Here is a 41,533-nt window from a genome sequence, read left to right as displayed (position 1 = left end):
GGGTTGGAGGGCGTGGACGAGTTGTTCGAAGGGGAGGTCTTGGTGGTTGTAGGCGGTGAGGTCGGTGGTGCGGGTGCGGTTGAGGAGTTCGCGGAAGGTGGGGTCGCCTGATGCGTCGGTGCGTAGGACGAGGGTGTTGATGAAGAAGCCGATGAGGTTGTCGAGGGCGGTGTCGGTGCGTCCGGCGATGGCGGTGCCGAGGGGGATGTCGGTGCCTGCTCCGAGTTTGTTGAGGAGTCCTGTGATGCCGGTTTGGAGGACCATGAAGAGGCTGGAGCGGGTGGTGCGGGCGAGGTTTTGGAGGTCGTTGTGGAGGCGTGGGGGGAGTTGGGTGGTGATGGGGGAGTCGGGGTCGTTTTCGTTGCCGAGGGTGTCGTGTTGCCAGAGGGCGTAGTCGGCGTATTGGACGGGGAGGGGTTGCCAGTTGGGGGTGGTGCCTTGGTTGTGTGCGGTGTAGGCGGTGGTGAGGTCTTGGGCGAGGGGTGCTTGTGACCAGCCGTCGGTGGCGATGTGGTGGATGGTGAGGTTGAGGATGTGGTCGGTGGGGGTGATTTGGAGGAGGGTGATGCGGATGGGGAGTTGGGTGGTGAGGTCGAAGCCGGTGGTGGCGAGGGTGTTGAGGTCGTCTTCGAGGGTGGTTTCGGTGGTGGTTTGGGTGGTGTAGGGGAGTGTGGTGTGGGTGGTGGGGGTGATGTGTTGCCAGGGTTGGCCGTCGTGGTCGGGGTAGGTGGTGCGCAGTGTTTCGTGGCGGTGGAGGATGTCGCGGAGTGCGTGGCGCAGTGCGGTGTGGTTGAGGGGTCCGGTGAGTCGGACGGTGAGGGGGATGTTGTAGGTGGCGCCGGGGCCTTCCATGCGGTTGAGGAACCACAGGCGGCGTTGTGCGAAGGACAGGGGTATTTGTTCGGGGCGTTCCATGGGCTGGATCGCCGAACGTCCGTCGTCCACGCTGCCCGAGACCCGCTCCGCCAACGCCGCCACCGTCTGCGCATCGAAGATGTCGCGGAAGGGCAGCTCGATGCTGAAGGTCGAACGCACCCGGCTCACCAACTTGGTCGCCAGCAGTGAGTGACCGCCCAGGTCGAAGAAGCTGTCGTCGATGTTGTTGACGTGCTTGCCGAGCAGCTCGGAGAAGAGGTCGCAGAGCGTCTGCTCGATGTCGTTGCGCGGCGGACGCACCGCCTCGCGACGCGGCTCGGGAAGCTCCGCGTGGTCGATGCCGCCGTCCTCCAGCCGCGGGAAGGCGGCCAGCGAGACGTAGTGCGCGGGCACCGTGTAGTCCGGCAGCTCCTGCGCCAGATAGGTGCGCAGGGCCTCCGCCTCCGCGGGCGCGTCCGGGTCGATGGGCGTGTGGTACGCCACCAGCACGACCTCGCCGGACGGACTCGGGCGGGTGGTCACCAGCGCGACGTCCACACCCCGGTGCAGGGTGAGCACCCGCTCGACCTCGGCCGGCTCGACGTGCCGTCCGCCGATGGTGATGCGGTCGTCGGTGCGGCCGATCAGCTCGACCGTGCCGACACGGGTGATGCGGGCGAGGTCGCCGGTGCGGTAGAGGCGGGAGCCCGCGGGTCCGTAGGGGTCGGCGACGAAGCGCTCGGCGGTGAGGGCGGGTCGGCCGAGGTAGCCGTGCGCCAGCCCGGCGCCGCCGAGGTAGAGCTCACCGGCGCTGCCCGTGGGCATCGGGGAGAGCTGCGAGTCGAGTACGTACGCACGGGTGTTGCGGATCAGCCGGCCGGCGGCGGGGTACGCGCCCTCGGCGTCGCGGGCGTCCCGGGCGAGCGAGTCGAACGACGCCTCGGTTGCTCCGTACAGCAGGTGGATCTCGGCGTGCGGCAGCAGCTCCCGCAGCTCGTCCGCGGGCACGGTGGCCAGCGGCTCGCCGCTCAGGAAGACCCGGCGCAGCCCCGCGTACGTGTCCGCGCCGGCCTCGGCGAGGAACTCGCGCAGCAGCGAGGGTGCGAAGTGCAGGCAGGTGACCTCGGTGTGCTCGATCAGCGCGGCCAGTCGGGCCGGGTCGCGGTGGCTGCCCGGCTCGGCCACGATCTGGACGGCGCCGGCGACCAGCGGTGAGAGCAACTCCCAGACGGAGACGTCGAGATCGGCGGGCGCCTTGTACAACACCCGGTCCTCGGCGCCGAGTTCGTGGTTGTCGCGCATCCAGCGCAGCCGGTTGGCGATGCCGCGGTGCGGCACCAGGACGCCCTTGGGCCGACCCGCGGAACCGGAGGGGTGCAGCAGGTACGCCGGCGAGTCGGGCAGCGGCGCGGGGAACGCCGTGGGGTCGGCAGGGAGCACCGCCAGCTCGTGGGCGGTCTCCGCGTCGTCCAGCACGACGACCGGTGCGTCCGTCTCGGGAAGTGTGGCGTGCACGTTGCGGGTGGTGAGCACCGCGACGGGGGCGGTGTCGTCCAGCAGACGGGCGATCCGTCCGGCCGGGTGGTCCGTCTCCAGCGGCAGGCACACCGCGCCGGCGCGCAGCACCGCCAGATGCGCCACGGTGTGCGCGGCGGAGCGGGGCACGGCGATGGCGACGGTGTCGCCGTGCTGGACCCCGTGGGCGGTGAGGTGGGTGGCCAGGCGGGTGGAGCGTGCGTCCAGCTCGGCGTAGGTCAGATGCGCGTCGGCCGCGACGATCGCGGTGCGCGCGGGGGTGCGTGCGGCCTGCTCCGCGAAGAGCCCGGCCACCGTGTCCAGTGCCTCGTCGTCCGTACCGGCCGCGTCCTGCGCACCGGAGCCTCCGGCCGTCAACTGCTGCCACTCGTCCGGTTCGAGCAGGTCGAACTGGCTGATCGGCATCTCCGGGTCCGCCACCGCGAGCGAGAGCAGTCGGCCCAGCCGACGCGTCAATCGCTCAACCGTCTCCTCGTCGAAGAGGTCGGTGGCGTACTCCACCGTCACCTCGATACCGGCCGGCTGTCCGTCCTCGCCCTTCTCCTCGATGAAGTTGAAGCCGAGGTCGAATTTGGCGGCGCCGGTTTGGGTGTTGAGGGGTTGGGCGGTGAGGTCGGTGGTGCGGGTGCGGTTGAGGAGTTCGCGGAAGGTGGGGTCGCCTGATGCGTCGGTGCGTAGGACGAGGGTGTTGATGAAGAAGCCGATGAGGTTGTCGAGGGCGGTGTCGGTGCGTCCGGCGATGGCGGTGCCGAGGGGGATGTCGGTGCCTGCTCCGAGTTTGTTGAGGAGTCCTGTGATGCCGGTTTGGAGGACCATGAAGAGGCTGGAGCGGGTGGTGCGGGCGAGGTTTTGGAGGTCGTTGTGGAGGCGTGGGGGGAGTTGGGTGGTGATGGGGGAGTCGGGGTCGTTTTCGTTGCCGAGGGTGTCGTGTTGCCAGAGGGCGTAGTCGGCGTATTGGACGGGGAGGGGTTGCCAGTTGGGGGTGGTGCCTTGGTTGTGTGCGGTGTAGGCGGTGGTGAGGTCTTGGGCGAGGGGTGCTTGTGACCAGCCGTCGGTGGCGATGTGGTGGATGGTGAGGTTGAGGATGTGGTCGGTGGGGGTGATTTGGAGGAGGGTGATGCGGATGGGGAGTTGGGTGGTGAGGTCGAAGCCGGTGGTGGCGAGGGTGTTGAGGTCGTCTTCGAGGGTGGTTTCGGTGGTGGTTTGGGTGGTGTAGGGGAGTGTGGTGTGGGTGGTGGGGGTGATGTGTTGCCAGGGTTGGCCGTCGTGGTCGGGGTAGGTGGTGCGCAGTGTTTCGTGGCGGTGGAGGATGTCGCGGAGTGCGTGGCGCAGTGCGGTGTGGTTGAGGGGTCCGGTGAGTCGGACGGTGAGGGGGATGTTGTAGGTGGCGCCGGGGCCTTCCATGCGGTTGAGGAACCACAGGCGGCGTTGTGCGAAGGACAGGGGTATTTGTTCGGGGCGTTCCATGGGCTGGATCGCCGAACGTCCGTCGTCCACGCTGCCCGAGACCCGCTCCGCCAACGCCGCCACCGTCTGCGCATCGAAGAGCGCACGCACCGGAAGCTCGATCTCGAAGACGCTCCTGATCCGGCTCACCAGCTTGGTGGCCATCAGCGAGTGGCCGCCCAGGTCGAAGAAGTTGTCGTCGATGGAGACGGAGGCCACCCCGAGCGCCTCGGCGAACAGCCCGCAGAGCACCTCTTCGTGCGGGGTCCGCGCGGCCCGGCCGCCACCGGGAGCTGCGGTCAGGTCGGAGACGGACGAGCCGGAGGCCGCGACCGAATCGGCCGCGGCGACCGTCCAGCCCTCGGGCAGCTCCACCGCTGCGGCTGCCTCCTCGGCCTGCGCGCCGTCGTCGGTGGCGATCCGTGCCAGCAGCTGCTCCAGACCGCCGAGCAGCGCGCCCGCGGTCTCCTCGGTGAACAGGTTCTGCCGGAAGCCGAGTCGGAGCTGAAGGCGGTCACCGGGCACCACGATGAGGGTGAGCGGGTAGTGCGTGGCGTCGGAACCGGAGACACCGGTGATCGTCAGCTCGCCGAGCGACCCCTTCAGCCCCTCGTCGACCGGGTAGCTCTCGAAAGCGACCATGCTGTCGAAGAGGCCGTTGTGGCCCGCGGCCCGCTGGATGTCAGTGAGGCCCACGTAGTGGTGGTCCAGCAGCGCGGACTGCTCGTCCTGGACGCGGATCAGCAGCTCGCGCAGCGACTCGGCCGCGTCCAGCCGCATCCGCACCGGGACGGTGTTGATGAACAGGCCGACGATGCTCTCGACACCCTCGATCTCCGCCGGCCGCCCCGAGACGGTCGCGCCGAAGACCAGGTCGCGCCGGTCGGTGAGCCGGGAGAGCAGCAGGCCCCAGCCCACCTGCACCACGGTGTTGACGGTGACGCCGAGCCTGCGGGCCAGCGCGGTCAGTGCGGCGCTCTGCTCCTCGGGCAGGTCGACGGTGGTTCCGCCGGGCAGCGCCGAGACGGTGTCGGACGCCTCCGGGGCGACCTTCGTCGGGCCCGGCAGGCCCTCCAGCGCGGTGCGCCAGGCGTCGAGGGCGGCTTCCTTGTCCTGCTTGCGCAGCCACGCCAGGTACAGCTTGAACGGTGTCGCGTCCGGCAGCCCGCTCGCGTCGCCCTCGCGCTGGTAGAGCTCGAACAGCTCGCCCAGCACCAGCGGCATCGACCAGCCGTCCAGCAGGATGTGGTGGCAGCTGAACATCAGCCGCCAGTCGCGCTCGGCCAGCCGCACCACCGTGAACCGCAGCAGCGGCGGGTTGGCGAGGTCGAAGCGTACGGCCTCCTCCTCGGCGGCCAGCTCGGCCAGCCGCGACTGACGGGAGTCCTCCGCCAGTTCGGAGAGGTCGTGCACGACCACCGGGGTCTCGAACTCGCGCGGAATGACCTGGACGGGCTTGCTCAGGTTCTCCGAGAGGAAGCCGGCCCGCAGGTTGTTGCGGCGCACCAGGAGCGCGCGCACGGCCTCCCGGAAGGTGGCGATGTCGAAGGGGCCCTCGAAATCCACGGCCAGACGCACGGTGTAGACGTCCAAGGCGTCCTCGTCGTACGTGGCATGGAAGAGCATGCCTTCCTGAAGGGGCGCCAACGGAAGGATTTCTTCGAAGAGTTCGTTGCTGGTCACTGGGTCTTCCTCCACTCTGATTCCAGTACCCCGAGATCGTCGAGTTCGAGGTCGATCAGTGACAGGTCCGACGGGGAGAGTTCCGCGGAGCGCGGTGCGCTCGCGTGGTCCGCGAGCGCCTGGAGCGCCCGGAACCATCCGTCGGCGAGTTTGCGTACGTCGTCCGGGTCGAGCAGTCTGCGCGGCCAGGTCCAGTTGGCGACCAGACGCGGCCCGTTCGAGGTGTCCTCGACCAGGACATTGAGGGACAGGGCGTGTGCGGCGGGCAGTTGGGGATCGCCCCCGAGTTCGCGCAGCACGTCGCCGTCCGCGGACATGGTCCAGGCCTCGCCGGTGCCGCCCTGGGCAGCGTCGTCCTCGGCGATCGTGGTCCGGCCCAGGTAGTTGAAGCCGAACTGGGGATCGCCGAGCGCGGCCAACTGCTCGCGGGTGGCCGGGTTCAGATGGCGCAGCAGGCCGTGGCCGATGCCCTCGTCGGGCATCTCCCGCAGCGTCTCCCGCACTCGGGAGACCGCCTTGTGCAGCGCGGCGGAGTCGCTGTACACCCGGCCCCAGGAGACCGGTCCCAGATCCAGCCGCACCGGCGCCAGGCTGGTGAACCAGCCCACGGTGCGCGAGATGTCGAGCTCGAAGCCCTCCGGGATCTGCCGTCCGTGCCGCTCCACGTCCAGCAGTACGGAGGTGCCCGCGCCCAGCCCGCGCCGGCGCCGCCAGTCGGCGACCGCCAGAGTGAAGCCGGTCAGCAGCACGTCCTCCACACCGCAGCGGGCCGCGGTCGGCACCGCGGTCAGCAGACGGTCGGTGACGTTCTCCGGCAGGGTCAGCGCGAGCGCCTCCTGCGTGCTCATGGTGTCGACGTCCGGGTCCTTCGGCGCGGTGGTCACCAGCGGGTCCTCGTCCGCCAACTGCTCGGTCCACCAGTCCAGTCGGCGCTCGCGTGCCGGGTCCTGCGCCAGCTCGGTCAGCCACTGCGACCAGCGGCGCCAGGAGGTGCCGACCGGCTGGAGGCCGGCGTCCCGGGACTCCAGCGCCGCCAGCCAGGCGGCGGCCAGGTCGGGTACGAGAATCCGCCAGGAGACTCCGTCGACCGCCAGGTGGTGGCCGATCACCAGCAGCCTGCCGGGTGTGCCCGGGCCGGCGTCGAACCAGACCGCGCGCACCATCGCGCCCTCGGTCGGCGACAGCGAGGCCACCGCCTCCTGGGCGTGCATGGCCACGGTCGCCCGGACCTTGTCCCGGTCCGCCCCGGCGATGTCGACGCGGGTGACACATTCGGCGGCGTCCACCGCGCCGCGCGGGCGCACCTCGTAGGACCACTCGCCGTCGGCCGCGGACAGCTTCAGCCGCAGCGCGTCGTGGTGGTCCAGCACGGTCCCCAGCGCGGTGGTGAGCGACTCCAGGTCGACCCGGTCGGGCACCTGGAGCAGTACCGACTGGTGGAACCGGTCCATGCTGCCGCCCAGTTCGCGCAGCCAGTGCGTCATCGGGGTCAGCGGCACCTCGCCGATACCGGCGTCCGGGTCCTCCGGGGCCACCTCCTCCTCGGCACGGGCGATCCGCGCGAGAGCGGCGGCCGACTTGTGCTCGAAGACGTCCCTGGGGCTGATCACCAGACCGCCCCTGCGGACCTGGCTGACCAGCTTGATCGAGACGATGCTGTCGCCGCCGAGCTCGAAGAAGTTGTCGTCCACGCCCACCTCGGGCAGGCCCAGCACCTCCCGGAACGCCTCGGCGATGACCCGCTCGGCGTCCGTGGTCGGCTCCTTGGCGTCCTCGCGCACCGGCAACCGCGGGGCGGGCAGGGCCGCTTGGTCCAGCTTGCCGTTGACGGTCAGCGGCAGGGCGTCCAGTACGACCCAGACCTGCGGAACCATGTACTCCGGCAGTCGCCCGGCCGCCTCCGCGCGCACCGGCTCCAGCGCGGCGTCGGTGTCGGTATTGGTGCCGGCATCCGCACCGGTGCCGGAGAGCACCAGATAGCCGACCAGCTGCTTGACGCCGGGCCGGTCCTCGCGGATCACCACGGCGGCGCCCTCGACGCCCGCGCAGCCCGCGATCTGGGACTCGATCTCGCCCAGCTCGATGCGGAAGCCGCGCAGCTTGACCTGGTTGTCCCGGCGGCCGACGAACTCCAGCTCGCCGTCCGCCCGGCGCCGCACCACGTCGCCGGTGCGGTACAGCCGGGTGCCGGCCGGGCCGAACGGGTCGGCGACGAACCGCTCGGCGGTCAGGGCCGGTTGACCGAGGTAGCCGCGCGCCAGGCCGACGCCGGCCACGTACAGCTCGCCGGCAACACCGGGCGGGCACAGGCCCATGTCGGCGTCGAGCACGTACGCCCTGGTGTTGCGGATGGGGCCGCCGATGTGCGGAACGCCGTTGCCGTCCAGCGGGCCGCTGGCGGTCGCGCAGACGGTGGTCTCGGTGGGGCCGTACGCGTTGACGAAGCGGCGTCCGCGGGACCAGCGCGCGGCCAGCTCCCGCGAGCACGCCTCGCCCGCCGTCATCAGCGTCATCGCGGGGGCGTTGCGCGCCTCCGCGCTGGAGAGCGCCGTCGGGGTGAGCACGGCGTGGGTGATGCCCTCGTCGGTCAGGAAGTCGGTCAGCGCGTCGCCGAGAACCGGGCCGTCGGACGGGGAGAGCACCAGTGCGGCGCCGTTGAGCAGCGCCATCACCGTCTCGTACAGGGCGGCGTCGAAGCTCGGGGCGGAGAACTGCCCGACCCGGCTCGCACTGTCCACCCCGAACCAACTCGCCTGCCACGCCGCGAGGTTGCCCACACCGCGGTGCGGGACCACCACGCCCTTGGGGCGGCCGGTGGACCCGGAGGTGTAGATGACGTACGCGGGGTGGTCGGCGGACAGCGGCGCCCGCCGGTCGGCGTCGGCGACCTCCGCGCCCGAGGCCCGCGCCAGTTCCTCGACGGTGCCGCGCTCGTCGAGCACCAGCGGTGCGGCGGACCCCTGCGGCAGCCGGTCGACCAGGTTGGCCAGTGTGACCACCAGGGTGGGCTCGCTGTCCGCGAGCATGTACGCGATCCGGTCCGACGGGTGGTTCGGGTCGACCGGTACGTACGCGGCGCCGGCGGTCATCACCGCGAGCAGCGAGGTGGTGAGGAAGGCCGAGCGCGGCAGTACCAGCGCGACCCGGTCCTCCGGTCCGACGCCGCGCGCGATCAGCAGCCGGGCCAGCCGGTTGGAGCGGTCGGCCAGCGTGGCGTAGTCGCGGGTCAGCCCGTCGGCGACCAGCGCCGGACGGTCCGGGAACTCCGCGGCCCGGGCGGCGAAGAGCGCAGGCACGGTGGCCTCGCCCGACCGGTCCGACGAGGCCGCGGTGTCGTTCCAGCCGGCCAGCAGCTGCGCCCGCTGCTCGCCGGAGAGGATCTCCAACTGCCGTACCGGTACGTCCGGTCGGTCGACCGCGGAGCGCAGCAGCTGGACCAGGTGGGCGACGATGCGCTCGGCGCTCTCCCGGTCGAAGAGGTCGGTGCTGTGGTTCAGGATGCCGGAGACGGAGCCGTCCGCCTCCTCGGCGAAGGTCAGCTCCAGATCCACCTTGGCGACCGGCAGCAGCATCTCCTGCGCGGTGACCCGCAGTCCGGGCAGCTCGATCTCGCCGCCGTCGTTGTTCTGGTAGGCCAGCAGCACCTGGAAGAGCGGGTTGTGCGAGAGCGAGCGGTCACTGGTGACGACGTCCACCAGCCGCTCGAACGGCAGGTCCTGGTGCGAGTACGCCTCCAGCGCGGTGGTGCGCGCCCGGCGCAGCACCTCGGTGAAGTCGGGGTCGCCGGACACGTCGGTGCGCAGCACCAGGGTGTTGACGAAGAAGCCGACCAGCTCGTCGGTGGCCACATCGGTGCGGCCGGCGACCGGCGTGCCGATCGGGATGTCCTTGCCCGCGCCCAGCCGCGACAGCAGCGTGGCCAGCGCGGCCTGGAAGACCATGAACGGCGTGGTGTCGGTGCTCGCCGCCAGGGCGTGCAGCCGCTCGGCCAGTTCGGTCTCGATGCGGATCGGCACCGCGCCGCCGCGGTGGGTGGCCACCGGCAGCCGCGGCCGGTCGGCCGGCAGCTCCAACTCGCTGGGCGAACCGGTGAGTTGGTTCTGCCAGAACCTCAACTGCTCGGCGGCCAGGCTGTTCTCGTCCTGCTCGTCGCCCAGCAGCTCGTGCTGCCAGAGGGTGTAGTCGGCGTACTGCACCGCCAGCGGCTCCCAGGCGGGGGCCGATCCCTCCAGCCGGGCCCGGTACGCCTGACTGAGGTCCCGGGCCAGCGGCGCCTGCGACCAGCCGTCTCCGGCGATGTGGTGCACCACGACGCAGAGCACGTGCTCGTCCTCGGCGAGCCTGAACAGCTGTGCTCGCAGCGGGAGTTCGACGGCGAGGTCGAAACCCGTCGTGCCCGCCGCGTCCAGCGCGGCGGGCAGTGACTCCTCGGAGACCTCCACGGTCTCCACCGGTGTCCCGGCCTCCTCGACCGGAACGATCTGCTGCCAGGGCTCGCCGTCGGCGTCCGGGAAGACGGTGCGCAGCGACTCGTGCCGCGCCACCACGTCACCCAGCGCGGCGATCAGCGCCGCGGAGTCCAGGGTGCCGGAGAGCCGGACGGCGAAGGGGATGTTGTACGTCGCGCTCGGCCCCTCCATCCGGTTGAGGAACCAGAGCCTGCGCTGGGCGAAGGAGAGCGGCACCTTCTCCGGCCGCTCGGCGCGCCGCAGCGGTGCGCGGAGCGCGGTGGAGGTGTCGCCCAGCTCGGTGGCCAGGGTCTCCGCGGTCGGCTTCTCGAAGACCCGGCGGATCGGCAGTTCGACGCCGAGCACCGCACGCACCCGGCCGACCAGCCGGGTGGCGAGCAGCGAGTGGCCGCCCAGCTCGAAGAAGTTGTCGTTGACCGCGACCGATTCCAGGCCGAGCACCTCGGCGAACAGTCCGCACAGCAGCTCCTCGTGCGGGGTGCTCGGCTTTCTGGCCTCCTCCGTCGCGTGCTCGGGGGCCGGCAGCGCCTTCTGGTCGACCTTCCCGTTGGTGGTCAGCGGCAGGGTGTCGAGCGCGATGATCGGGCGCGGCACCATGTAGTCGGGCAGCCGGTCGCCGGCCCAGCGGCGCAGCTCCTCGGTGTCCAGCTCGGCGCCCGCCGCCGGTACGGCGTAGCCGACCAGCTGCTTGACGCCCGGACGGTCCTCGCGGACCACGACCGCGATGTGGCCGACGGCCTCGTGGGCGGCGAGAGCGGACTCGATCTCGCCCAGCTCGATGCGGAAGCCGCGCAGCTTGACCTGGTTGTCCCGGCGGCCGACGAACTCCAGCTCGCCGTCCGAGCGCCAGCGCACCACGTCGCCGGTGCGGTAGAGCCGGGTGCCGGGGGCGCCGAAGGGGTTGGCCACGAAGCGGTCGGCGGTCAGATCCGAGCGGCCGACGTAGCCCCGCGCCAACCCGACGCCTGCCACGTACAGTTCACCGGCCACGCCGATCGGGCACAGCCGCAGCCGGCTGTCGAGCACGTAGACCTGCTTGCCGTCCAGCGGGCCGCCGATCGGCACCGGCTCGGTCACCGCGCCGCCCGGACGCAGCGCGTACGCGGCGGCCATGACGGTGACCTCGGTGGGGCCGTAGGCGTTGACCACGGTCAGGTCGGGGCAGGCCGCCAGGGTCTGGCGCACCGAGGCGGTCGGCAGCGCCTCGCCGCCGGTCCACACCTCGCGCAGGGTGCGGAAGACCTCGGGGGACTCGGCCGCGATCAGCCGGAAGAGGCCGGTGGTGAAGAGGGTCGCGGTGATCCGGTGCTCGGTCAGGACGCGGGCGATGGTGGCCACGTCCAGATCACCGGGCGGGCCCACCACCAGCGTTCCGCCGTTGAGCAGCGGAATCCACATCTGGTACGTCGAGGCGTCGAAGGCGTGCGCGGACTGGAGCAGCACCCGCTCCTGCGCCCCGCCCGCGAACAGCCCGTCCGCAGCCAGGTCGTTGATGCCCCGGTGGGTGACCGCGACGCCCTTGGGGCGGCCGGTCGAACCGGAGGTGTACATGATGTACGCGACCCGGTCCGGGCCGGTGGGGACGGGCAGGCCGCCCTCGGGCACCGGGTGGTGGGAGGGGAGGTCGCCCTGTTCGAGGACGAGCGAGATCCCGCTGTCGCTGAGCACGTGCTCGCGCCGCGCCCGCGGCCAGCGGTGGTCCATCGGCACGTAGACCGCGCCGGCCCGGATCACGCCGAGCACCGCGAGCACGTACTCGGGCGAGCGGTCCATGGAGATGCCGACGGGCTCCTCCGGACGCACCCCGCGGGCCCGCAGCCAGGCGGCGATCTGCTCGACGCGCTCGCTCAACTCGCCGTAGGTGAGCGACTGTTCGCCCCAGACCAGGGCCTGCCGGTCGGGCCCCTCGGCGGTCCTGCGGGCCAGCATCTCGGGCAGGGTGTAGACCGGGGTGAGCGCGGGACTCGGGTTCCAGCCGCCGAGCAGCTTCGAGCGCTCGGCCTGGTTCAGCACCTCCACGCTGCCGGCCGGGACCCCGGGGTCCTTGACGAACGACTCGATCAGCGTGACCAGTTGGCCGCTGATCGACTCGATCTCGCCGGCCTCGAAGGCGTCCGAGCGGTAGGTGAAGCGCAGTTCGATGGAGTCGCCGGGGATCACCATGAGGGCGAGCGGGTAGTGCGCGCCGTCGGTGGAGAAGACGCCGTCGACCGTGAGCCCGCCCGGCAGGGTGAGCGCGGACGGGTCGACGGGGAAGTTCTCCAGCACGGTGAGGGTGTCGAAGAGGTCGCCGTGGCCCGCCGCGCGCTGGATCTCCGCAAGCCCCATGTACTGGTGGCCCATCAGACGCTGCTGCTCGCGCTGGACCCGCTCGCACAGGGCGATCAGCGACTCCTCGCGCCGCAGCCGCACCCGTACCGGCACCGTGTTGAGGAAGAGCCCGACCATGGTGTGCACACCGGGGATCTCCGGCGGTCGGCCGGCCAGCGTCATGCCGAAGGTGACGTCCTCGCGGTCGGTGCGCCGGCCCAGCAGCAGCCCCCACGCGGCCTGGAGCACGGTGTTGAGGGTCAGTCCGCTCTCGCGCACCTGCTGCGAGAGCCGTGCGGTGGTCTCCGGGGAGAGATGCGCGCTGATCTTGCTGGGCAGCACCGAGGCCGACCGGTCGTCGGGCATCGCGGCCAGCATGGTCGGGCCGTCCAGCTCGGCCAGCTCCTCGCGCCAGGCGCGCTCGGCCGCCGCGCCGTCCTGCTTGGAGAGCCAGCCCAGGTGGTAGCGGTACGGCGTGACCGCCGGCAGCGCCGAGGCGTCGCCCCCGGCCGCGTACAGCTCGAACAGCTCGCGCACCAGGATCGGCGCCGACCAGCCGTCCAGCAGGATGTGGTGGTTGGTGACCAGCAGCCGGTGCCGCTGCGGAGCGGTGCGCACCACGGTGAAGCGCAGCAGCGGCGGGTTGCGCAGGTCGAACCGGGCGGACCGGTCGCGCTCGGTGACCTCGCGCACCGCCGCGTCCCGTTCGCCGTCCGGCACCTCGGTCAGGTCGACGACCCGCCAGGGCAGCTCGGCCGACTTGGGGATGAACTGGAGCGGACGCTCACCCTCGTGCCGGAAACCGGCCCGCAGGTTGCCGTGCCGCTCCAGCAGCGCGCGGGCCGCCGAGTGCAGGACGGGCACGTCCAGCGGGCCGTCGATGTCCATGCCCAACTGCATGACGTAGACGTCGGGGCCGGCCTGGTCGTCGTACTGGGCGTGGAAGAGCAGGCCCTCCTGAAGGGGGGTGAGAGGCAGTACGGCTTCGAGTTCCGCGTTCTGCTTCGTACTCATTCTCAGGCGCTCCAATTCGATTCGAACTGGTCGAGTTCGTCCTGCGAGACCAGCGGAATGTCCCACTCACTGAGGTCCTTGTCGGCGCTCTCGCCGGCACTCGCGTCGACCCGGGTGGCGGCTGCCGCCAGGGCCCGGACGGTCCGGTGCGCGAACACGTCCTGCGCGGTGAACTGGAGTCCCTCCGCCCGTGCCTTGCTGACCAGTTGGATGGAGATGATGCTGTCGCCGCCCTGGCGGAAGAAGTCGTCGTCCGCCCCGACCCGGCCCAGCCCCAGCACCTCGGCGAAGAGCCTGGCGATGATCGACTCGTCCGGGGTGGAGGGCTGGAGCTCGGAGGTGGCGGCCGACGCGCTCGGAGCCGGCAGCGCCTTCTGGTCGAGCTTGCCGTTCGGAGTGATCGGCAGCGCCTCCATCAGGACGAGCGCGCTCGGCACCATGTAGTCGGGGAGGTTCTTGGCCAGAGCCTCCCGCAGCTCGGTGACCAGCTCGCCCTCCTTGCGCGCGGCCAGCGGGTCGTTGGCCCAGCGCTCGGGGGACGGACCGGGCAGGTACAGGTCGCGGTAGGCGGGCAGCTCGCCGGAGCTGTCGTGCACCGCGACGAAGACCACGTCCAGCCGGCCGTCGGTCGCCTCGCCGTTCCAGGTGACCAGCGAGCGGTAGCCGGTGGCCAGGCTCATCTCGTCGATCTCGGCCTGGTTCGGGCCCTGTCGGACCTCGAAACCGGGACCCTCGATCTCCGCGACGGCCGCGAGGTCCGAGGTGAGCCGGGCGTTGGGCAGCCCGGTGACGCGCAGCACCGACGGGCGCTCGGCGCGCAGCCGCGCGGCCACCGGCGCGAGGCCGCCGACCTCGTCCCACTCCACCGTCGGAGCGGAGGCCAGCGAGACGGGCGCGGTCGGCCGCTTGTGCACGACCACGTCGTAGCGGTAGCGGTTGAGCTCGTTCTCGTAGGTGCCGCGCTTGATCCGGATGTCCACGCCGCCGAAGCCGTCCAACCGCTCGGCCAGGCTCTCGAACAGGCCCGGGTCGACGAGGAGTTCGGTCTCCCGCTCGACGGCCCGCTCGGTGCCGAACCGCAGCGCCGCGGCGCCGTCGCCGGGGTTGGCGAGTCGGTGGATGGCCGCCCGCATGCAGTGCAGCAGCCGCAGGTCGCGGATGTCGCCGAGGAATACCGAGCCGCTCTCCCCGAGCAGGGTGAACGCCTTGCCGATGACGTCGACCAGGTACTCCACGCTCGGGAAGTACTGCGCCACCGAGTTGACGACCACCGTGTCGAACGTCCCGGTGGGCAGCCCCTCCAGTACGTGCGCGGGGCAGGCCGAGAAGCGGGTGCGCTCGGCGAGCACCGGGTCCTGCTGGGTCTGGCGGCGCAGGGTCTCGATGACCGTGCCGGACAGGTCGGTGCCCCAGTAGAGGTCCACGTGGGGTGCGACCGGGGCCATGATCAGACCCGCACCGACACCGATCTCCAGCACCCGGCGCGGCCTGAGCTCCAGAATCCGCTCGACGGTCGCCGCGCGCCAGGCGCGCATCTCCTCGTCGGGCAGCACCGAGCTGTCGTAACTGCTGTGCCAGCCGGCGAAGTTCTCGCCCAGCGGCGGGCCGTCCTCGACCGACGCGGCGCCGTACACCTCGTCGTTGATGACCTGCCACTTGTCGACCTGGTCGGTCTCCAGCGAGACGTCCCGGGAGACCTCGCCGCCCTCGGTGGGCACCACGTAGCCGACCAGTCGGCGGTCGCCGGGCCGGTCCTCGCGGATGACCACGGCAGCCGAGGCCACCTGCGCCTGCTCGTTGAGCACGCTGGTGATCTCGTCCAGCTCCACCCGGAATCCGCGCAGCTTGACCTGGTCGTCGGCGCGGCCGACGAAGTCCAGCTGCCCGTCCGGGCGCCAGCGCACCACGTCGCCGGTGCGGTACATCCGGTCGCCGGGCTCGCCGAAGGGGTTGGCGACGAAGCGCTCGGAGGTCAGCCCGGAGCGGCCGAGGTAGCCGCGGGCCAGGTTGACGCCGGAGACGTACAGCTCGCCGACGACCCCACAGGGGACCGGGCTCAGCCGCGAATCCAGCACGTACACCCGGGCGTTGGCGATCGGCACACCGATCGGCGGGGTGACCGCGCCGGAGAGCGGCTGGCTCATGGTGGCGCAGACCGTGGTCTCGGTCGGGCCGTACGCGTTGATCATGCGGCGGCCCTGCGACCAGGTGCCGACCAGATCGGCCGAGCACGCCTCGCCGGCGACCGTGAGGGTCAGGTTCGCGGGCACGGCGGCCGGGTCCAGACCGGTCAGCGCGACCGGCGGGATCGTCGCGTGCGTCACCCGGCGCTCGGTCAGGAAGCGGGCCAGCGCCTCGCCCAGCAGCAGACCCTCGCCCACCGGCAGGATCAGCGTGGCGCCGCGCAGCAGCGTGATGCTGGTCTCCGAGATCGCGGCGTCGAAGCTCGGCGCCGCGTACTGCACGACCCGGCTCCCGGGCTCGATCGCGAACCGCTCGATCTGCGCGCTCGCCAGGTTGCCGATGCCCCGGTGGGTCACGACCACGCCCTTGGGGCGGCCGGTCGAGCCCGAGGTGTAGATGACGTACGCGGCGTGCGCGATCGAGGTGGGCTCGCGGCGGTCCGCGTCGATCAGCGGCTCCGAGCGGCGGCGGGCGATGCGCGCGCTGCCGGTCTCGGAGTCGATGACCAGCCTGGGCAGTTCGGGCAGTACCTCGACCGCCAGATCGGCCACTTCGGTGCAGGTGAGCAGCATCGCGGGCCGGGCGTCCCGGGCCATGAAGGTGACCCGGTCGCGCGGGTAGCCGGGGTCGACCGGCACGAACGCCGCACCGGCGGTCACCACGGCCAGCTGCGCCACGACCAGGTCGACCGACTTGGGTATGACCAGCAGGACGCGGTCCTCCGCGCCGATGCCGCGCACCACCAGCTCGCGGGCGAGCCGGTTGACGCGGGCGCTCAGCTCCGCGTACGTCAGCTGCTCGTCGCCGGCGACCACCGCGGTCGCCTGCGGGGTGCGCTCCACCTGGGCGGTGAACAGTTCCGGCAGGGTGCCGAGAGGGGTTTCGCTCCCGGTGTCGTTCCACTCCACGAGCAGCCGGCGGCGCTCGTCGGCGTCGAGCACGTCCAGCTCGCTGAGCCTGCGCTCGGGCTGTCCGGTCGCCTGGTCCAGCAGCCGCACCAGGCGGCTGATGAGCAGTTCGACGGTGGAGCGGTCGTAGAGGTCGGTGGCGTACTCGACGGCGCAGGCCATGTGGTCCGGGGTGCCGGCGGAGCCGCTCTCCTCGTCCGGCTCCTCGCCCTGCACCTCGCGGAAGTCGAAGAGCAGGTCGAGCTTGGCGGTGTGGGTCTCGGCCGGCTCGATCCAGGCATCCAGACCGGGCAGGTCGAGGACGGGGGTCTCGTTGTTCTGGAAACCGAGGCCGATCTGGATCAGCGGGTGGCGTCCGGCCGAGCGCTCCGGGTTCACCGCCTCGACGAGCCGCTCGAACGGCAGGTCCTGGTTGGCGAACGCGGCGAGGCCGTCGGTGCGGGCCTTGCCGAGCAGATCGTCGAAGCGCGGGTCACCGCTGAGGTCGGTGCGCAGCACCAGGGTGTTGACCAGGAAGCCGACCAGGTCGTCCAGCGCCTCGTCGGTGCGGCCGGCGATGGAGATGCCCAGCGGTACGTCCTCGCCGGCGCCGAGCTTGCTCAGCAGTGCGGCCAGTGCGGTCTGCACCACCATGAACGGGCTCACGTCGTACTCGCGCGAGCAGCGCATCAGCTGCGCGTGCAGCGCGGGCGGCAGCTCGAAGCGCAGCGTCTCGCCCCGGTAGGAGGCGACGGCCGGACGCGGCCGGTCGGAGGGGAGCGTGACCTCCTCGGGCAGACCGGCCAAGTACTGCTGCCAGTGCGCGAGTTGGCCGGAGATCGCGGAGTCCGGGTCCTCCTCGTCGCCGAGGATCTCGCGCTGCCACAGGGTGTAGTCGGCGTACTGGACCGGCAGCGGCTGCCAGTCCGGCACGCTGCCGCGGCAGCGCGCGGTGTAGGAGGCCTGGAGGTCGCGGGTGAGGGGCACCAGCGACCAGCCGTCGCCGGCGATGTGGTGCACCGGCATGAGCAGCGCGTGCTCGTCGTCCGGCAGCACGAACAGGTGGGCGCGGATGGGCGCTTCGGTCGCGAGGTCGAAGCCGACGCCGGCACGTTCGGCCATGGCGACGGCCAGCTCCTCGCGGCTCACCTCGGAGGACCCCATGACCGGGGTCGCCTCGGCGGCGGAGAGGATGCGCTGGCGCGGAGTGCCGTCGCGGTCCGGGAAGACGGTGCGCAGGCTCTCGTGCCGGCCGACCACGTCGCCGATCGCTTCCTGCAGCGCTCCCCGGTCCAGCGGGCCGTTCAGCCGTACCACCAGCGGGATGTTGTACGTGCCGGAGCCGCCGTCGATCTTGTCGATGAACCACAGGCGCAGCTGGGCGAAGGAGAGCGGTATCTCCTCCGGCTTCTCCATCGGGGTCAGCGACTTGCGGGCCCGCGGCACGTTGCCGCTGCCGGCCATCCAGGAGAGCATCGCGGCCGGGGTCCGCAGCTCGAAGACCTTGCGGATCGGGACCTCGACGCCGAACGACGCCCGGATGCGGCTGACCAGCTTCGTCGCCAGCAGCGAATGGCCGCCCAGATCGAAGAAGTTGTCGTCCATGGAGACCGAGGGAGCGCCCAGGATCTCGGCGAAGAGACCGCAGAAGATCTCCTCGTCGGGGGTGCGCGGCAGCCGTCCGGTGCCGCCGGCGGCGACGTCGGGGGCGGGCAGCGCGCGGGTGTCGAGCTTGCCGTTGAGGGTCAGCGGCAGCGCGTCGATCTGTACGAACCAGGACGGCACCATGTGCTCGGGCAGCGCGGCGGCGGCGTGCTTGCGCAGCTCACCGGTGTCCAGCACGGCGGTGCCCGCCTCGGCGCCCGCGCCCTCGCTGCCGGCGACGACGTACGCCACCAGCCGCTTGTCGCCCGGGGTGTCCTCGCGGACCACACAGGCGGTGTGGAGCACGTCGGGGTGGCGCAGCACGGCGGAGTCGATCTCGCCCAGCTCGATGCGGAAGCCGCGGATCTTGACCTGGTGGTCGACCCGGCCCAGGTACTCCATGTTGGTCGTGTCGTGCGTCCAGCGCGCCAGGTCGCCGGAGCGGTACATCCGCTGGCCGGGCGGACCGAACGGGTCGGCGACGAAGCGGGTGCAGGTCAGGTCGGGGCGGCCGAAGTAGCCGTCCGCGACGCCCGGTCCGCTGACGTAGATCTCACCCAGCACGCCGGGCGGGGAGGGGCGCATCGCCGAGTCGAGGATGTAGACGCGCAGGTCGTTGAGCGCGACACCGATCATGCTGCCCGATTCGGCCGCGACCTGGGCGGCGTCGAGCATCAGCTCGGTGCTGTGCACGGTCGTCTCGGTGATGCCGTACATGTTGACCAGGCGCGGCGCGTCCTCGGCGTGCCGCTCGTACCAGGGCGCCAGCCGGCCGAACTCCAGCGCCTCGCCGCCGAACACCACGAAGCGCAGGGCGAGTTCGTCGCCGAGCTCCGGGTGCTCCTGGTCGGCCTGGATCAGCTGGGCGAACGCCGAGGGGGTCTGGTTCAGGACCGTCACCCGCTCGTGGACGAGCAGCCGCAGGAACTCCTCCGGCGCCCGGCTCACCGAGAACGGCACCACGACGAGCTTGGCGCCGTGCAGCAGCGCGCCCCAGATCTCCCAGACGGAGAAGTCGAAGGCGTAGGAGTGGAAGAGCGACCACACGTCGTCCGGGCCGAAGTCCGACCAGTGCGCGGTGGTGTCGAAGAGCCGGATGACGTTCTGGTGGGCGACCACCACACCCTTGGGCCGGCCGGTGGAGCCGGAGGTGTAGATGACGTACGCCGCCTGGTCCGGGACGATCGGGCCGCCGCGGTCCGCGTCCTCGATCGGGGACGGCGAGAGCGCCGAGAGGTCCGAGGCCGTCACCGGGTCGGCGAGCGCGATCTGCGGGATCGAGGCGTCCACGTGGGCGAGGTCGCCCTTCTCGGCGGTCACCACAGCGACGGGCTTCGCGTCGCCGAGCACGTAGGAGACCCGCTCCTCGGGGTACTCCGGGTCGATCGGCAGGTACGCCGCGCCGGTCTTCAGCGTCGCCAGCACGGCGACGGCCAGCTCGACGGTGCGCGGCAGCGCCAGCGCGACGATCTGGCCGCGGCGCACCCCGCGCTCGATCAGCAGCCGCGCCAACTGGTTGGAGCGCGCGTCGAGTTCGCGGTAGGTGAGGGACTGCCGGTCGGCACCGTCCGGGCAGAGCACGGCGGTGTTGTCCGGGTGGGCGGCCACCGCGGCGGCGAACCGCGCGGTCAGCGTGGAGCGTTCGCCCGCCTCGGCCTTGGCCGTGGCACCGCGCCACTCCACCGCAAACCGGTCCAGCAGCTCGGGTTCGACCATGTCCAGCGCGCCGACGGGGCGGTCCGGCCGCGCGGCCAGCTCGCCCATCAGCCGGGTGACCAGCCGGTGGTGCAGATCGGCGTCCTCGGTGCCGTACGCGTCCGGGTTCGCCGACATGTCCAGCCGGAAGCTGCCGTCCTCCTCGGCGACCATCACCAACGAGAAGTCGTCGTCGTGGCCGGCCGTCAGCGGGTGCAGCGAGGCGGGCACACCGGCGAAGGTGACCGGCGGCGCGACGACGTGCAGGTTGGCGCGCGGGCCGAGCAACCGGCCGTCGGCTCCCAGCAGTTTGAGGTCGCGCCGGATGTCCTCGTAGCGGTAGCGCTTGTGCCGCGTCGCGGCGCGCATCCGCTGGTGGGCGTGTTTGATCAGCTCGGCGGCCGTCATCTCCGGACGCACCTTCAGCCGTACGCCGATGACGTTGGAGACCATGCCGGGCACGGCCCTGGCGACGGTGGTGTCGCGGGCGGCGACCGAGAGCGCGAGCACCACGTCGGTGCTGCCGGTGATGCGGCTGGTGTACACGCCGAGGGCGGCCAGCATCGCCGCGGGCCAGCCGACGCCGACCGCACGGGCCGCGCCGCGGATGTCCGCGCCGGTGGCGGCCGAGACGTGCTTGCTGCCGCGCAGCAGGTGGCGGGGGAGCGCGGTGGGACGCGAACCCAGGCTCGGCACCACGGGCTTGTCGGCGAACTGCTTGGCCCAGAAGTCGCGGTCGGCGGTGAAGCTCTCGGACTCGCGGTACGCCGCCTCGTCCTCCACCAGCGCGCGCAGCGGCGGGAACGCACCCGCGGAGGTGTCCGTGCCCTCGACCAGGCCGGTGTAGACCTCGGCGAGCCGGGCGGCGACCAGGTTGGCGCCGAAGGCGTCCATCACCAGGTGGTGGAAGCGGTAGTAGAACAGCGTGAGGTCGTCGGCGACGCGCATCAGCGCGAACCGGTACAGCGGCCCCTCCAGCACGTCCAAGGGGATGTCGGCGTCCGCCCACATCCACTTCTCGGCGTGCTCGCGCGGGCTGTCCTCGTCCCTGAGGTCCAGCACGTGCAGCGGCTGCTCGGACCAGTCGGTGACCGGCTCGATGGTCTGCACCGGACCGGTGCCGTCGTCGCTGAACCGGGCGCGCAGCACCTCGGTCTCGGTCACGATCTGCCGCATCGCCTCGCTGAAGCGCTGCGGGTCGACGGCCCCGGGTATCTCCAGGTACAGCGCCGCGTGGAAGGTGGCGTTCGGTCCACTGAGGCTGTGCGCGTACCAGATTCCGGCTTGGCCGGCGGTCAGTGGCAGAACCGTGGCTGACGAGTCAGACATCTGTCCTCTGTTTCTTCGGGCCAAGCCGATCTGAGATTCCGGTCGGGTTCGGTTGACGGGCAGGACAAACGTCATCGGTTGCCCTGGTCGTCTGGAGCGAGTCGGCCGGATCACCTACGGCGGGAGAAGTGGGTCGCGTTCTCGGCGTGCCCCGTACTTCGCCGGCTGGAGGTCGATCGACGTTCTCCGGCTAAAGAAATACACGATCGGACAATGACTGTCGCGAGCAGATGCATTTTCCGGAAACGCCCGGTCCTGGCAGGGGAATTCAAATTCTTCGAATCGGCTTGCAGCAAGTGGCAAGCGCCGCGGACGCGGAGGAGTCGACTCCTAGCATCTGCCGCAGCGCAAACATCGATTACTGACAAAGGGGTAACGCCATGACTGACACCGTGGAGAAGGTGGCGACCTGCCCCGTCGCCCCTCACGGTTGGCCCAACCCGCTGCTGCCGGAATACGAGCAGCTGCCGGAAGGCCGACCGTTGACGCAGGTCGAAATGCCGTCGGGCAGCAAGGCGTGGCTCGTCGCGCAGCACGAGCAGATCCAGCAGCTGCTGGCCGACGACCGGTTCAGCGTGGAGCCGCACCCCACGTTCCCGATCCGGTTCCCGGCTCCGCAGGAACTGCTGGACATGATCGCCAGGGACGCCAAGAACCTCCTGGTGACCATGGACGCGCCCCGGCACACCCGCATCCGCGGCATGGCACTGCCGGACTTCACCATCCGGGCCGCCAAGAAGCTCGGGCCCAGGGTCCAGGAGCTCATCGACGTCTACCTGGACCGCATGCAGGAGCAGGGCAGCCCGGTCGACCTGGTCCAGGCGCTGGCGCTGCCGCTGCCGGCCCAGGTCATCTGCGAGCTGGCGGGCATCCCGGAGGCCGAGCGGGACATCTTCACCAAGAACGCCGCGATCATGGTGGGCACCCGGCACTCGTACACGATGGACGAGAAGCTGGCGGCCAACGACGAGTTGATGAAGTACTTCGCCACCCTCGTCACCGAGAAGCAGGACAACCCGACCGACGACATGCTCGGCAACTTCATCACCCGGGCAACCAAGTCCGAGGAGTTCGACCACCACGGTCTGACTCTGATGACGAAGATGCTGCTGCTCGCCGGCTACGAGTTCATCGTCAACCGCATCGCGCTCGGCACCCAGGCGCTCCTGGACCACCCCGAGCAGCTCGCCGCGCTGCGTGAGGACCCCGAGGGCCTCATGCCGAAGACGGTCGACGAGATCCTGCGGTACTTCAGCCTGGTGGACGAGATCATCGCCCGCGTCGCGCTCGCCGACGTCGAGATCGACGGTGTCACCATCAAGGAGGGCGAGGGCATCCTGCTCCTCAAGGGGCTGGCCGACCGCGACCCGCAGCAGTACAGCAGCCCGGACACCTTCGACATCCACCGGGACGCGCGGGACCACCTCGCCTTCGGCTACGGCATCCACCAGTGCCTGGGCCAGCACGTCGCCCGGCTGATGCTGGAGCTGTGCCTGAAGAGCCTGATCACCCGCTACCCGAACCTTCACATGGTCGAGAGCAGCGAGCCGATCGAGCTGATCGACGGTCTGCCGCCGATCCACAAGCTCACGGTCGGGTGGTGAACCGCATGAAGATCCACGCTGACCGCGACCGCTGCATCGGCGCCGGGCTGTGCGCGCTGAACGCACCCACCATCTTCGACCAGGACGACGACGGAATGGTCGTGCTGCTCGACAGCTCACCCACTCTGGACAACTCCTCCGACGCACGCCGTCTCGCCGAGGACATCTGCCCCTCGAAGGCGATCCGGATCACGGACGGCTGAGGCCGCCGTCCACCTCAGCCGTGGGTCTGACGTCCCTCCCGTGTGGGCGTCGGACCCACGGCCTTTGCGGCGGAGCCCCGGCTCCCCGCTGCCACCCCCACTTCCACATCCACCGCGGACCTGACTGGACAGCTGACAGATGACAAAGCTCAACGGATGGAAAGTGCTGAACGAGGGCCAGGGGGGCGAGGTCGTACTCGGCGTCGACTTCGCCACCACCGGCCGCTCCGACTCGAGCTTCTCCGACCTCGCCCCGAACCTCGGCCACGGACTGGCGCTGTGGGAGACCCGGCAGCCGGACGGCGCGAGTGCGGGTTCGGCCGAGGACTTCCTCGGGCTGTGGGCCGACGGGATCGCCGCGAGCGGACGCACGGTGCGCGCGGTGCTCGGCTACTGCGCGGGCAGCGTCCACGCCGGCGAGTTGGCCGCCCGGATCGCCGAACGCCAGGGCAGCGCACCGGTCTTCGTGATGTTCGACCCCGAGGTGCCGACGCACGCCAGCCTCTACCGGGACTTCGTCGCGATGATGAACCAGTTCGCCGCGGTGCTCTCCGCTGACGAGGTGGCGGCGGCGCACCGCGAGGGCGAGGAGGCGCAGGCGCGCTTCGCGGAGTTCGCCGCCTACGGTGACGAACTCGTGCGGATCTTCCAGGAGAAGGCCGGCGTCGCCTTCGCCCGCGAGGAACTGGACACCGAGATGCTCGACGAGTTCGTCGCCGTCTTCCGGTCCTTCGTCGCCTATCTGAACGCCGCCCGGCAGATCGACCCGGCCGCCGCCTGGTCCACCGCGACCGCCGTGAACTCCGAGCACCCGACCGAGGGCGCCGCACAGGCCGCCGTCACCGTCGACATCGCCGTCGCGCACAGCGACATCCTGCGCGACAAGCGGGTCGCCGACGCGGTGAACGACGCGATCAAGGCGCCCGTCGGCTCGTAGCCGGGGCAGTGCCGAAGCACCGCAGGGCCTGTACGCGACCGGGGGAGACCTCGGTCGTGGACAGGCCCTGCGGTGCGTGCCGCGCCCGGTCGTGCGTTCCGCCGTGCGCTGCCGTTCGGTGGTGCCTCGGGCGTCAGGTGCAGGCGTCCGTCAGGCGTCGGGCGTCAGGCGTCAGGCGTCAGGCGTCCTGTGTCAGGTGTCAGGCGTCGGGCGTCCTGCGTCAGGTGTCAGGCGTCGGGCGTCCTGCGTCGGGCGTCAGGTGTCGGGGACGGCCGTACGGTCGACCTGGGTGCGGGGCCGTGCGGAGCCGATGAGGCTGCCGACCGTCATCACACAGCGGTCGCCGTCCCAGGTCCGGCCCGAGACGAAGACGTTGTCGGCCATCAGCCGCTCGATCCACACCTCGTGCCGCAGCACCGCTCCGGGCCGCACCTCGCCGTGGAAGCGGCAGTCGCGGAACGCCGCCGCCACCAGTACGCCCTCCGAGGCGTCGGAACACAGCCACAGCAGCACCGAGGACTGCCCGAAGGACTCCAGCATCAACGCCCTGGGGAACATGTACCGCGACAGCGGCAGCCCGTCGTCGAGCCCCTGGTAACAGGGTTCCGAACCGGAGATCGCCTTGGCGACGACGATGCGCCGCCCGGGTTCCAGCGCCTCCACCCGGTCCACCAGCAGCATCGGGTGGCGCACCGGCAGGAGTTCCAGGATCCGGGCGTAGTCCGGGCCCTCGACCCCGTCGGCGAACCGGCCGGCCTCGCCGCCGTGCGCGCCGTGGGCACGGGGTGCGGGCCAGTCGCCGGCGGGCGCGGCGGTGCGGTCACCGAGTACGACCTTCACCGCGGCCACCGGGGTGCCGTCCTGCCGCACCCCGTCCGCCTTCAACTGCCACAGCCCGTCCGCCAGGGGCTCCGCCGCGACGTCGAGCCGCACCTCGTCGCCGCCCTGCATCGGGGCGAGCCAGCGCGCGGACCGCACCTCGACGAGGTTCAGCGGCTCCTCGACGCCGAGCAGCGCCGTCATCGCCTGCCGCAGCCCTTCGAGGACGAAGACGGCCGGCAGCAGCGTCAGACCGGGGAAGTGCCCGGCCATGTACGGGTCTTCGGGGTCGACCGTCTTGTACAGCACGAAACGCGGATGCGGCTCGCGGGCGAGCACCTCGAGGCGGTCGACCGCGCGCAGCGGGCTCGCGTAACCGCGCGGCCCGGTCGGCCGTGTCCCGACCGATCCGCCCGGGGCGAGCAGCGGCCCGGTCACACGAACCACACCTCGTCGTACTCGGGCCAGCGCAGCGACAGTTCGGCGGAGGGCAGGCAGGTCGTACCGTCGACCAGGCGGTCGGGATCGAAGCCGAGGGCGGTGACGTCGGAGCGGTCCACGTAGACCGCGAAGCCCTCCTCGACCAGGTCCCGCACCGAACCCCGGTAGTCGGGCAGCGTGTCCAGCACCATCGTGCCCAGCCGCACCTCGGGGCGGTACTCGTCCTCCTCGACGGCCATCGTCACCGCGGCCCCGCGCAGCGCCACGTCGATCTGCTCGAACTGCTCGTGCAGATCCAGCAGTCCGTACAGGGCGTGGAAGAACTGCGCCTCGACCGCGCCGCGGTAGCCGCGGTCGAGCACGCACAGCACACGGGGGCCGCGTGCTCCGCGGCCCTTGGTGGTGGTCATCAGGCTCCCCCGAGGTAAAGGGTCTGCTTCGCGGAGGTGACGGTCGTCGCCAGCCGCAGCGGCGACCTGTGCCGCACCTGCGGAATGTGGTGCGTGGAACCGCGCTCCTCGGTGCACGCCGTACAGCTGATCCAGCCGAAACGGCCCTCGCCGTCGGTGATCATCCGTTGGACGACGGCCGAGGGCGAGGGGTAGTACCCCTCGGGGTCGCGGGTGTTCGGCAGCTTGGTGTCGCCGAAGGTGTCCTGCGTCATCATCGTCGCGTAGCCGCAGGCCCACACCCGCACCGAGCCGCCCCGGTCGAGCACGGCCTGGGAGAGGCGCAGCGCGGAGGTGACGACATCGCTGGAGTGCGGTGCGGTGGTGAGGATCAACAGCAGGTCCCACATGCGGCGTTCCATCGTGCCCGCCATCAGTGCCACACTCCCCGGCAGTCGTCCTCGGACAGCGCCGCGGCGATCACGTCCATGCCGACGAGCGAGGCGTGCGGCGAGAGCGTGGTGGCGCCGAGTGCGCGCTGCGCCGCGGAGAAGTCGTCGACCAGGATCTCGGCGCCGAGCTCGGCCAGCCGCTCGATCTCGGCGACCTCGTTGCCCACCGCGCTGAAGACCCCGTCCTCGACGAGGAAGACCCGTACCCGGTGGCCCGCCTCCGCGAGCACCACGGCATCGCGGAGGAAGGCACCTGCGGTCGGGCCCGCCCAGTTCCCCTTGCTCTCGATGAGCAGGTAGGAACCGGGGCCGGCGGGAGAGTCCCGCTCGCTGCGGGCGTTCGCCGTCTGCGCTGTCACTGACCCTGCAGCTTCCGGTTCAGCAGCGCGACGATGTCGGGGAACTTGCGGACCGCCACCAGGTCGGTCTCGGGAATCTTGATGTCGTACCGGTTCTCCAGCGTGACCGCGAGCTCGAGCGCCACGACGGAGTCGACGCCGAGCTCCTCGATGAGCAGTACGTCATCGGTCAGCGCCGCAGTCTCGACATCGAGCGTGTCCGCAACGAGATTCCGAAGTTCCGCCTCGTCCAAAGTGGTTTCGACGCTCACCGGAATTCCCTTTCCTCGGGCCAATAATGTGATTCAGTGTGGTTCCCGCGGAGTATTTCCGGGGAATGAGATGTACCACAGTGATCGGGGCCCACAGTAGGACAGTGGGCGAAAAGCACAGAAGCGCTGATCCTGGTTGCTGCAGGTACTTGCAATCTCGTGGTCACCACCTCTTTCCGAATGCACGCTGAGTAGCGTCGGCAATTTTTGTGCAGCGCTGCCGCAGCGCTACCCGGAAGCGAGGTGCGTCGGTGACGGTCGTGGTCACTGGGATGGGGTCGGTGAGCTGCTTCGGCAGCGGAACCACCGCTCTGTGGGACGGACTTCTGCGCGCGGACCAGCTGCCGGTGCCCGCGCCGGACGACTGCGGTCTGTCCTTCCGCCCGAACTTCTACGCGGGCCCCGAGACCCGTTCCCCGGACGACCCGTCCGGCTCCGCGCCCCAGGACGCCACCCACGGCGTCTCCTCGCATGCCCCCGGAGGGCGCACCAGCGCGCTGATCGCCGCCGCCGTCGCCGAAGCGGTCGGCGAGGCCGGGCTCACCCACGAGCAACTCGCCGACGCCGGCCTGTCGGTGGGCACTTCGCTCGGCGACATCGATCTGGCGGAGCCGGCGGACAGCGCAACCGCGGCAGCCGCGTCCGCGGGCAGCGGGCCCCGGGGCAGCGACTCCGCGGCAGGGCAGGCCGGGGAGGACGAGCGCGGGCTCGCCACACACCACGTCGCCTCCGTCATCGCCGCCCGATTCGGCATCGGCGGCCCCAACCACACGCTGTCCACGGCCTGTTCGGCCGGTGCGTACGCGGTGAGCTGGGGCGCCGAACTGATCGAGACCGGGCAGGCGGACCTGGTCCTCGTCTGCGGCGGCGACGCCTTCTCCCGGGTCGCGGTCGGCACCCTGGAGCGCTTCGAACTCGTCGACAGCGAGCACTGCCGTCCCTTCGACACCGCGCGGGCGGGCATGGTCACCGGCGAGGGCGCGGTGGCGATGGTGCTCGAATCGGCCGAGTCCGCCCGCCGTCGCGGCGCTACCGCGCACGCCGAACTCGCCGCACACGCCTGGAGTTGCGACGCACACCACCCCATGGCCCCCGAACCCACCGGCGAACAGCTGCGTCGTTCGGTCGCCGATGTGCTCGCCGACGTTCCGGAGGCGCCCGGCGCCGTCGTACTGCACCGCGCGGGAGTGGCGGGCAACGACACGGTGGAGGCCGACGCCGTCGGCGAGGCGCTGTCGGTGCTGATCGCACCGGCAGAGGTCGTCGGTTCGGCGCCCAAGGCGGTCATGGGCCACACGGCGGGCGCCGCCGGAGTCTTCGGCTGCGCCATCGCCGCGCTGATCCTGCGCCACGGACTCGTCCCGCCCAACGCCCATGTCGAGAACGTCGATCCCGACTGCCCGCTCGCGGTCCCGGTCGGCAACCCGGTACCACTCGCCCGGCCGTCCGTTCTGGTGAGCGGCACCGGCTTCGGCGGCAACAACGCCGTACTGCTGTGGAGGGCTGCCGAGTGAGGGTGCTGATCACCGGAGTGGGGGCGGTGGCGCAGGAGCCGCGGCCCGCCGGCGACGGAGCGGACGACGCCTGGTTCGACCCGGTGCCCCATCTGGGCCGGCGCGGTTGGAAGTACTTCAGCCCGGCCACCCGCTATCTGCTCGCGGCGGGCAACGAGGCGATCGGCCGCCGTCACAGCGACGAGGCGCTCACCGGAGCCGCCTCCGAGTGCTTCGGAGTCGTCGCCGGCACCGAGTACGCGATCGCCGGGGTCCACCGGCGGATGTACGACACCCTGCGCACCGAGGGCGTACGCGGCATCAGCCCGGCCGAGGTGCCGGCGTTCTCGATGAACACCCCGGCGAGTCAGCTGGCCATCAGCGCAGGCGCCCGCGCCTTCTCGGTCACCGTGACCAACCCGGTGACCGCCGGGCTGGAGGCCGTGCACCTCGCCGCCACCGCGCTGCGCACCGGTCGCGCCGACCGGGTCGTCGCCGCGGCAACGGACCAGGCGCCGCCCGGAGTCGAGGGCCTGGGACACGACGCGGCAGCCGCGGTACTGCTCACGGCGGACTCGACGGACTCTGCGGACTCGACGGACTCTGCGGGCGGGCCGGTGGGCGGTTCGGCCGGCGGCTCGTGCGAGGGCGCGTTGGCGTTGGCCGAGATCACCGGCGGAGTCTCCCGTTTCGTCCCGGTCGACGCGGACGGCCGGTGGAACCCGGTCGCCCTCGCCCTCGGCGCCCGTCGAATCGCCGCGCTGGCCGCGGGAGTCGAGGGTTCGGAGTCGACGACCCGCCCCCGACTGGTCGTCAGCGCGCCTGCCTCCGCACACGAGTTCGCGGTCGCCGTCCGGGAGGCCGTCGGCGACGCGCTCGACACTCCGGGCAGCGACGTGCGCGACCGGCACACGGAGGTGCAGGAGGCGCGGCACTGCGCGGTCTCCGGCCTGCTGGAGCTGGTGACACTCGCCAAGTCGGGGGAATCCGCGCTGGTTGTCTCCGTCTCCGGATCGGGCCGGCTCACCGCGATAGCACTCGGCAATGCGTCCCGTCCGGAATTCCACTAAACAGTGAGCAACTTCTGATGTTCAACGACGACTTTGACCCACCCACTTCGGCCTGGATAGCATGATGCACATGACAGCCAACCCGGGGCAGCCGGTCGATCGTTTGACGAGAATTCGCAGAATTTCGGGCAATGCGGCGGCTATCGCGGTAGCTCCGTACCTGTTCATCAAAATTCTTTGGGCTTTCGGGTTGTTCGTTCCGACGGAGGAGATGGCCGGCGCCGACTGGCGCGCCATCAACGCCGCGACCGCGGTGCTCGCCGCCGTCGGGATCACCCTGGCGATGGCCTTCTCCCGCCCCTGGGGCAACAAGCTCCCCGCCTGGCTGGTCGCCCTGCCGGTGTGGGTGGGTACGGGCCTGCTGGTCCCGATGCTCCTGCTGGCGCCGGTCCTCGGCCCCGCCGCGATGAGCAAGGACAAGGAAGCGGGCGCCCCCGACTTCTGGATCTACGAGCAGATCCTGGTGATGATCTCGCTCGTCGGAGCCGGTATCGGCCTGCCCCTCGCGCTGCTCGGCTATGCCAGGGCGCGCTGGCCCGAGGCGCTCGGCGGACCGCTGGACTGCGGGGAGCCGCACGGGAGTTCACGCGCGCTCCAGGCGATCATCGCCAAGTTGCTGGCCGTCGGCTGCGTCCTGCTCGGCGTCGTCAAGATCTACTGGGCCGCCGGCGGCACGCTCGGCATCGACCCGGACCGGCTCGACGGCCGCGACGTCTGGTGGCATCTGCTGACCCTGAGCACCGGTGTGTGGGCGCTCGCCGGAGCGTGGGGACTCGTCGTGCTGACCACCTGCCGCGGCTCCCGCCGCTTCCTGCCGCCGATGGGCGCCGCCTGGATCTCCTCCGGGATGCTCTTCGCCTACAGCGTTTACAACCTGCTCACTCTCACCGACATGCAGCAGCCCGCCCCCGAGGAACCGATCGTCGCCGCCACCACCCGCGAACTCGGCGCCGTACTCGGTGTGTTGATGGGCATCGTCATCCTGATGGTGCTGCACGACCGCCGTCGCGCGATGAGTGTCGACGGCCCCGCCCCCGCCCCCGCTCCGGACGGCCCGGCGGCCGTCCGCGTCGACGCGGACCGGGCCGGAGCCGATCCGCACGGGACCGGGACGCCGACGGCCGGGGAGTTCGGCCCCGAGGCCGGGAGCACCCGCGGAAGCCGACCGCACGACAGCAGCGTCGGCTGACGCCCGCCGCTCACCCACCACACCGACACGGGCCGAGGGCCGCGCGTACCGGATGTGTACGCGCGGCCCTCGGCCCGTGTCGGTGTACGTGCCGCCGCCGGCCCGTGCCGTACGGCCGGCCTTACGGGCTGCACACGCTGAACGCGCCGAGCCGGCTCCACGGCTGCACGGGCCGAGCGACCGGAGGACTGATCCGGCCGCGGTGGGCCGGAGTTGTGCGTCGTCCGGCGGAACGAGGAAGAGCGCCCGGCCGGCCGCTCCTCACCGGGAGCCACCGTCCGGACGCTCGTGTCCGTTCTGCCTGACTGTGCTGCGTACCTGTGCTGCGTGGTCCGTGTGCCTCGGGAGCGCCGCTGCGGGCCGCTGTCGGTCCGGGCGGACCGTCAGCGTGCCGCGCAGGAGGTCGTGTCCGGGTTCGGCACCGTGCACAACTCCGGCAGGCGCGCCCAGAGTTCAGGCGTGTAGAAGTGCCCGCCGGGCAGCTCCTCGGCCTGGAAAGGCCCGTCGGTCAGCGCCGCCCAGTTCCGCTCCAGATCCGCGAAGTCGGCACTGTCCTCGACGCCGTAGAGCACCCGTGTCGGCACCGAGATCCGGGTGCCCTCGACGTACCGGTACGACTCCGACACCTGGAGGTCGGCGCGGAGCAGCTCCACCGCGAGCTTCACCAGCTCCGGCTCGTTGGCCACGACCGAGCTCATCTGCCCGAACTCGCGCATCCACCGCACCAGGGCCGCATCGCCCTGGCTGGTGTGCGGGACGTTGGTGCGCACCTCGTGGCGGTTCTGCGGTGCCACGCCGCCCGAGACGACAAGCGCCGAGGGCGGGGCGACGCCGAGCCGCTCCAGCTGCGCGACCGTCTCGAACGCCATCCACGAACCCATGCTGTGTCCGAAGAGGGTGTACGGGCGGCCGGAGATACCGCGCACCGCGCGCACCACGTCGTCGCGCAGCGCCACCCAGTCGGTCGCGAACGGCACACCGAAGCGCGCCTCCCGGCCCGGGTAGCAGATCAGCGCCAACTCCACGTCCGGCGGCAGGACTTCCGCCCACCGCCGGAAGGGAGCGGTGCCGCCTCCGCAGTAGCTGAGGCAGACCAGCACCCGGTCGGCGTTCGGTCGGGGAAGCGGCCGTTGCACCGCCGCGGTGGAATCCGTCTGCATGATCGTCCTTCCGACGTACGTCCCTGCTGAACCTGTGTGGTCCTACTGGGAGTTCTCCATCTGCCGCACGAGGCTCAGCGGGCGCATGTCGGTCCAGTTCTCGTCGACGTAGTCCAGGCAGGCCTGCTTGCTGTCCTCGCCGTGGGCGACGGTCCAGCCGGCGGGCACCTCGGCGAAGACGGGCCACAGCGAGTGCTGGCCCTCCTCGTTGACGAGTACGTAGTACTGGGCGTCGTTGTCCTCGAACGGGTTGGTGCTCATCTCTTGTCTCCAGGTGTGTGGCGTCCGTCTGCGGTGACCCGGCCGCACGCGGCGGACGGGAGTCGAGGGCGACCGGGGCGGGGCGTGCGCGTACGCGGCCCCGGTCGGCGGTCTGGCCGGCGGCCTAGGCGGTGTCCTGCCGCACTATCGGCAGATCGGCTTCCCCCTTGGCCTCCGCGTCCTGTTCGGAACGCGTGCCGTGGGGGTCGCGAATGTTGTCGATCAGCATCAGTACGGCGCGCACCGACGGCAGAATCATTTGGCCGTCGCCGGTCAACCGCGCACCACTGGGATGTCTGGCGAAAAGCTTGTAGCCGAGCGAGCGTTCGAGGCATTTGATCTGATAGGTGATCGCCGGCTGGGAGTAGCCCAGTTGCCGCGCCGCGACATCCATTCGCCCGGCTTCCGCAATCGAAACAAATGCTCGGAACTCGCGCTCGTGCATCCTGCCCCCCGCGTATGGCCCGTACCAAGGCGAAAACTCGATCACAAACCGCCGATATCACGAACCCTACAGACGCCGAACCTCTGTTCTCCCCACTGCTTTCAGGAAGCTGCACGCCACAGCCGCGGCCCGGTGGACACCGCAGCCGCGGCCGAAAGTGCGCCTCGCGCGGCCAGGAGGTCGGGGAGCCTCAGGCGCTGTGCCAGACCGTCGTGGGATTGCAGAACTCGCGGATGCCGTGCCCGGCGAGCTCGCGCCCGTACCCCGAGCGCTTGGCCCCGCCGAAGGGCAGCCCGGGGTGGGAGGCGGTCATCCCGTTGATGAAGACCCCGCCGGCCTCCAGATCGCGCTCGAAGCGCTCGACCTCCACCTCGTCGCGCGTCCAGGCGTTGGAACTCAGCCCGAAGGGCGTGGAGTTGGCGAGATCGATGGCCTCCTCCAGATCGCCGACCCGGTAGAGCGTGGCCACCGGGCCGAAGGTCTCCTCCTGGTCGATCCGCATCCGGCCGGTGATGGAGGCGAGCACCGTCGGCTCGTAGTACCAGCCCCGCTCGAAGCCCTCCGGCCGCTTGCCGCCGCACAGCGTGCGCGCGCCCAGCCGCACCGCGTCCTCGACCAACTCCTCCAGATCCGCCCGCCCCTGCTCGCTGACCAGCGGACCAACCTGGGTCCCTTCCTGCTGCGGGTCGCCCACCACCAGCGCCGCCATACCGGCGGTGAAGCGCTCGGCGAACTCGTCGTACACCTCGTCGTGCACCAGGAAGCGCTTGGCGGCGATGCAGGACTGCCCGTTGTTCTGGGTGCGCGCCGTGACGGCGACCTCCGCCGCGCGGACGACATCGGCGGACGGCATCACGATGTACGGGTCGCTGCCGCCGAGTTCGAGGACCGTCTTCTTGATCTCGTCACCCGCGATCGAGGCGACCGAACGGCCCGCCGGCTCGCTTCCGGTGAGCGTCGCGGCGGCCACCCGCCGGTCCCGCAGCACGGACTCCACCGCACCCGAACCGATCAGCAGCGTCTGGAAACAGCCCCGCGGATAGCCCGCGCGACGGAAGAGGTCGTCGAGGTAGAGCGCGGTCTGCGGCACATTGGAGGCGTGCTTGAGCAGGCCCACGTTGCCGGCCATCAGGGCGGGGGCCGCGAAGCGCACCACCTGCCACAGCGGGAAGTTCCACGGCATCACCGCGAGGATCGGACCGATCGGCCGGTACCGCACGATCGCCCGTGCCGCACCCGAGTCCTTGACGTCCGCCGCCGCGGGGTGCTCGTCGGCCAGCGCCTCCGCGGCGTGGTCGGCGTACCAGCGCATCGCCTTGACGCACTTCTTCGCCTCCGCGCGGGCCGCGTTGATCGGCTTGCCCATCTCGGTGGTCATCGTGCGGGCAACGTCCTCGACCTCGGACTCCAGCAGATCGGCGGCGCTGTGCAGCAGTCGGCTGCGAGTGGTGAACTCGGTCAGCCGGTGGCTGCGGTAGGCGTCCGCGGCAGTGGCCAGGCACTCCTCGATCCGGTCGGTGTCGAAGGCGTCGAACGTGCGCACTGTCTCGCCCGTGGACGGGTTCACGGTGGCGATGGGCATGGTGGTGCTCCTCCCTCGGCCCCCGTTTGCGTACGCCGTGGCTCCCCCTCACCCCTGACCGTCCCGCGCCGCGGCCGTATGCGCAACACGGCAGCACCCCGTGCCGCGGACGCCGCTGCGCCGACGGCGCCCCGACGGCGTCGGGGCTGCCAACCGGCCGCAGCCGCCCGCCGGTTGGGGCGGTCGCGCGGGGCCGGCCCGCCGTACGACGCAGTCCGGGGCTCGCGTGGGTGCCTGCCTGCGTGTTGCGGTGTCCGAGGCCCGCGTGCCTGCGCGTGTGCCGAGGCCTGCGTCGTCCGCATCGCCCGTCGTGTGCCCGTCTGCACGTGGCTGCCGGCGTGCGTACGACGCGACGGCTCAGTCGCGGCCCTGCCGCCTGGCGGTCGCCCTCGCCGTCTTGCCCCGCCCCTTGGCGGCCATCGAGTGCATGTCGCGGGCCTGGTGCTCCGCCCGCTGCTCGACGGCGAGGTTCTTCTGCCGCTGCTGCTCCGCGAACCGGCTGTGCTCCTGGTGGCGTCTGGACATGTTGCCTCCCGCGACCTCCGGCGCGCGACCTTTCCGCGCACCCCTCCACTGTCGCGCGGCTGCCCCCGACCGGCTACCCGGCACCCGTACTCACCCGCCCGCTCCGGCCCGAGCGGGCCGGTAAGGTCTGCTGTCATGCCTCGTCCTTCATCCCGCGAACTCGTTCTGGACGCCTACGAGGAGCAGCTGCGGGCAGCGGGGCCCGCAGCCGTCACTCTGGAGGCGGTCGCGCGGCAGGCCGGGGTGTCCAAGGGCGGCCTCCTCTACCACTTCCCCTCGAAGGACGCCCTGCGCGACGCCCTGCTGGACCGGCTGGAGGAGCGCAACGAACACGACATCCGGCAGGCACGCGCCTCCGAAAACGACGTCGTCGGCTACTACTTGCGGACCTCCTTCACCGACGTGACGGAGGAAGGACCGCCGCACCGCACCCTGATGGCGGTGATCCAGCTCGCCGTCCACGAGCCCTCGGCACGGGCCACCCTCGCGCGGACCACCCAGGCGTGGCGGACGCTCCTCGCCGAGGAGACCGGCGACGAGCCGACCGCCCGCCTGCTCACCGTCCTCGGCGACGGCCTCTACCTGCACGCGGTGCTGGACGTCGACGAGTCGCCGCTGCTGGGCGCGCTGCCCGAACTGCTCAACAGGCTCCGTCCGCCCGCCGGTTGACCACCGGCCCCGCCCCGACCTCGTCCCCGTCCCCGGCGCCGCCCACGTCTCCGGCGTCCCCGTCCCCGGCGCCGCCCACGTCTCCGGCGTACCCCGCGCCTGCCGCGTCGCCGGCGTCCGCCGCGGGAGCGTCCGCGGGTGCGCCCTCGGGGTCGTCGTCCGGGCGCATGCCCCGCAGCAGTACGGCCGCCTGCACCGCTGCGCAGAGCGCCAGCAATAGCGCGATCACCGCCGCGACGTGCATCCCACTGACGAACGCCTCCCGCGCCGCCGACAGCACCTCCTGCGCCGGCTGAGGCGGCAGCCGCTCGGCCACCGCGAGCGCGCCGCCCAGGGTCTCGCCGGCCGCCGAGGCAGCCTGCTCCGGCAGCCCGGCGGGCAGCGCCGCGGACAGCTCCTCCCGGTACACCGAGGAGGCCACGCTGCCCAGCACGGCGACGCCCAGCGCGCCGCCGAGTTCGTACGCGGTCTCGGAGATCGCCGACGCCGCTCCGGCCTGCTCGGGCGGCGCGGCGGCGATGATCGCGTCGTTGGTGAGGGTCTCGGCGAGGCCCACGCCCGCGCCGACCAGTCCGGCGCTCAGCACCACCAGCCACAGTGCGCTCCCGGTGGTGAATCCGAGCACCACGCCGTAGCCCAGCGCCGCCAGCAGCAGGCCGCTGCCTATGAGGTGCGACAGCGGCGCCCGGCCGGCGAGTCGTGCAGCCGCGAGCGCTCCCGCGACGGCCGCGACGGCTGCGGGCAGCAGCCACAGCCCCGCCTCGACGGGCCGGATTCCGTGCACCATCTGGAGGTACTGGGGGAAGAAGAACATCAGCCCGACCAGGGCGAAGACGGCCAGCAGATTGGTGGCGACCGAGACGCTGAACCGGCGGTGCGCGAAGAGGCCGACGTCGATCATCGGCGCCGCCGACCTGCGCTGGCGCCGTACGAACAGCGCACCCACGCCAAGGCCGGCGAGCAGCCAGAGCCCGGCGGCGCCCGTCGCTCCCGTCTCGCCGATCTTCTTCACGCCGTAGACGAACGAGAGCATCCCGGCCAGAGCGAGCACCGCGCTGAGCGGGTCGAAGCGGCCCGGGGCCGGGTCGCGCGACTCCGGCAGCAGCACCGGGCCGAGCACCAGCAGCAACAGCATGATCGGCACGTTGATCAGGAAGATGGAGCCCCACCAGAAGTGCTCCAGCAGCACCCCGCCCAGGACCGGCCCGAGGCCTGCGCCGGCGGCGAACGCTGCGGCCCAGACGGCGATGGCGGTACGGCGCTCGCCCCGGTCGGCGAAGACGTTGCGGATCAGCGAGAGCGTCGAGGGCATCAGCGTTGCGCCGCCCACGCCGAGCAGCGCCCGCGCCGCGATGAGCATCTCGGCGCTGGTCGCGTACGCCGCCAGTACCGAGGCGCCGCCGAAGGCGAAGGCGCCGAGCAGCAGCAGCTTCCTCCGCCCGATCCGGTCACCGAGGGTGCCCATCAGCACCAACAGGCCGGCTAGCAGGAAGGAGTAGACGTCCACCATCCACAGCAACTGGCTGCCGGTGGGCTCCAGTTCGGTGCTCAGGGTGGGCACCGCGAAGCCCAGGATCGTCATGTCGATGCTGATCAGCAGCACCGGCAGCACCAGGGCGACCAGCGCCCCCCAGCGGCGGCGGGGGGACAGCGGCGCCGGGACCGCTGTTTCGACAGGCATGAGGGCCTCCGTGTTCGATCGATACTGCACCGTCCAGACGGTACAGTTTCACTCTAGCGGGCCGGCGGCGGAAATGCGCCCCTCGAACATCCGCCCACCGCGCCGTACGATCCGGCCATGTCGAAGAACGGCCAGTGGTACCCGCCCGAATGGCCCGACCGGATCAGGGCGCTCAGCAGGGGCGAGCTCACTCCCGTCACCCCGCGCCGGGCGGCCACCGTGATGCTCCTGCGCGACCCGCCCCCGCCCGCCTCCGGGCACGCGGCCCCAGCCCCCGCCGAGCCCGCCGGCCCGGACGTCTATCTGCTGCGCCGCCGTACGACCATGGCCTTCGCCGCCGGCGCGTACGCCTACCCCGGCGGCGCGGTCGACGTGCGCGACGAGGCGGAGGTCCAATGGGCGGGCCCCTCCCGTGCACAGTGGGCGGAGCGCCTGGGCGTCGACGCCGCCCGGGCGCAGGCGACCGTCTGCGCGGCGGTCCGGGAGACCTTCGAGGAGTCCGGCGTCCTGCTCGCGGGGCGCGATCCGCAGACCGTCGTCGAGGACGTCACCGGCGACGACTGGGAGGCCGACCGCGGCGCGCTGGTCAGCCGCGAGCTCTCCTTCGCCGACTTCCTGGCCGCGCGCGGACTGGTGCTCCGCAGCGACCTGCTGGGTGCCTGGGCGCGCTGGATCACCCCCGAGTTCGAGGAACGCCGGTACGACACCTGGTTCTTCACCGCGGCACTCCCGGCCGGGCAGCGCACCCGCAACGCCTCGACCGAGGCCGACCGCACGCTGTGGACCAGCCCCGCCGACGCCGTCGCCGGCTACGACCGCGGTGAGCTGCTGATGATGCCGCCGACCGTCACCACGCTGCGCGAGCTGGCCGCCGCCCGGCTCTCCTCCGCCTCCGACGCCACCGCCGTCGCAGCCGGGCGCGACCTCACGCCGGTGCTCGCCCGGGCGCGCCTGGACGGCGGGGAGATCGTGCTGAGCTGGCCGGGACACGAGGAATTCGAGAAGAGGATCTACGCCGTATGACGAACGCCGCACTTCCCGGCCGGCCGCGCGAGGCCGTCACCGCGGGCCGGATCACCGAGCGGGCCGTCTGCGTCCTCGCCGCCAACCCGGGCCACATGACCCTGGACGGCACCAACACCTGGATCGTCAGCGAGCCGGGTTCCACGGAGGCGGTCGTCATCGACCCCGGCCCGCAGGACGAGGAGCATCTGCGCAACGTCGTCGCCACCGCCGAGTCCATGGGGCTGCGCATCTCGCTCACGCTGCTCTCGCACGGCCACGGCGACCACTCCGACGGGCTGGCCCGCTTCGCCGAGCTCACCGGGGCCCCGGTCCGCGCCCACGACCCGGCACACCGGATCGGCGGCGTGGGCGGCCTCTCCGCCGGCGACGTGGTCACCGTCGGCGGGCTCGCTCTGGACGTCGTCCCCACTCCCGGCCACACCCAGGACTCCGTCTCCTTCGTCCTGCCCGCCGACGGCGTGCTGTTCAGCGGCGACACCGTGCTCGGGCGCGGGACCAGCATCGTCGCCCACCCCGACGGGCGGCTCGGCGACTACCTGGACTCGCTGCGGGGGCTGCGCGAACTCGTCGTCGGAGAAGGCCTGAAGACGGTGCTGCCGGGCCATGGACCGGTGCTGGACGACGCGCTCGGCGTCATCGACTACTACCTCGTGCACCGGGCCAACCGGTTGGCGCAGGTGGAGACGGCAGTGGAGTCGGGCCACCGCACCGCGGCCGAGGTCGTCGCACACGTCTACGCCGACGTGGACCCCGCCCTGTGGCCGGCCGCCGAACTCTCGGTGCGCGCCCAGCTCGACTACCTCACCGAGCACGGCCTGATCTAGGCCGCCCACTCGGGAAGGGGCGTACGGACGTGCCCCGGGCACGGCGCGGGCGGCGCGTACGGGCGCGCGGGTCCGCACGCGATACGGGCGGGGCCACGGGGTCGAGCCCCGTGCCCCGCCCGTATCGGCGGTTGTTGTCCGGTCGTCCGCTCAGCGGCTGCGCTTGGCGAGCCGCTCCACGTCCAGCAGGATCACGGCGCGTGCCTCCAGGCGGAGCCAGCCGCGCCCGGCGAAGTCGGCGAGCGCCTTGTTGACCGTCTCGCGGGAGGCTCCGACGAGCTGCGCCAGCTCCTCCTGGGTCAGGTCGTGCACCACGTGGATGCCCTCCTCCGACTGCACGCCGAAGCGGCGCGAGAGGTCCAGCAGCGCCTTCGCCACGCGGCCCGGCACGTCGGAGAAGACCAGGTCGGACATCGAGTCGTTGGTGCGGCGCAGTCTGCGCGCGATCGCACGCAGCAGGGCCATCGCGACCTCGGGCCGCACATTGAGCCAGGGCTGGAGGTCGCCGTGACCCAGGCCCAGCAGCTTGACCTCGGTCAACGCGCTCGCCGTGGCGGTGCGCGGTCCGGGGTCGAAGAGGGACAGCTCGCCGATCAGCTCGCCCGGTCCCAGCACCGCGAGCATGTTCTCGCGGCCGTCGGGGGAGGTGCGGTGCAGCTTCACCTTGCCCTCGGTGACCACGTACAGGCGGTCGCCGGGGTCGCCCTCGTGGAACAGGGCTTCGCTGCGAGCCAGCGTCATCTCGGACATGGAGGCACGCAGCTCAGCCGCCTGCTCTTCATCGAGCGCCGCGAAGAGGGGGGCGCGCCGCAGAACGTCGTCCACGAGTTCTCTCCTTGTCGACCGGCCCTTGGGGAATACGGAACGTACCGCCCCATGATGCCGGACGTCGAAACAGTGCGATCAGTCACAAGTTTGACCTACGGGTGGCCACAGGCGTACGGCAGGGGGCTGATTGGCCGGTGAATCCACGTGGATCGGGGAGAATGTCGGTGGCCGCCCTTAGGCTGGCCGGGTGGTCGAAATCGCCGGTGCAGGCCGGTGCGAGCCCGAGAAGAGGAGCCGACTGGGTGCCACCATCACGGAATTCCGCTGTGGGCGAACGTGAGCACGACGGTGCGCGCAGGGAGTCCGCGAAGGCCCCGAAACCGGGCGCGGCGCGCAGATCGTCCGCGGCGAAGCCCGAGTCGCGGTTGGCGATGGTGCGGCGGGCCCGCCGTATCGACCGCGAGCTTGCGGAGGTCTACTACTACGCCCATCCCGAGCTGGACTTCGAGAACCCCTTCCAGCTGCTGGTGGCGACGGTCCTCTCCGCGCAGACCACCGACCTGCGGGTCAACCAGACGACCCCCGCCCTCTTCGCGCACTACCCCACGCCGGAGGAGATGGCCGCGGCGCCGCCGGAGCGGTTGGAGGAGCTGATCCGCCCCACCGGCTTCTTCCGCAACAAGACCAAGTCCCTCATCGGCCTCTCCGCTGCCCTGCGCGACAACTTCGGCGGCGAGGTGCCCGGCCGCCTGGAGGACCTCACCAGCCTGCCCGGAGTGGGCCGCAAGACGGCCTTCGTCGTCCTGGGCAACGCGTTCGGTCACCCGGGCATCACGGTGGACACCCACTTCGGCCGTCTGGTGCGCCGCTGGAAGCTGACGGAGCAGACCGATCCGGAGAAGGTCGAGGCCGAGATCGGCGAGATCATCCCCAAGCGGGACTGGACGATGTTCTCGCACCGGACCATCTTCCACGGGCGCCGCATCTGCCACTCGCGCAAGCCCGCCTGCGGAGCCTGCCCCATCGCGCACCTCTGCCCCTCCTACGGCGAGGGGGAGACGGACGAGGAGAAGGCGCGCAAGCTGCTCAAGTACGAGATGGGCGGGCAGCCCGGCCAGCGGCTCAAGCCCCCGCCGGACTATCCCGGCCGCCCCGCCCCCGCGCTGGGGGACCGGTGAGGTCCTGTGCGGAGCAGTGGGCCGTTCCGTCGGAGCCGGTCGCCTCGCCCCGCCGCCGCACCCCGCGTCGTGCCTTCGCCGTCGAGCGGAGCCGCCGATGAACGCCCCGCGGTCGCGTGGCGGCGGGGCGTGGCCGCGTTCCACCGATTCCGTTCCGCCGCCCGCGAATCGTTCGCCGGAGGACCGTCCGCCCGCATATCGGGAGCACGCGGATCCGGCGCGCCTGAATCGTGCGCACGCGGAGGGAACGTCGGAGGTGTCGTCGAAGGGCCGGTCTGCGGTGGGCCGGTCTGCGGAAGTCCGTTCGCCGGAGGGCCGGTCCGGGGCGGTCGGGCCGGGCGAGGCGCCACCGGTCGGTGACGAGGGCCTGCCCGAGTGGCTGAGCACTCTCGCGGAGGCCGTCGCCGGAGTGCGCCCCGAGCAGTTGAGCCGGTTCCTGCCGCCGCCCGGGGGCGGGCGGCAGTCCGCCGTGCTGGTGCTCTTCGGTGACGCGGCGACCGCCGTACAGCCTTCGGGCCCGTCCGCTTCCGGCGTGCCCGCCGTGTCGTCCGCCGCCGCCGGTTCTGCCGGCGGCCCCGCCCCCGTCGAACCGGAGCCGTATCTGCTGCTGATGGAGCGCGCGTCGAGTCTGCGGGCGCACGCCGGGCAGCCCTCTTTCCCCGGTGGCGCCCTCGATCCGGAGGACGGCGACCCGCAGGGCGCGGGCCCGCTGCGCGCCGCACTGCGCGAGGCGGAGGAGGAGACCGGGCTCGACCCCTCGGGAGTGCAGATCTTCTCGGTCCTGCCGAAGCTCTACATCCCGGTCAGCGACTTCGTGGTGACGCCGGTGCTGGGCTGGTGGCGGGAGCCGAGCCCGGTGGCGGCCGTCGACGCGGGTGAGACGGCCCGCGTGTTCACCGTGCCGCTGGCGGAGTTGACCGACCCGGCCAACCGGGGCGTCGCCGTCCACCCCAGCGGCTACCGGGGCGCCTGCTTTCAGGTGCACGGCGCACTGGTGTGGGGATTCACCGCGGGTGTGATCGACCGGATCCTCCACCACGGAGGCTGGGAGCGGCCCTGGGACCGCGAGCGGAGCATCCCGCTGGACTGGCACTCCTGAGCCGGTTCGGGCCGCCGGGTTCGGGCCGTCAGATTCGGACCGTCACCCCGGGCCGC

Annotated in this window: 26 protein-coding genes; 11 read left to right on the top strand and 15 right to left on the bottom strand. The window is 71.5% G+C overall.

Annotated elements, in window-relative coordinates:
• The 3 genes from JGS22_RS06530 to JGS22_RS06520 all read right to left on the bottom strand — a co-directional run.
• On the bottom strand, positions 1-5,520 hold a 5,520-nt coding region (locus tag JGS22_RS06530; protein ID WP_216814867.1), incomplete at its 3' end, for a non-ribosomal peptide synthetase.
• A complete protein-coding gene (locus JGS22_RS06525; RefSeq protein WP_211040670.1) occupies positions 5,517-13,313 on the bottom strand; it encodes a non-ribosomal peptide synthetase in 7,797 nt (2,598 codons plus the stop codon). The genes JGS22_RS06530 and JGS22_RS06525, both read right to left, overlap by 4 nt.
• 2 nt (positions 13,314-13,315) lie before the next feature.
• On the bottom strand, positions 13,316-21,052 hold the full coding sequence (locus tag JGS22_RS06520) for a non-ribosomal peptide synthetase (protein ID WP_211040671.1): 7,737 nt from the start codon (positions 21,050-21,052) through the stop codon (positions 13,316-13,318).
• 380 nt (positions 21,053-21,432) lie between these two features.
• Between JGS22_RS06520 and JGS22_RS06515 the strand changes: the two genes are divergently transcribed.
• The 3 genes from JGS22_RS06515 to JGS22_RS06505 all read left to right on the top strand — a co-directional run bounded on the left by JGS22_RS06515 (position 21,433) and on the right by JGS22_RS06505 (position 23,796).
• Positions 21,433-22,656, top strand: coding sequence for a cytochrome P450 (locus tag JGS22_RS06515; RefSeq protein ID WP_211040672.1), 1,224 nt, complete (start codon positions 21,433-21,435; stop codon positions 22,654-22,656).
• 5 nt (positions 22,657-22,661) lie between these two features.
• Positions 22,662-22,859, top strand: coding sequence for a ferredoxin (locus tag JGS22_RS06510; RefSeq protein WP_211040673.1), 198 nt, complete (start codon positions 22,662-22,664; stop codon positions 22,857-22,859).
• 139 nt (positions 22,860-22,998) lie between these two features.
• A complete protein-coding gene (locus JGS22_RS06505) occupies positions 22,999-23,796 on the top strand; it encodes a hypothetical protein (RefSeq protein WP_211040674.1) in 798 nt (265 codons plus the stop codon).
• A 255-nt stretch (positions 23,797-24,051) separates the two neighbouring features.
• On the opposite strand, the gene JGS22_RS06500 is transcribed toward JGS22_RS06505, so the two are convergent.
• From JGS22_RS06500 to JGS22_RS06480, 5 genes are read right to left on the bottom strand one after another with little or no spacing between them, the layout of a single operon-like run.
• A complete protein-coding gene (locus JGS22_RS06500; protein ID WP_211040675.1) occupies positions 24,052-25,053 on the bottom strand; it encodes an ApeI family dehydratase in 1,002 nt (333 codons plus the stop codon).
• On the bottom strand, positions 25,050-25,466 hold the full coding sequence (locus JGS22_RS06495; protein ID WP_211040676.1) for a hypothetical protein: 417 nt from the start codon (positions 25,464-25,466) through the stop codon (positions 25,050-25,052). Before JGS22_RS06495 ends, JGS22_RS06500 begins: the two co-directional genes overlap by 4 nt.
• Positions 25,466-25,879, bottom strand: a complete 414-nt coding sequence (locus JGS22_RS06490) for a hypothetical protein (protein ID WP_211040677.1) — start codon at positions 25,877-25,879, stop codon at positions 25,466-25,468. Before JGS22_RS06490 ends, JGS22_RS06495 begins: the two co-directional genes overlap by 1 nt.
• Positions 25,879-26,256 carry a DsrE family protein gene (locus JGS22_RS06485; protein WP_211040678.1) on the bottom strand — a complete coding sequence of 126 codons (378 nt, stop codon included), beginning with the start codon at positions 26,254-26,256 and terminating at the stop codon, positions 25,879-25,881. Before JGS22_RS06485 ends, JGS22_RS06490 begins: the two co-directional genes overlap by 1 nt.
• Complete coding sequence (locus tag JGS22_RS06480) at positions 26,253-26,507, bottom strand: acyl carrier protein (protein WP_211040679.1); 255 nt, start codon at positions 26,505-26,507, stop codon at positions 26,253-26,255. The genes JGS22_RS06485 and JGS22_RS06480 overlap by 4 nt, the downstream gene beginning before the upstream one ends.
• A 251-nt stretch (positions 26,508-26,758) precedes the next feature.
• Between JGS22_RS06480 and JGS22_RS27000 the strand changes: the two genes are divergently transcribed.
• From JGS22_RS27000 to JGS22_RS06465, 3 genes are all read left to right on the top strand, one after another.
• A complete protein-coding gene (locus JGS22_RS27000; RefSeq protein WP_211040680.1) occupies positions 26,759-28,021 on the top strand; it encodes a beta-ketoacyl synthase N-terminal-like domain-containing protein in 1,263 nt (420 codons plus the stop codon).
• Positions 28,018-29,070 carry a beta-ketoacyl synthase N-terminal-like domain-containing protein gene (locus tag JGS22_RS06470; protein ID WP_211040681.1) on the top strand — a complete coding sequence of 351 codons (1,053 nt, stop codon included), beginning with the start codon at positions 28,018-28,020 and terminating at the stop codon, positions 29,068-29,070. The genes JGS22_RS27000 and JGS22_RS06470 overlap by 4 nt, the downstream gene beginning before the upstream one ends.
• A 190-nt stretch (positions 29,071-29,260) precedes the next feature.
• Entirely contained in the window at positions 29,261-30,259 is a 999-nt protein-coding gene (locus JGS22_RS06465) for a hypothetical protein (protein WP_211040682.1), read from the top strand.
• Between the two features lie 383 nt (positions 30,260-30,642).
• On the opposite strand, the gene JGS22_RS06460 is transcribed toward JGS22_RS06465, so the two are convergent.
• From JGS22_RS06460 to JGS22_RS06440, 5 genes are all read right to left on the bottom strand, one after another.
• Positions 30,643-31,419 (bottom strand): thioesterase II family protein, encoded by a 777-nt coding sequence (locus JGS22_RS06460; RefSeq protein ID WP_211040683.1) that lies wholly within the window; start codon positions 31,417-31,419, stop codon positions 30,643-30,645.
• Positions 31,420-31,461: 42 nt separating this feature from the next.
• Positions 31,462-31,680 carry an MbtH family protein gene (locus tag JGS22_RS06455; protein WP_211040684.1) on the bottom strand — a complete coding sequence of 73 codons (219 nt, stop codon included), beginning with the start codon at positions 31,678-31,680 and terminating at the stop codon, positions 31,462-31,464.
• 124 nt (positions 31,681-31,804) lie between these two features.
• Entirely contained in the window at positions 31,805-32,125 is a 321-nt protein-coding gene (locus tag JGS22_RS06450) for a LysR family transcriptional regulator (protein WP_211040685.1), read from the bottom strand.
• Positions 32,126-32,315: 190 nt separating this feature from the next.
• The gene (locus JGS22_RS06445) at positions 32,316-33,707 is read right to left on the bottom strand and encodes an NADP-dependent succinic semialdehyde dehydrogenase (RefSeq protein ID WP_211040686.1); all 1,392 of its coding nucleotides are present in this window, start codon (positions 33,705-33,707) and stop codon (positions 32,316-32,318) included.
• Between the two features lie 357 nt (positions 33,708-34,064).
• Complete coding sequence (locus JGS22_RS06440; protein WP_211040687.1) at positions 34,065-34,232, bottom strand: hypothetical protein; 168 nt, start codon at positions 34,230-34,232, stop codon at positions 34,065-34,067.
• Between the two features lie 135 nt (positions 34,233-34,367).
• Between JGS22_RS06440 and JGS22_RS06435 the strand changes: the two genes are divergently transcribed.
• On the top strand, positions 34,368-34,901 hold the full coding sequence (locus tag JGS22_RS06435) for a TetR/AcrR family transcriptional regulator (RefSeq protein ID WP_211040688.1): 534 nt from the start codon (positions 34,368-34,370) through the stop codon (positions 34,899-34,901).
• Here the strand turns inward: JGS22_RS06435 and JGS22_RS06430 are convergent.
• Positions 34,873-36,582, bottom strand: a complete 1,710-nt coding sequence (locus tag JGS22_RS06430) for an MFS transporter (protein ID WP_216814866.1) — start codon at positions 36,580-36,582, stop codon at positions 34,873-34,875. The genes JGS22_RS06435 and JGS22_RS06430 overlap by 29 nt on opposite strands.
• A gap of 117 nt (positions 36,583-36,699) precedes the next feature.
• On the opposite strand from JGS22_RS06430, the gene JGS22_RS06425 reads away from it, so the two are divergent.
• Together JGS22_RS06425 and JGS22_RS06420 are read left to right on the top strand one after the other, a co-directional pair.
• Positions 36,700-37,605 carry an NUDIX hydrolase gene (locus JGS22_RS06425; RefSeq protein WP_216814865.1) on the top strand — a complete coding sequence of 302 codons (906 nt, stop codon included), beginning with the start codon at positions 36,700-36,702 and terminating at the stop codon, positions 37,603-37,605.
• Positions 37,602-38,432, top strand: coding sequence for an MBL fold metallo-hydrolase (locus tag JGS22_RS06420; protein WP_211042214.1), 831 nt, complete (start codon positions 37,602-37,604; stop codon positions 38,430-38,432). Before JGS22_RS06425 ends, JGS22_RS06420 begins: the two co-directional genes overlap by 4 nt.
• Positions 38,433-38,582: 150 nt before the next feature.
• On the opposite strand, the gene JGS22_RS06415 is transcribed toward JGS22_RS06420, so the two are convergent.
• Positions 38,583-39,257, bottom strand: coding sequence for a Crp/Fnr family transcriptional regulator (locus tag JGS22_RS06415; RefSeq protein ID WP_211042215.1), 675 nt, complete (start codon positions 39,255-39,257; stop codon positions 38,583-38,585).
• A gap of 269 nt (positions 39,258-39,526) precedes the next feature.
• On the opposite strand from JGS22_RS06415, the gene nth reads away from it, so the two are divergent.
• The gene (gene nth, locus JGS22_RS06410) at positions 39,527-40,378 is read left to right on the top strand and encodes an endonuclease III (protein ID WP_372454200.1); all 852 of its coding nucleotides are present in this window, start codon (positions 39,527-39,529) and stop codon (positions 40,376-40,378) included.
• 367 nt (positions 40,379-40,745) lie between these two features.
• A complete protein-coding gene (locus tag JGS22_RS06405; RefSeq protein ID WP_236073494.1) occupies positions 40,746-41,477 on the top strand; it encodes an NUDIX hydrolase in 732 nt (243 codons plus the stop codon).
• The last annotated feature ends 56 nt before the right edge of the window (positions 41,478-41,533 follow it).

Source organism: Streptomyces tardus (genome assembly GCF_018101125.2).
Lineage (GTDB): Bacteria > Actinomycetota > Actinomycetes > Streptomycetales > Streptomycetaceae > Streptomyces > Streptomyces tardus.
This window is presented reverse-complemented; position numbering and strand designations above follow the sequence as displayed.

Coding starts and splice junctions, on each gene's coding strand:
- JGS22_RS06525 (WP_211040670.1), bottom strand. CDS start 13,313: ATGAGTACGAAGCAGAACGCGGAACTCGAAGCCGTACTGCCTCTCACC.
- JGS22_RS06520 (WP_211040671.1), bottom strand. CDS start 21,052: ATGTCTGACTCGTCAGCCACGGTTCTGCCACTGACCGCCGGCCAAGCC.
- JGS22_RS06515 (WP_211040672.1), top strand. CDS start 21,433: ATGACTGACACCGTGGAGAAGGTGGCGACCTGCCCCGTCGCCCCTCAC.
- JGS22_RS06510 (WP_211040673.1), top strand. CDS start 22,662: ATGAAGATCCACGCTGACCGCGACCGCTGCATCGGCGCCGGGCTGTGC.
- JGS22_RS06505 (WP_211040674.1), top strand. CDS start 22,999: ATGACAAAGCTCAACGGATGGAAAGTGCTGAACGAGGGCCAGGGGGGC.
- JGS22_RS06495 (WP_211040676.1), bottom strand. CDS start 25,466: ATGACCACCACCAAGGGCCGCGGAGCACGCGGCCCCCGTGTGCTGTGC.
- JGS22_RS06490 (WP_211040677.1), bottom strand. CDS start 25,879: ATGGCGGGCACGATGGAACGCCGCATGTGGGACCTGCTGTTGATCCTC.
- JGS22_RS06460 (WP_211040683.1), bottom strand. CDS start 31,419: ATGCAGACGGATTCCACCGCGGCGGTGCAACGGCCGCTTCCCCGACCG.
- JGS22_RS06455 (WP_211040684.1), bottom strand. CDS start 31,680: ATGAGCACCAACCCGTTCGAGGACAACGACGCCCAGTACTACGTACTC.
- JGS22_RS06450 (WP_211040685.1), bottom strand. CDS start 32,125: ATGCACGAGCGCGAGTTCCGAGCATTTGTTTCGATTGCGGAAGCCGGG.
- JGS22_RS06445 (WP_211040686.1), bottom strand. CDS start 33,707: ATGCCCATCGCCACCGTGAACCCGTCCACGGGCGAGACAGTGCGCACG.
- JGS22_RS06440 (WP_211040687.1), bottom strand. CDS start 34,232: ATGTCCAGACGCCACCAGGAGCACAGCCGGTTCGCGGAGCAGCAGCGG.
- JGS22_RS06435 (WP_211040688.1), top strand. CDS start 34,368: ATGCCTCGTCCTTCATCCCGCGAACTCGTTCTGGACGCCTACGAGGAG.
- JGS22_RS06430 (WP_216814866.1), bottom strand. CDS start 36,582: ATGCCTGTCGAAACAGCGGTCCCGGCGCCGCTGTCCCCCCGCCGCCGC.
- JGS22_RS06425 (WP_216814865.1), top strand. CDS start 36,700: ATGTCGAAGAACGGCCAGTGGTACCCGCCCGAATGGCCCGACCGGATC.
- JGS22_RS06420 (WP_211042214.1), top strand. CDS start 37,602: ATGACGAACGCCGCACTTCCCGGCCGGCCGCGCGAGGCCGTCACCGCG.